This is a genomic window from Mycolicibacterium monacense (assembly GCF_010731575.1).
GTDB classification, from domain to species: Bacteria; Actinomycetota; Actinomycetes; order Mycobacteriales; family Mycobacteriaceae; genus Mycobacterium; species Mycobacterium monacense.
The window spans coordinates 3373536-3431206 of sequence record NZ_AP022617.1 but is presented as its reverse complement, the minus strand read 5'-3'; the positions used below and the strand labels follow the sequence as shown (position 1 = coordinate 3431206).

The window sequence follows — 57671 nt, the reverse complement described above, 5'->3', positions numbered from 1 at the left end:
ATCGATATCCGCGCCGGTGGCAGGCGCCGCTGCGCGGAGCGATGAAGGGCGCGCTGGCCGTGCGAGCAGGTCTGGTGGTGCGCAAAGCGCGGCGCAGTCAGGGCGAAATCAGGCCAAAGGGGGGTAGGTAATGGTGAATCCGGCTGAGGTCGACGCCGTCGTACTGGTGGGCGGGCAGGGCACCCGGCTGCGTCCCCTGACGCTGTCGGCGCCCAAACCGATGCTGCCGACGGCCGGGTTGGCGTTCCTGACCCACCTGCTGTCGCGCATCGCCGCGGCGGGCATCGAGCACGTCATACTCGGGACGTCCTACAAGGCGGAGGTCTTCGAGGCCGAGTTCGGTGACGGCTCGAAGCTCGGCCTGCAGATCGAGTACGTGTACGAATCCGAGCCGATGGGCACCGGCGGTGCGATCGCCAACGTCGCCGAGAAGCTGCGCCACGACACCGCGATGGTGTTCAACGGCGATGTGCTGTCGGGCTGTGACCTGCGCGCGCTGCTGGACAGCCACGTGAGCAAGGACGCCGACGTCACCCTGCACCTGGTGCGGGTGGGCGACCCCCGGGCCTTCGGTTGCGTGCCGACCGACGCCGACGGTGTGGTCACCGCGTTCCTGGAGAAGACGCAGGATCCGCCGACGGACCAGATCAACGCCGGCTGCTATGTGTTCAAGCGTTCCGTCATCGACCGCATTCCGCGCGACCGCGCCGTCTCGGTCGAACGGGAGGTGTTCCCCGGTCTGCTGTCGGACGGCCTGCGGGTCTGCGGGTACGTCGACGCGACGTACTGGCGGGACATGGGCACCCCCGAGGACTTCGTGCGCGGTTCGGCCGACCTGGTTCGCGGGATCGCACCGTCGCCGGCGTTGGAGGGACACCGCGGCGAAAACCTCGTCCACGACGGTGCGGCCGTCGGACCCGGCGCGCTGCTGATCGGCGGCACCGTGGTGGGTCGGGGCGCCGAGGTGGGTGCGGGCGCGCGGCTCGACGGCGCGGTGATCTTCGACGGTGTGCGCGTCGGCGCCGGCGCGGTGATCGAGCGGTCCATCATCGGGTTCGGCGCGCGGATCGGTCCGCGGGCCCTGATCCGCGACGCGGTCATCGGCGACGGCGCCGACATCGGCGCGCGCTGTGAGTTGTTGCGTGGGGCGCGGGTGTGGCCGGGAGTGAAGATCCCCGACGGCGGCATCCGCTACTCGACCGACGTCTGACCGCGACGTCGCGCCTCGGCGGCCAGCTGCGCCAACCCGAAGTCCGTGTCCGGGGGCAGCGCGTCGAGCGGCCACCACCGCAGATCCAGCGACTCGTCCGAGCGCGCGATCTGCGCCCCCTCCGGTGCGCGCACGAGGAACTGCAGATCGAGGTGACGTGTCGGTACGCCCAGCGAGCAGGTCACCGGATGAACGTGCACGGTCGCGAGCCGGGGGTCGATGACCAGCCCGTCGATGCCGGATTCCTCGGCGGCCTCACGCAGCGCGGCGGCGACGATGTCCGGGTCGTCGGGTTCACAGTGTCCGCCCAACTGCAGCCAGCGGCCGAACCGTGGGTGCAGCGTCAGCACCGCGTGGGTGCCGGCATGGTCGAGCACCAGCGCCGAGGCGGTGACGTGGCCGGGCACACAGGCGCGCAGGCATCCGTCGGGTCGTGCGGCGAGGAATGCGATCACGGCGTGACGCAACGAATCCTGCGCCGGGTCGGGGGCGACCCAGTCGGTCAGGATGTCGACCGCCGATGCGTGCAGGCTCACCGGCGCACCAGGAGCCCTTCTGGCAGAACAGGATCGCGGGGGCCCTGCGGCTCGGCGGGGTGGCCGACCGCGACGGCGCCCAACGGTTCCCACTCGGCGGGCAGGTCCAGTTCCGCGCGCACCGCATCCGCGGCGAAGATCGTCGAGCCGACCCAGCAGCTGCCGACCTCGCGCACCGCCAGCGCGACGAGGAACGCCTGGACGGCGGCGCCCACCGCCACGGTGAACATGGTGTGCTCGGCCGCGGTGCGGGTGTCGTCCGGATAGTCGTGCGCGCCGTCGGGCACCAGGAACGGGATGACGAGTTCCGGTGCGTCGTAGAGGATCTGGCCACGCGCCAGCCGGCGTTCGACGGCGTCCGCCGAAAGCCCGTCGGCGAGTAGATCGTCGCGCCAGCGGTCCTTCATCCGGTCGAGCAGACGGATGCGGGTGGCGTGGTCGCCCACCCAGACGAAGCGGACGGGCCGCGTGTGGTGCGGCGCGGGAGCCGTGAGCGCCTCGGCGACGGCGGCCTCGATCATCTCGGGAGCCACGGGGTCGGCACTGAACCGGCGTATCGAACGCCGGAGCAGCTGAGCCTCGGCGCGGCCCTGCGCCATGGCCTCCTCGGTGCCCAGCCAGAACAGGTCGTCCTCGCCGGGGCGCAGCAGATCATGCGCCGTTGATCCGTTGTCCGCCAACGTCAATCCGCGCACCACGGCCACCGGTATGCCGGTGAGCTTGCCCTTGACCAGGTCCGCGGCGGCGGCGATCTCGTCGGCGACGGCCACCTCGGTGACCAGCAGTTCGTTGCCGTGCGCGTCACGCGCGCCGGCGTATCCGTGCAGGACGGCCAGGCCGGCGGCGCCGATCGCCGCATCGATCTGACCGTTGCGCCACGCGCGTCCCATGGTGTCGGTGATGACGATTCCCACCGTGACACCGAGTCGTTCGGCGAGGCCGGTCCGCAGGTGTGCGGCGCTTCCGTCGGGGTCGACCGGCAGCAGGGCGAGTTCGGTCGTGTCGACGTTGGAACCGTCGACTCCGGCGGCCGCCTGGATGAGCCCGATGGCGTTCTCGGTGATCAGCGTGCGTCCCTTGCGGGCGAGGACGCGCACGGCTTCGTCGTCGACGAGTTTGCGGCGCAACGCATCCCGCTCCTCAGGGTCCTCCGGTGCGGCGACGATGCGGCCCTCGCACTTGGACACCACCTTGCTGGTGACCACCACGACGTCGCCGTCGCGCAGCCAGGGTGCGGCGGCTGCCAGTGCGGCGGCCAGGTCGTCACCGGGCCGGAACTCCGGCAACCCCGGCACCGGCAGGATCTCCACCGCCGCGGCCGAGCCGTGGTCGGTCGGCGCGGCGGAGCCGCCGTGTGCGGTCACAGCGTCACCCCGGCCAGGCGCACACCGGCGCGGACCATCTCGGCGGTGGTCGCCGGATCGGTCATCAACAGCGGCACCGCCTCGACCTGCACGCCGTCGATCTGCGCGCTGTCACCCTCGTGCACCAGCCATCCGTCCAGGATGCCGGTGCCCGACCGGGCGCCGTAGTGACGGCCGACCGCTTCGGAGGTCGATGCGACGCCGATCACGGACAGACACTCATCAGCCATGCCGCGCAACGGTTTTCCGGCGATGATCGGCGAGTAGCCGATGATCTTGGCCGATGTGGACCGCAGGGCGCCGCGAATGCCGGGGATGGCCAGGATCGAGCCGATGCTGACCACCGGGTTGGACGGCGCCAGCAGTACGACGTCGGCGTCGGCGATGGCGTCGGTGACGCCGGGTGCGGTGGTGGCCTTGTCGGCGCCGACGAACGCGAAGCTGTGGGTGGGCACCTTCGCCCGGTACCGCACCCACCACTCCTGGAAGTGGATGGCGCGGCGTTCGTCGGTGTCGGGGTCGGTGATCACCACGTGGGTCTCGCTGCGGTCGTCGCTGGCGGGCAGCAGACGGGCACCGGGGTTCCATCGGTCGCACAACGCCTCGGTCACCTGGGACAGCGGATAGCCGGCGCGCAGCATCTGGCTGCGGACGAGATGGGTGGCCAGGTCGCGGTCACCGAGTCCGAACCAGTCCGGCTGGACGCCGTAGGCGGCGAGTTCCTCCTTGGCGTGCCACGTTTCGTCGCGGTGACCCCATCCGCGGTCGGGGTCGATGCCACCGCCCAGGGTGTACATGCACGTGTCGAGGTCCGGGCAGATCCGCACACCGAACATCCACGTGTCGTCACCGACGTTGACCACCGCGGTCAACTCGTGGGCGTCGGGGTCCCGGGCGTCGTCGCGGGCGAACTGGCCGAGACCGAGCAGGTGCTGCACCCCGAGCAGAAAGCGTGCCCCACCGACGCCGCCGACCAGAACCGTGACCTTCACATCGAACGAGACTAGGCGCTCGCCAACCGTGGGGTCGCACCGCTCCCGCGGCCGCCGGGGATGCCGTACGTCACGGGCGGGACACGCCGTGATTTCCGACGCGCCGCGGAAGTGTCACGAGGTGGTATGAATTCCTGTTCCAGCGCTTGACCGCAGCCTTCCGCCCGTGTGTAATCACACCAGTGTCATTTCCCGGTTTGGCCAGCCGATTTCGGTGTCGCAGACCGAGATTCGATCACTTGTTCGAATTGGGCCGGCCCTTCAGTCCTGAGTGGGGCCACGTGGATCTACGACACCGAGTGAGGAGGGGCGGGAAATGTCTTTTGAGCAAAGCGAATTCGATCGCGTAGTCCGGTTCGACAACCGGCTACTCGGCTCCGTCGGCGGGGCGCCACACACCGACACCGGAGCCGCACCGATGGGGGCCATGAGTCGGCCTCAGCTGAGTCTGGTTCCGGAACGCGTCGACGCCGAACCCGAGGACGCCGACGATCTGTGGCAGGAGCGCGCCCTGTGCGCTCAGACCGATCCCGAGGCGTTCTTCCCCGAGAAGGGTGGTTCGACTCGCGAGGCGAAGCGGATCTGCATGGGCTGCGAGGTCAAGGACGAGTGCCTCGACTACGCGCTGGCCCACGACGAGCGCTTCGGAATCTGGGGCGGGCTCTCCGAGCGCGAGCGCCGTCGCCTCAAGCGCGGCATCATCTGATCCCAACCGGACCCCTCTGTGGGGGCCGCCTCAGTCGTCGTCGATCGTCGGGTCGATGACCGAGGGTTCGACCCCCAGATATGTGGCCACCTGAGCCACGAGCACCTCATGCAACAGTTCGGCGAGTTCGTCGGAGTCCTTGGCCCGGCGCTCGATCGGCTTCCTGAACAACACGATTCGCGCCCGCGTGGAGTTACCGCGGACATCGACGCCGGCCGGTATCAGCCTAGCCAGCGCCACCGGCCCGTCGGCCACCACTTCCGGCGGCCACTGCACACTCTCGGGATCCTTCGGCGCCATGCGCGGGATCTCGTCCACCGCGACGTCCAGTCCGGACACCCTGTCCTGCCACCGCCGCTCGATCGGCTCGTAGGCCTCCAGCACCGCCATGTCGAACCGCTCGGCGCGGCTGCGCCACCCGGGCACCGTCGGCGGGAGGAGCGGGCCGCGCATCTCGCGACCGCGGCGTGATCTCCAGCGGTTGCGCTCGGCCACGGTCACCGATCGTAACGGTTGGCTATCGGCGGGTCCGCCGCTGCGCGTGTCCGGCACCACGCGGCGTTTGTCCCGCGATAGCCTTCCGTTCGTGAATGTTCCCCGTCGCTGCTGCAGGCCCGGGTGCCCCCACTATGCGGTGGCGACGCTGACGTTCGTCTACTCCGACTCCACCGCTGTCGTCGGCCCGCTGGCCACCGTGTCCGAACCGCACTCGTGGGACCTGTGCGTCGGCCACGCCGGCCGGATCACCGCACCGCGCGGATGGGAACTGGTCCGCCACGCCGGACCGCTGCCCTCACACACCGACGACGACGACCTCGTCGCCCTGGCCGATGCGGTCCGGGAAGGCCGCGATTCGACCGGGCCGACCGCAGGCGCGGTCGTCCCCGGATTCTCCGATCCCACGAGCGGGGCCCAGAGCGGAGCGTTGCTGGCGCCGCCGGTGCGGCGGCCCGAGCCGACCGGCCGCAGGCGCGGGCACCTGCGCGTGCTGCCCGACCCCGCCGAGTAGGGCGTCATAGCCACGCGAACGATCCCTCCGGTGCGGATAGGCTGACGGAAAGTCCCCGACTCCAAGGAGTTGTATGTCTCGGCCGGCTGCGGCGGTGCATCGCGTCATCAAGGCGTATGACGTTCGTGGCCTGGTAGGTGAGGAACTCGACGAGGGGTTCGTCGCCGACGTCGGCGCGGCGTTCGCACGGCTGGTCGCCGACGGCGCGACCCAGATCGTGATCGGCCACGACATGCGGTCGAGTTCACCCGCGCTGTCGGAGGCATTCGCCGAGGGCGCGATGGCCCAGGGCCTCGACGTGGTGCGGATCGGGTTGGCCTCCACCGATCAGCTGTACTTCGCCTCGGGGTTGCTGGACTGCCCCGGCGCGATGTTCACCGCCAGCCACAACCCGGCCGCCTACAACGGCATCAAGCTGTGCCGCGCCGGGGCCAAACCGGTCGGCCGGGACACCGGGCTGGCGCAGATCGCCGAGCAGGTCATCGACGGCGTCCCCGCCCACGACGGACCGCGCGGCAGCGCGTCGGACCGCGACGTGCTGACCGACTACGGCGCGTTCCTGCGGTCGCTGGTGGAGATCCCCGGGCGGCGTCCCCTGCGCGTCGCCGTCGACGCGGGCAACGGGATGGCGGGCCACACGACGCCGGCGGTCCTCGGCCCCATCGAGGCGATCACCCTGCTGCCGCTGTTCTTCGAACTCGACGGCACCTTCCCCAACCACGAGGCCAACCCGCTGGATCCGGCCAACCTGATCGATCTGCAGGCGCACGTCGTCGCCGTCGGCGCCGATATCGGTCTGGCCTTCGACGGTGACGCCGACCGTTGCTTCGTCGTCGACGAGAAGGGCCAGGCGGTGTCGCCGTCGGCGGTCACCGCGCTGGTGGCCGCGCGCGAACTCGGCCGCGAGATCGGTGCGACGGTGATCCACAACCTGATCACCTCGCGGGCGGTTCCCGAACTCGTCGCCGAACGCGGCGGAACGGCGGTCCGCTCACGCGTCGGGCACTCCTACATCAAGGCGCTGATGGCCGAGACGGGCGCGATCTTCGGCGGCGAACACTCGGCGCACTACTACTTCCGGGACTTCTGGGGTGCGGACTCGGGCATGCTGGCCGCCCTGCACGTGCTGGCCGCGCTCAGCGAACAGGACCGCCCGCTGTCGGATTTCATGGCCGACTACCAGCGCTACGAGGCGTCGGGCGAGATCAACTTCACCGTCGCCGACGCGCCCGCCTGTGTGGAGGCGGTGCTCAAGTCGTTCGGTACCCGCATCCACTCCATCGACCACCTCGACGGGGTGACCGTCGACCTCGGCGGCGGTCAGTGGTTCAACCTGCGCACCTCCAACACCGAACCGTTGCTGCGCCTCAACGTCGAAGCGCGGACCGCCGAGGAGGTCGACGAGGTGGTCGGGCAGGTCTCCGAGACCGTGCGGGCCCAGAACGCCGAACCGGGCAGGACATCGACGTGACCGGATCATCGGCTGCCGTGGTGGACCTCGACGACGGAGAGGCCCTGCTGGCCGCCGACCGCGACGGTCTGCTGAGGGCGGCCGCGATGGCCGGTGCGCAGGTGCGCGCCACGGCGGCCGCGCTCGACGAGGGTCTGCTCGAGTCGTTGCGCTCGGGTCAGCTGCCGCGCACGGTGATCTGGGTGGCGGGCCGCGGCACCGCCGAAACCGCCGGTGCAGTCCTGGCCGCCGCGTTCGGCGCCGTCGTTGCCGCCCCGATCGTCACGGTGGCCGAGGCGCCGCCCTGGATCGGCGCGCTCGACGTCATCGTGCTGGCCGGCGACGATCCGGCCGACCCCGCGCTGGTGGCGGCGGCCGCGACCGGTGTGCGCCGGGGTGCCCGCGTCGTGGTGGTGGCCCCCTACGAGGGACCGCTGCGGGACGCGACGGCCGGGCGCGCGGTCGCGCTCGCACCGCGCCTGTGGGTGCCCGACGACTTCGGTCTGTCGCGCTATCTCGCGGCGGGCCTGGCCGTCCTGCAGGTCGTGGCTCCGGGTCTGCGGGTGGATCTCGGCGAACTCGCCGACGAACTCGACGCCGAGGCGCTGCGCAACAGCGCGGCACGGGAACTGGTCACGAACCCCGCCAAGGCGCTGGCCGAACGCATGTCGGGCCGCGACGTCGTCCTCGCCGGTGACAACGCGACCACGCTTGCGCTGGCTCGGCACGGCGCCGCGGTGCTGCTGCGGGTGGCGCAGGAGACGGTGGCCGCGGTCGGCCTCGGCGACGTGCTGGTGGCGCTGCGCAGCGGGTTCGGCGCCGCCGGGTCCGGCCATGGCGGAGCCTCGCTGTTTCATGACGAGGAACTCGACGGGCCACTGCCACGGCGCGCGCGGACGTTCGTCCTCACCACCGAGGCGGAGCGTCCGACCGTGACGGCGCGGGTCAGCGGATACGACGACCTCGACCTGGTCAACGCCGAAGATGTACCCGACGGACCGGAGCCAGGAGGGGCTGCGGCCGGCGGCAGGGGGATGGAACAGCAATTGGCGAAATTGGCGGTGCGGTTGGAGATGACCGCGGTCTATCTGCGACTGGTTCGAGGTTGATCGAGTGCATCTGCTGAGGGGAGCAGTGCGGACCTACGCCTGGGGTTCGCGGACGGCGATTGCCGATTTCACCGGAAGGCCAAGTCCCACACCACATCCGGAGGCCGAACTCTGGTTCGGTGCGCATCCCGGTGATCCGGCGTATCTGCAGGGCGAAGCCGGTGAGGTCTCGTTGCTCGAGGCGCTGCGCGCCGACCCCGCAGGCCAGTTGGGTGCCGCGGTCGTGGACCGGTTCGGCGAGACGCTGCCGTTTCTGGTGAAGGTGCTCGCGGCCGACGAGCCGTTGTCGCTGCAGGCCCATCCGAGTGCGCAGCAGGCCGCCGAGGGCTACGACCGCGAGGAGCGCCTCGGCATCCCGGTGTCGGCGCCGATGCGCAACTACCGCGACCGCAGCCACAAACCCGAGTTGCTGGTCGCGCTCGACCGGTTCGAGGCGCTGGCCGGGTTCCGTCCGGTCGCGCGCACCGTCGACCTGATGCGCGCGCTCGGGGTGCCCGAACTGGACCCGTTCGTCAACCTCCTGCACGGACAGTCCGAACCCGACGGTCTGCGCGCGTTGTTCACCACGTGGATCACCGCACCCCAGCCGGATCTCGACGTGCTGGTGCCCGCCGTGCTCGACGGTGCGATCGATTACATCCGCGCCGGGCAGACCGAATTCGAGGCCGAGGTCAAGACGGTGCTGGAACTCGGCGAACGCTATCCGGGGGACGCCGGCGTGCTGGCGGCAATGCTGCTCAATCGCATCACGCTGAGTCCGGGGGAGGGGATCTACCTGCCCGCCGGGAATCTGCACGCCTATCTGCACGGTGTGGGTGTGGAGGTGATGGCCAACTCCGACAACGTCTTACGCGGGGGGTTGACGCCCAAGCACGTCGACGTCCCCGAACTCCTGCGGGTGCTCGACTTCACGCCGACCCCCGACCTCGTGCTGCGTCCCGAAACCGCCAGGGAAGGAATCGAGTTCGAGTACAGGACCCCGGCGCCGGAGTTCGCGGTGTCGGTGCTGCGACTCGACGGTGACAACGTCGGCCACGAACTGGACGCGCCGTCGCCCCACGACGGACCGCAGGTGCTGGTCTGCACCGAGGGCTGCGCGGAGGTCCGCGCGAAAGGCGGCGACGTGCTGACACTGCCGCGAGGTGCGGCGGGCTGGGTGACCGCCGACGACGGACCGATTCAGTTGCTCGCCGCAGTGCCGACGACGGTCTTCCGCGTCACCGTCGGGATCTAGCGAGCCGTCTCACCGGCTCCCGACGAGTTCGCGGTCGTGCCCACGGCGGTGGGCGGCCCGTTTCTCCGCCAGCCACAACCGCATGTTGTGGCCGATGGTGCGGCCCACCAACCGCGGCGAGGGAACCATGTAGAGGCTGTCGAGCAGGCTGAACCGTCGCAGGAACCACTCCGCGAGCACCGGGTCGGTTTCCGCGGCGCCGAGGAACTGGTCGAACAGGCTGCCCACAGGGGCGTACCACTTCGGCATCGGGCCGCTCGCGCGATGCAGTGTCAGATCGCCGATCGCGTTCATCTGCCACACCGGGAACGTGGTCCTGGCCGTCGCCTTGCTCAGTGTGCGCGCAAGATCCGCCCGGGGCCGCTGCAACGCCCGGCGCAGGTGATCCGCCTGCAGCGAGGTCATCGTCATCCCTTGACCGAAGGTCGGGTTGAAGCTCACGACCGCGTCGCCGAAGGGCACGATGCCCGCCGGGAACCGGTCGAGTTTGTCGTAGCGCCGCCAGCGGCTGGTCGGGTACTTGTGAAAAGCCATGTCGCCCAAGGGGGTACCTGCGCGGACGGCCGAGGCGACGTGGGCGGGCAGGATCGTGTCGGCCAGGTCGCAGATCTCGGCGAAGTCCTGCGGGGGCGCCGCCTTGCCGACGCCGAACGTCGTGATGTTCCAGTTGCCGTCCTCGTAGAACAGCATTCCGAGGCCCAGCGGCTGTTCGGCCGACGCGCCGGCGACGACGACCTTCTCGGCCAGCAACCCCTCGGGGATGTGCACCTGCTGGGTGGCGTAGGCGATGGCGACGTCCACGGTGTCCTCAGGTGGCCGTTCGAAACCCCACTGCGTCAACCACACCGGCAGCCGGGTGCCGCGACCGGTGGCGTCGACGACGAGATCGGCCGCCGCGGTCTCCCGTTCACCGTCGGTGTCGAGCCGCACACCGGTGACCCGCTGTGCGACCGGATCGAAGACCGGTTCGTCGACCGACCGCCGTTCGACGGTGACGTTCGGAATCGCCATGGTGCGCCGCCGGATCTGCCATTCCAGTTGCGGACGGCTGGGGACATAGGCGGTGAACTCGTCGCGCAGGGTGTGCCGGGTGCCCAGCACATGTCCGGCCGCGCCGAAGTGGATGCAGTCCGGCCGGTTCTCCAGGATCGGCACGCCCTCGGCGACCATGCCGTCGAGCAGTCCGGGATAGAGGTTCTCGAACTCCTGGGCGCCGCGTGCCATGAGTAGATGGACATGGCGCCCCTGCGGTACCGCGGCACGATTGACCGGCCGGTCCGGTAGTTCGTCGCGTTCGTATACGGTCACGTGGTCGTAGAAATCGGACAGCACGCGCGCCGCGCACATCCCGGCGATGCTGCCCCCGATGACAATCGCGTGTTTAGTACTCCGCCCCATCGGTGCACAGTACTCGGTACATTCCCCGAATCCAGGCCCTAACTCGCATCGCGACCCCATCCGAAAGGGAAACGTCATGGCCGGCAGATGGCGCACGAAATCAGTCGAGCAGTCGATCGCCGACACCGACGAACCAGGGACCAGGCTCCGCAAGGATCTGAGCTGGTGGGATCTGACCGTGTTCGGCGTGTCGGTGGTGATCGGCGCCGGCATCTTCACCATCACCGCGTCGACGGCGGGCAATCTCACCGGCCCGGCGATCTCGATCTCGTTCGTACTCGCCGCCATCGCGTGCGGTCTGGCGGCCCTCTGCTACGCCGAATTCGCCTCGACGGTGCCCGTCGCGGGCAGCGCCTACACGTTCTCCTACGCCACCTTCGGCGAATTCGTCGCCTGGATCATCGGGTGGGATCTGATCCTCGAGTTCGCCGTGGCCGCGGCGGTGGTGGCCAAGGGTTGGTCGAGTTATCTGGGCACGGTGTTCGGCTTCGGCGGCGGGGTCGCGAACTTCGGCGGTTTCGAGGTGGACTGGGGAGCGCTGGTGATCATCGCCGTCGTCACCCTGCTGTTGGCCCGTGGGACGAAACTCTCCGCCGAAGTCAGCCTCATCATCACCGTCATCAAGGTCGCGGTGGTGCTGTTGGTGGTCATCGTCGGTTCGTTCTTCATCAAGGCCGCCAACTACTCGCCGTTCATCCCGCCCGCCGAATCCGGGGAGGGCGGCACGGGTACCGAGCAGTCGCTGTTCTCGTTGATCACCGGCGCGGAGGGCAGCGCCTACGGCTGGTACGGGCTGCTCGCCGGTGCGTCGATCGTGTTCTTCGCGTTCATCGGATTCGACATCGTGGCCACCACCGCGGAGGAGACCAAGAACCCGCAGCGCGACGTCCCCCGCGGGATTCTGTCGTCGCTGGCGATCGTCACCGTCTTGTACGTGGCCGTCGCCGTGGTCCTGTCCGGCATGGTGTCCTACACCGAACTCCGCGATGCGGGCAGCGGGGCGAACCTCGCGACGGCGTTCGCGGCCAACGGGGTGGACTGGGCCGCGACCGTCATCTCCATCGGCGCACTGGCCGGTCTGACGACCGTGGTGATCGTGCTGATGCTGGGGCAGACGCGCGTGCTGTTCGCGATGTCGCGCGACGCCCTGCTGCCGCGTCAACTGGCCCAGACCGGTGAGCACGGCACACCGGTGCGGATCACCGTGATCGTCGGCGTGGTCGTGGCCGTCGCCGCGACGGTGTTCCCGATCGGCAAGCTGGAGGAGATGGTCAACATCGGCACGCTGTTCGCGTTCGTGCTGGTGTCGGCCGGGGTGATCGTGCTGCGGCGCACGCGCCCGGATCTCAAGCGCGGCTTCAAGGCGCCGTTCGTGCCGCTGCTGCCGGTCGCCGCGATCATCGCCTGTGTGTGGCTGATGTTGAACCTGACGGGGCTGACCTGGATCCGCTTCCTCATCTGGATGGCGATCGGCGTGGTCGTGTACTTCCTCTACGGCCGCAGGCACTCGCTCGTCGGCCGGCGCGAGCAGGAGGCCGTGACCGAGTGAGGATGTTTTACAAAATAGTGTCCAATGTCTAGACAGCGGACAAAACCACTCCTATAGTCAAGTCATCGTCGTGATGACTTCACTAGGAGGTGGCTGTGACCGCAGACCCGCAAACCGTCGACGTCGGCCAGTGGCGTGATCGCAAGCGCTACCTGTGGCTGATGGGCCTGATCGCCCCGACCGCGTTGTTCGTGATGCTGCCGGTGGTGTGGGCGCTCAACCAGCAGGGGTGGCATGCGGCCGCCGCGGTGCCGTTCTGGATCGGACCGATCCTGCTGTACCTCCTGTTGCCCGCCCTCGATCTGCGGTTCGGGCCCGACGGCCAGAACCCGCCCGACGAGGTGATGGAACGACTGGAGAACGACAAGTACTACCGCTACTGCACCTACCTCTACCTGCCGTTCCAGTACGCCAGCGTGGTCATGGGCGCCTACCTGTTCACCGCCTCCGATCTCGGGTGGTTGGGCTTCGACGGCGGACTGGGCTGGCCGGCGAAGATCGGCCTGGCGCTCTCGGTCGGCCTGCTCGGCGGCGTCGGCATCAACACCGCACACGAACTGGGCCACAAGAAGGATTCGCTGGAGCGCTGGCTGTCGAAGATCACGTTGGCGCAGACCTGGTACGGCCACTTCTACATCGAGCACAACCGCGGCCACCACGTCCGCGTCGCGACGCCCGAGGACCCCGCATCGGCGCGGTTCGGTGAGACGTTCTGGGAATTCCTGCCGCGCAGCGTCTGGGGTTCACTCAAGTCGGCCTGGGAGCTGGAGGCCAAGAGGCTCGAGCGCAGCGGGCGGAGCCCGTGGAATCCGAAGACGTACTGGTCCAACGACGTCCTCAATGCGTGGGCGATGTCGGTGGTGTTCTACGGGGCGCTGATCGCGGTGTTCGGTTGGGCGCTGATTCCCTACATCGTCATCTCGGCGGTGTTCGGCTTCACGCTGCTCGAGACGGTCAACTACCTGGAGCACTACGGTCTGCTGCGCGCGAAGCTCGACAGCGGTCGCTACGAGCGGTGTGCACCGGTGCACAGCTGGAACTCCGACCACATCGTGACCAATCTGTTCCTGTACCACCTGCAGCGGCACAGCGACCACCACGCCAACCCCACCCGGCGCTACCAGACGCTGCGCAGCATGGAAGGCGCGCCGAACCTGCCGAGCGGGTATGCGTCGATGATCGCGCTGACCTACTTCCCGCCGCTGTGGCGCCACGTGATGGATCACCGCGTGCTCGAGCACTACGACGGTGACATCACCAAGGTCAACATCCACCCGCGGGTGCGTGACAAGGTGCTCGCCCGATACGGCGGCGCGACGGTATGACCGCCTACCGCTGCCCGGGCTGTGACTACGTCTACGACGAAGCCAAAGGCGCTCCGCGGGAGGGTTTTCCGGCCGGGACGCGGTGGGACGACATCCCCGAGGACTGGGGCTGCCCGGACTGCGCGGTGCGCGAGAAGGTCGACTTCGAGGCGATCTGAGGGCCGTCGAGTCTGCGCTCAGGGCGCGAAAGTGCAAGTGACAGGGGCCCTCAGCGCAGTGTCAACAACATTTCGGAAGGAACATCACCATGGACTACAAACTGTTCGTCTGCGTGCAATGCGGATTCGAGTACGACGAGGCCAAGGGGTGGCCGGAGGACGGCATCGCGCCGGGCACCCGCTGGGACGACATCCCCGACGACTGGAGCTGCCCGGACTGCGGCGCGGCGAAGTCGGACTTCGAGATGGTGGAGGTCGCGCGGGGTTGACCGCTGCGACCGGGGCGAGCGAAGCGACGGGAAATGCGACCGGGGCGAGCGAAGCGACGGGAAGTACGACCGGGGCGAGCGAAGCGACGGGAAAGGCTAGTCTTCCGCGTGTGAGCAGCCCGCGCGACCGCCGCGTCCCCTACGCCGAGGCGTCGAGGGTACTGCTGCGCGACTCGATCCTCGACGGGATGCGCGACCTGCTGCGCAGCCGGGACTGGTCGTCGATCACGCTGACCGATGTGGCCAAGGCCGCCGGGATCAGCCGTCAGACCATCTACAACGAATTCGGCTCCCGGCACGGGCTGGCCCAGGGATATGCCCTGCGCCTGGCGGACCGCCTCGTCGACGCGGTGGACGAGGCGATCGAAGGCAACGTCGGCGAGGTGTACGCCGCCTTCCTGGAGGGGTTCCGCGCGTTCTTCACCGAATCCGCCGCCGATCCGCTGGTGATCTCGCTGCTGTCGGGGGACACCAAACCGGACCTGCTGCAGATCATCACCACCGACAGCGGCCCGATCATCACCCGCTGCTCGGACCGGTTGACGTCGACCTTCCGGAACAGCTGGGTCAAGGCCAGCGACGAGGACGCCGGAATCCTGGCCCGGGCGATCGTGCGCCTGGCGATGAGTTACGTCTCCATGCCGCCGGAGGCCGACCACGATGTGGCCGGTGACCTGGCCCGGCTGATGACTCCCTTCGCGGAGCGCTACGGTGTTATCGAGCAGGATCCGCGGCTGGCGAAGACGCACCGCCCCGATCGCTAATCTGACACTCAGCTAAGTAAATGCGACGCGCGCACGAGAAGGAAACACATGACCACGACTGAGCAGCGACTGACGGTCGAGAGCCGCAACGGCATCGACTACAAGGTCGCCGACCTGTCCCTGGCCGAATTCGGCCGTAAAGAGATCCGCCTGGCCGAGCACGAGATGCCCGGGCTGATGGCGCTGCGGCGCGAGTACGCCGAGGTGGCGCCGCTCAAGGGCGCCCGTGTCTCCGGTTCGCTGCACATGACGGTGCAGACCGCGGTGCTCATCGAGACGCTCGTATCCCTCGGTGCCGAAGTCCGCTGGGCCAGCTGCAACATCTTCTCCACCCAGGACCACGCGGCCGCCGCGGTCGTCGTCGGCCCGCACGGCACCCCCGAGGAGCCCAAGGGCACCCCGGTCTTCGCCTGGAAGGGCGAGACGCTGGAGGAGTACTGGTGGGCCGCGGAGCAGATGCTCACCTGGCCGGGCGAGCCCGCCAACATGATCCTCGACGACGGCGGCGACGCCACGATGCTGGTGCTGCGCGGTGCGCAGTTCGAGAAGGCCGGCGTGGTCCCGCCCGCCGAGGACGACGACTCCGCCGAGTACAAGGTCTTCCTGAACCTGCTGCGGGAGCGGTTCGAGACCGACAAGACCAAGTGGACGAAGATCGCCGAGTCGGTCAAGGGTGTCACCGAGGAGACCACCACCGGCGTGCTGCGGCTGTACCAGTTCGAGGCCGCGGGTGAGCTGCCTTTCCCGGCCATCAACGTCAACGACTCGGTGACCAAGAGCAAGTTCGACAACAAGTACGGCACCCGCCACTCCCTGATCGACGGCATCAACCGCGGCACCGACGTGCTGATCGGCGGCAAGAAGGTGCTGATCTGCGGCTACGGCGACGTGGGTAAGGGCTGCGCCGAGTCGCTGGCCGGCCAGGGCGCCCGCGTGCAGGTCACCGAGATCGACCCGATCAACGCGCTGCAGGCGCTGATGGACGGCTTCGACGTGGTGACCGTGGAGCAGGCGATCGGCAGCGCCGACATCGTCATCACCTCGACGGGCAACAAGGACATCATCACCCTCGACCACATGAAGGCGATGAAGGACAAGGCCATCCTCGGCAACATCGGCCACTTCGACAACGAGATCGACATGGCGGCGCTGGAGCGCTCGGGTGCCACCCGGATCAACATCAAGCCGCAGGTCGACGAGTGGACCTTCGACGACGGCCACTCGATCGTCCTCCTCTCCGAGGGCCGTCTGCTGAACCTGGGCAACGCGACGGGCCACCCGTCGTTCGTGATGAGCAACAGCTTCTCCAACCAGGTGATCGCGCAGATCGAGCTGTGGACCAAGAACGACGAGTACGACAACGCGGTCTACCGCCTCGCCAAGCACCTCGACGAGAAGGTCGCCCGCATCCACGTCGAGGCGCTGGGCGGCACGCTGACCAAGCTCACCAAGGAGCAGGCGGAGTACATCAACGTCGACGTCGAGGGTCCGTACAAGCCGGAGCACTACCGGTACTGAGTTCAATCGCTCCACACCGAAACGCCGCGGCGCAATCGCCGCGGCGTTTCGGCGTCTGTGGGAGGAGGTAACCCGGACCATCCATCTGCAACGAAGCAGGAGGCCCCATGACGAAGTCGGCGACCGCCGCGGAGGCCGTTCTCTCGCGGCTCGACGGAATCCGCGGCTGGCAGGAAGACTGCTATCGCGACCTCCATCGGCACCCCGAGTTGTCGCATCACGAGGTCAGGACCGCGGGTGTGATCGCCGAACGCCTGGGCGATGACGGCTATCGGGTGCACGACAAGATCGGCGGCACCGGCGTCGTCGGCGTACTGGAGAACGGATCCGGCCCCACGGTGCTGCTGCGGGCGGACATGGACGCGTTACCGGTGCGGGAAGCCACCGGACTGGACTACGCCAGTACGGTGAGCAGCGCCGACGCCGACGGCCACGAGGTGCCGGTGATGCATGCCTGCGGGCACGACGTCCACGTCACCGCGCTGCTCGGGGCCGCCCAACTGCTCGCCGAGGGGCGCGATCGTTGGAACGGCACCCTGGTCGCGTTGTTCCAACCGGCCGAGGAGTCGGCCGATGGTGCGCGAGCCATGGTCCGCGACGGCCTGGCGTCGGTGCTGCCTGCGGTCGACGTCGCGCTCGGACAGCACGTGTTCCCCATTCCGGCCGGCATCATCGGCACCCATTCCGGCCCCTTCCTGGCCAGCGCCGACAGTATGCGCATCACCGTCTACGGGCGTGGTGCGCACGGCTCCATGCCGCAGTCGTCCGTCGACCCGGTGGTGCTGGCCGCCATGATCGTGATCCGGCTGCAGACGATCGTGTCCCGGGAGGTGGCCCCCGTCGACTCCGTCGTGCTCACGGTGGGCAGCATCGAATCCGGCAACAAGAGCAACGTCATCCCCGATCGGGCGGTGCTCCAGCTCAACATTCGTACGTACGGCGAGCAGACCCGCACGACCGTCCTCGACGCGATCCGCCGGATCGTGACGGCCGAGTGCATGGCATCGGGGTGCCCGCGCGAGCCCGAGTTCGAGATGTTCGGCCGGTTCCCGTTGACCGACAACGACCCCGGTGCGACCGCGCGGGTGCGTGAGGCGTTCACGGCGTTCTTCGGGGACCGGTGTATGGACATGCCGCAGGGTGCGGCCAGTGAGGATTTCAGTGAGATCCCGGTCGCCCTCGGGGCGCCGTACACCTACTGGGGGGTGGGTGGCACCGATCCGGCGGCGTTCCGGCAGGCCATGGAAAGCGGTCGCGTCGAGCAGGACATCCCGGTGAACCACTCACCGCACTATGCGCCCGTCATCCAACCGACGCTCGATGCCGCGACCCAGGCCATGGTGGTCGCCGCGCTGGCCTGGCTGGCCGCGGCGTGACGCCGGTTGCTCTGTGGCAGTGAGGGTTTGACGAAACCGGCACCGGGTCGTGGCAGCGGTCTGTTAACGTCGCGGGGTGCTTCGGGGATCAGGGGGGTTGGGCGTCGTCGTCCTGGTGCTGGCCGTGCTCGCGGGATTCTGCGCCGCGCCGGCGGCCGCTGACGACCCGACGATCGACGACCACCACCCGTACTTCAACGAAGATGAATACCAGGCGTTCTACACTCCGCCGGACCCACTGCCGGCGGGCGGCCCTGGTGATCTGATCCGCACGGAACCGTCGCGCCTGGTGCTCGAACCGTCGGGCGCACTCGGCATGATCATGGCGAACGGTACGCGAATCATGTACCGCAGCAACGATGCTCGAGGCAACCCGGTCGCGGTGACCGGAACCTATTTCGAACCACACAACCCGTGGCCGTTCGGTGGGCCTCGCCCGTTGCTCGTCTACGGGCCGGGTACCCAGGGCCAGGGGGACCAGTGCGCACCGTCGCGCCAGTTCAACCAAGGTATCCACTGGTCGCCCTATCTGGACATCGCGTTCAACTACGAGGAGTTGTTCGTCGCGACCATGGTGGCGCGCGGATTCGCGATCGTCATGACCGATTACGAGGGCCTCGGCACGCCGGGGCTGCACACGTACGCGAACCGGGTGTCGCAGGGGCACGCGATGCTCGACGCGGCCCGTGCGGCAAAGCGGTTGCCGGACACTTCATTGAGTCCCGATGGGCCCGTGGCCTTTTGGGGCTATTCGCAGGGTGGGGGAGCGGCGGCATCCGCAGCGGAGATGGCCCAGTCGTACGCCCCGGAGGTCGACGTCGTCGGTAGCTACGCCGGGGCGCCGCCCGCCGACCTGAAGGCGCTGTTCCCGTTCATCGACGGCAGCATGCTGGTGGGCGCAGTGGGTTATGCCCTCAACGGGGTGATCGCGGCTTACCCCGAACACGAGGCGGCGATCCGGGCGACGCTGACCCCGCGGGGTACCGACCTGCTCTTCAAGGTGCAGGACCAGTGCGTCGCCGAGACGCTGACGAAGTTCATGTTCCGCCACCTGCAGCCCTACTTCAATCAAGACATCTTCGCGGTCGTCGAGCAGGAGCCGTTCACGTCGCTGTTCGACGAGCAGAAGCTGGGCCGGTCCAAGCCGAACGCCCCGGTGTTGATCAACGCCAACAGGTTCGACCCGCTGGTGCCGTGGGCTCCGGCCATGCAGCTCGGCCGCGACTGGTGCGCCCAGGGCGCCGACATCGAGGCGCGGACCAACGAGCAACCGCCGTTCCTGAACAAGGCGATGGTCAATCACGGGCTGCCGATGCTCGTCGACGCGGAACCGGCGATGCAGTGGATCGCCGACCGGTTCAAGGGCGTGCCGACGGCGTCGAACTGCGGGCGGTTCTGACACGCATCTTACGGGTCTGTGAACGCCGTTTCGTGTCCAGAACCTCGGGGTACTGACAGCTCACAATTGCCTGAGGAGAGGACGCGGGATGGCCGACGTGCATATCGGTGACGAGCAGACGTTCAATGAGTCGGCGCTCGTCGCGCCGATCAATCTGATCTCGCACGTGGCCGTACGCAACGCCGTCGCCCGGCTGCAGGAGGACCACGGAATCACCGACGCCGACAAGGCCTTTCGCGCACTGCTGACGGTTTCGAGGCGCTACGACGTCAAGCTGCGGCATCTGTCGGCGGCGGTCGCCGGCGCGGAAGCGGGCACCCGGCGCGTCACGAGTGCGCCGCCGCTGTCGTTCTCACTGCGCGGTCGCGGTAGGGCGCCGAAGCGGTCGGATGTGTTCGCCGACCTGGTCACCGCCGCGGTCGAGCTGTTCTCCGCGCCCGCGGCCGCCGTGCAGCTGCGCGACGCCGTGTTCGGCGGGGTGTGCATCGAGAGCCACACCGGTCTGGCCGAGCGGTTCCGCCACCATTTCGGCTACGTGGAGGACGAGGGCTCGGCTGCCGCGTATGCGACGGCCCACTGCGAGGTGGTGCGTGTCGATGATGTCGCGGCCTCACCGCTGTACAACTTCACCGACATGGAAGTGCTTGCCCAGTCCGGTGTTCGGGCTGAAGTCGCCATCCCGATGTGCGACGAGGACGGCCGCAACTGGGGCGCGGTCACGGTCATGTTCGACACGCGCCGGCCGCGTATCGACCCGTTCGCCGTGGAGATGCTGCACGGCCACGCCGACTCGTGCGCGCAGTGGCTGCGGTGGTACGACAGTGAGGTCATGCCGACGCTGGTCGACGCGGTGCATGAGGTCGCCGCGGCCCTCGTCGCGGAGACGGGCAGCGCGGCGGTCTCGGCGTAACCCAGCGAAGGTGTCGTAGAGTTCGTCAGTGATGACGGCATCTAGGGCAAGGGCGCGCTGGGGCGATGGCCGGTGACACCGGAGGGGTTCTGGACGCGGTCGAAAGCTGCCTTGCGGCAGGTGATCATGCGCGCGCCGAGGAGATCCTACGCACTGCGCTCGCGTCCGATCCGCACCATCCACGGCTGCTGACGGCATACGCGCGCGCAAAGCTCGGACAGTCGGACTGGGCGGCGGCGGCCGCGAGTGCGCACGCCGCGCTGTCGGGCGATCCCCACAACGAGCACGCGCTGCGGGTGTACGCCCGAGCGCTCGAGATGCAGGGTCGACTCGACGAGGCGCTGTGGACGGCGGGTCGGACGGTGGCGATGCATCCGCTCAGCCACCAGGCGCACTACGGTCACGCGCGACTGCTCGAGGCGACAGGCCGGACTGCCGAGGCGTTGACGGCGGTCAACGAGGCGTTGCGGCTGAATCCGGCGGATGCCGACTCCCTGGTGCTGCGCGGGAACCTCTCCGTCGCCGTCAAGCAGCACGGACCGGCCGAAGCCGACTATCGGGCGGCGTTGCGCCTGAACCCGGCAGACGCCGAGGCCATCCACGGCTCCGCGTTGCTCGACCACGCGCGCGGCAGGCGGTGGAGTGCGGTGCGCGGCTTTCTCCGGGTGGAGGGGCTCGACCCGTCGTACCGGGAGGTGGTGCGGCAGAACGTCGGCGAGGTCCTCGCCGGGCTGCTGCGCCGGTGGGCGTGGTTGGTGCTGATCGTGGGGTTCGCGGTGATCGTGACGTTCACGATGGACGAGGACGGCGAACCCACCGTCGTCCCACGGCTCGTCGCGGGCATCGGCGCCGCACTGTTGCTCGTCCCGATCGTCCGGATGGCGCGTGAGGTGCCGGGCCGGATGCTGCGAAGTGTGTTGCGGGAGCGGCAGATACTCGCCGTGCGGATCATGCAGTTGATCGCAGGTGTCGTATTCGGCGTGGCCACAGCACTTTTCGGCGCGATTACGCCGACAGCGGTGCTGGCGTCAGTGCTGGTGCTCTCGCTGCCCGTGGTCGCGATCGTCGGGTACTTCACCGGCGAGCGGCTGTGGTGAGGTGCGCGGCCGCGCATTCGAGAGCCGATCTCCGCACCTTCGCCCATGGCTCATGTCGAGACTGCAGTACCGATGACTCGCCGTACTCGAAAGCGTCTGGCACGTCCGCGGGGTCCGCGCGCAACGCCACCCAGTCGTCCCCGCTGAACGCCACCGGTATCGCTTCCCGCGGTATTCCGCAACTGCGCCGGTCACAGGCAGCTCACCCATCAGTTCCCCTGTCCGCTCTCGTACGGTTGTACGTTCAAGGTCATCCCCGGTTGTATGTGCGGCGCATTCGCGGTCTCCCGTGGATGCACCACATCCTCACCAGGCCACTGATCCAGCTCGGCCACCCCGGAGGTGAGCTCCGTTCTGAACCGATGCGCCGCGGTGGTCGGCCGGCTAGAGGATCGAGAGACGTCTCGTTCGCCTCGCCGGCAGGGTGCGACCGCGGTCCGCAGCTATTATGCTTTCAGGCCGATCGCTCCTGCCAGAAGCTGGCTGTACGTCAGTCGCCCCAACAGCTGGAAGCAGGCGTCCGATTCGGTAGTTAGCCGGACCAGCTGGTTCTTGGTTCCACGCTCATACCAATACACCTCCCACATTCCATCGTCTGACTGCTCGAGACACCACGAGTAATCGGCATGCCCGCCGAGAGCCAGAACCTGGCGAGATATTCCTATCGTTTCGAGCGCTCGGGCGAGCTCGGTCTGATTCACAGCGGAACCTCCCTCAAGTAGCCCGCGTTGACCAAGTCAACTATGGGTTGGGTGAAGTAATACTGCACCCCGCCGCCCGGCTGTCCCATCGCCGGTGCGATAGATCCTTGCCAGATAGGCACGGGTCGCACGACTTCGTAGCGATGGTAGCCAGCCTCAAGACTGTGCGGTGGAAGCGCGCGCTCTGGGAAGGCGGTCCCTACCGGCGAGCCGAATTGACCGAACCCCGGACCGAATCGATCAAACGTTTCGCCAGGACTCAAGACCGTCGGAGTCCGGGCTTCGGGCGTGCTGAATCCTTGCGGATGTGCTTGGGCATCCGGCCAGACCAGGTCTGGATTACCATGTGCGTCACGGTTGCCGCTGGGCCAATACTCCCGCTTCCAGACATCCTCATCCAGCCCACCCAGCGGATCGTAATTCGTAGGAACCAACTTCTGCACCTCCGGATGTGAGCTCGACGCCCCCGGGGACAACGCGTCGCTAACCCGGGTGGAGTTGGACGCCGCGTCCTCGAGTAGGTCTTGGTTCAGTAGGCCTGCCTGCGGGTGAGTCAGCTGGTCGGTCGGAACCGTGTTTCCGTGCGAGTCGTAATCACGCGGGCTCTCTGCCAAACCGCCATTGTCACTGAGAACTTCGTTTGAATCAGAATGTCCGGGACTGTCGATACGACGGTTCTCCACGGTGTTCGTACTCTGCGCACCCGCGGAGGCAGTCTGCTCTCGTCGTTCATGTGGGCCTACTGGATCCCGTTGGTGAGCCGTCGACCTATCGCCCTCTGGCGAGGGGGCGCGCGACTCCGATCTGACATCCGCGGCGGGACTCGTTCCATTTCCCGTGGCCGCGCCCACCGGCGCTGTCGGCGAAAGCCCTGGCGTCGGGCCCGCAGCCGAAGGCTGTTGTGTTCGCGGGTTCTCGGGCGATGCTCCATGCGCTGCCCGCGCGTCAGGAACTCGAGATTCGGGGCTGCGCGCGGACGTCTCCGGACTGTGCGCCGCCGCGGGGGCGTGCGGTGCCATCGGCGCGACCCCGGCCATGCCCACGGGCGGGGTTCCGGAACCTGGATCGTGATGCCCCGGGCTGGAGTCGACTGACGTGTGCGGTGGCTGAGCAACGGAATTCGTGTCCGCCGTAGTGCGGTCGTATCCGTCGTGAGTGTCCGCCGCAGGCGCTTGGAGTGCGGGCGAATCCGCGGACGGGCGCGCACCCGCTTGCCCGTTGGACTCGACGGTGTTCGACGAGCCGTGTCCTGACGCAGAGTCACCGGCGTGCCCGCCCGGCGATGGTGCCGTGCCGGCATCGGGATGGCTTGTACCGCCGGGTGTGTGGTCGGGAGACGGTGGGGGACCAGACGACTCGGGCGGGTGTTGCGCCACAGGTGATTGCGGATCGTTTTGTGTAGGCGCGTGATTCGGTGCCGAGGGCTCACTCCCGGTCGGAGCGTCGACAGCACCCGGTCCCGGCGACTCCGGTGACTGGGGTGGCGGTCCGTCCGCTCGGCCGGGTCCGTCGTCTGACGGGCCGGCCGTGCGACCTGGCGGGTCGGGGGGCGGCCCGTCTCCGCCACGGGCCGCCGAACTCTCGCCACCACCGGGGGTGCCCGTCGGCCCCGGCGGATTCGGCGGACCCGCGGGACCGTCGAGACCCCGCGGGCTCGACGGCGTGTCGAAACCGTTGGGTGACGTCGGGCTGATCAGCGATTCGGGAACCCCCGGCGGCCGGACTTCCGGTGCATCCGGAAGTCCCGCGCCGACGTTGTCGAGGTCGGGCACCCCGTCCACACCCCGAGTCCCGGGGCCCGAACCGAGCCCACGCAACCCGGGAATCCGACCGCTGTCGAGCAGTCCTCTCGTGGCGCTCAGCCCCTTGGCCAAGGTCCCCGTCTTCGACAGCGCGCCACCGGGAACGAACAACGACCCGATGTTGAACGCGGCCTCACCCGCGGCCCGGCCCGGGTGATCACCGGACCACTTGTCCAATGCGATGAACTCCGCACCCATGTCGGCCAGGACGCCCGGCAGCTTCGACGGGTCCTTGGCCACCGTCATCACGGTTTCCGCCATGCCCTTCCAGGTGTCGGGGTCGGCCATCGCGACGGTGCCCGCCACGGTATTGATCAACCCCGTGGTCAGACCCACCTGGAAATCGGTGTACACCGTGAACGCGTCGGCGAGGGCTCCGCCGACCTCGTCGCCGAGCAGTTCCTCCAAGTGGGGCCGCACCCAGTTCTGCAACGATGTCACCGCATCGCCGATCGCGGACGCGAGTTCCTCCAACAGGCCGACCAAGCCCTTGACCTGGTTCTGGAAGTTCTCCAGCACCGTGCCGACATCGCGGGCGACCTCTCGCAGGATGTCGTCGGCCTCGCCGGTGAAGACCCCCTTCACCATGTCCCACGCGCCGCCCAGCGAGATTCTGTCGAGTAACCGGCGGATGGCGTCCTGGGTTTCCTGCACGCCGCCGGCGAAGTCGTCGATCGACTGGGCGAGACCCGAGGCCGTATCCGACAGGTTCGACACGGCCTGCCCCAGCTTGTCGAGGACTTCGCCGATCTTCCCGCCCTCGGGGATCTGTTGGTCGGACACAAGGGATTTCACCGGCGCGACGGCGTCGTCGAAGATCGACAGGCCCTGGCCCAGGTTCCGCCACTGCGTAGCGGTCAGCCGCATCATCCCCGAATTGCCCGACGGCCACGTCAGCGCGGCGCCCGCGAACATCCCGCCCGGCAACACATTGAGGAACGGCACGATCAGATGCCATTTGGTCGGCGGGGACACCGTATTCGAGTTCGGCCCGGCAGCGGCGTCGCCGGCCTCGGTCTCACTGGGCTGACTGCCGACACCGCCCGTCGGCCCCGGTCCGCCGACCGTCGACGCCGCGTCGGCGTTCGCGTAGTTGTGTCCGGTCGCCTCGAGCATGAAGCCCACCGATTTGAAGGCATTGGCCGCGTCGGCCAGCGCGCTGGCGAACTCCTGTGCCTGATCGCCGTACTTCAGCCCGAAGTCGAGTCCGGCCGGATCGGTTCCCGACGCGAGCCCGGCCGACACCACCGAACCCAGCGCGTCCGAGAGCATGCCGAGTTGCGTTCCGAGAGAACCCATCTGCTTGCCCGCGCCGATCAGCGCGTCCGGTTCGACCTCGATCCGCTCACCCGCTGGTGCGCCGGCTACTCCCACATCCGGCCGTTCTTCGCGACCGCGTCGGCATAGTTCCTGCGCGCGGTGTCGGCGATCGTCTGCAGTTGTGCCAACGCCTTCTTCATCTGCTCGGCACCGTCCTCCCACTGCTGCTGGGCCTGCGCCTGTGCATCCGACGCCTCGCCGTGCCACGTGGCACGCAACGCGGTCATGGCCCGCTCGACGTCGTCGAGGCATTCGGCCACGTCGCGTTCGAACTCCCTCATGTGGTCGATCGCCGACTGCATCTGCGGGAAACTCACCACCAGCATCGTCATCGCTCCTGATCAACCGACGGTGCGAGCGCACGCGCGCTCGGGGAGGGCTCCGACGTCGGCCCCCGGACCGGTGCGGCGGAACCCGTCGCGTCCGCGGATTGCGCCATGTCGCCGTCTCGCGTCTCGGCGTCCTCTTCTGCCGCCTCGGTGGCCTGTTGCACAAGCTGCGCGACCTGTTGCGCCAACCCGCCGGCCTGCTGTGCCACCCCGGCTGCCGCCTGTACCGATTGGCCGGCGGTCCCCTGCACCGCCTGGCCGACGGCCGGAAGGGCCTGGCCCAGTGGCGACATCGCGGCCACCGCCGGTTGGGCCGTGCTCGCCGGTTCGGTCAGGTTCATCTGCGCGGCCAGCTCGCCGACACCGGGCTGAGCACCCGCGCTCTGCCAGGCGGCGCCCCCGCCGCCGGAACCGCCGCCCGCGGCCGGCGTGCCCGAGCCGCCGGAACCCTGCATCGACGCCCCGAGCGCCCCGGCGGCCTGCTCGTCGGTCTTGGCGTACTCCTTGGCGGCCACCGTCAGCCACTGCGACATCGTCTGCAGGCCACGCACGACCTGCCCGGCCCCGGAGTGCCACTTGTCCCACTCGGTCCCGAAGGCCGTCGCCGCGCCGCCTTTCCACCCGGACCCGAGCAACTGCCCGACCTCCAGGTCCACCCCCGACAGGCCGTCCTGCAGGCGCTGCCCGGTATCTGCCAGACGCGTCGCTGCCGAAACCAGCTCGGAGACGACGACTTCGACCGATTGCCCCATTCGGCGAACCTCCAGTCACTAGGCGGTTGGCTCGACTCAGATGTCGATGATCCCGCGACGGTGCGGTGACGAGGACGGGCGCCGAGCGGCAGTGGACGCAGTGCCCCCCACCAGCAAACTCCCGACCAGCCGGGTAAAGCCTATCGGCGTTCGAGGGCGGTCCGATGCACCAGTTTGCGCCCGGGACGGATCCGGCCGCCGGACGCGGTTACGCTCACCGCGTGCTCATCGCGATCGAAGGTGTCGACGGCGCAGGCAAGCGCACCCTGACCACCGGCATGCGGGCCGCCTTCGAAGGTGCTGGGCGGTCGGTCGCGACGCTGGCCTTTCCGCGTTACCACCGGTCGGTCACCGCCGACCTCGCGGCGGAAGCCCTCCACGGCAGCCACGGCGACCTCGCCGAGTCGGTCTATGCGATGGCGGTGTTGTTCGCACTCGACCGCGCCGACGCTCGCGACGAGATCGCACACCTCGCCGCCGCCTACGACGTGGTGATCCTGGACCGCTACGTCGCCTCGAACGCCGCCTACAGCGCCGCACGCCTGCACCAGTCCGCCGACGGGGAGGCGGTCGAGTGGGTGAGGTCGCTCGAGTACGACCGGCTGGGCCTACCGGCCGCCGACTGGCAGATCCTGCTCGACGTGCCGACTGCGCTGGCCGCCGAACGGGCCGAACGCCGCGCCGAACAGGAAGCCGACCGCGCCCGCGACGCCTACGAGCGTGACGACGGTCTGCAGCGGCGCACCGGCGAGGTGTACAAAGCGCTGGCCGCAACCGACTGGTGCGGACGCTGGATCGTGGCCGGACCCGACGTCGACGCGGCGGCGCTGGCCGACGGATTGACCGCTTCCTGAGGTCAACCGGAGAAACGCCCTGCGTGGTAGCCGGGTTTTATCGCGATCTGGTGACACCATGGACTCCATGAGGCAAAGGATTCTGGTCGTCGATGACGATCCCTCGCTGGCCGAGATGCTCACCATCGTGCTGCGCGGGGAAGGATTCGACACCGCCGTCGTCGGCGACGGCACCCAGGCGCTCAGCGCCGTGCGGGAACTGCGCCCGGATCTGGTGTTGCTGGATCTGATGCTGCCCGGCATGAACGGCATCGACGTCTGCCGGGTGCTGCGCGCGGATTCCGGCGTGCCCATCGTGATGCTCACCGCGAAGACCGACACCGTCGACGTCGTCCTCGGCCTGGAATCCGGCGCCGACGACTACGTGATGAAGCCGTTCAAACCCAAGGAACTCGTCGCCCGCGTGCGAGCCCGGTTGCGCCGCAACGAGGACGAGCCCGCGGAGTTGCTGTCGATCGGCGACGTGGAGATCGACGTCCCCGCCCACAAGGTGACCCGGCAGGGTGAGCAGATTTCGCTGACACCGCTGGAGTTCGACCTGTTGGTGGCGCTGGCACGTAAACCGCGCCAGGTGTTTACTCGAGATGTGCTGCTCGAACAGGTGTGGGGATACCGTCACCCCGCGGACACCCGTTTGGTGAACGTGCATGTCCAGCGGTTGCGGGCCAAGGTCGAGAAGGACCCGGAGAACCCGCAGGTGGTGTTGACCGTTCGAGGAGTGGGATACAAGGCCGGACCTCCGTGACGATTCACCGCTCCGCGGTGGCCGTGATCCTCACCGCTCGGCGGCGGTCGTGATCTGGGGCGCACGACGGCGGATCCGGGGCGGCTTCTGGCGGTCTGGACCGCTGATCCGCGGCCTCACCGCACTCGGGCGGGCGCTGAGCCTGGTGTGGCGCCGCTCGCTGCAGGTGCGGGTGGTCAGCCTGACGCTGGGGCTCTCACTCGCCGTCATCCTCGTGCTCGGCTTCGTGCTGACCAGCCAGATCACCGACCGCATCCTCGAGGTCAAGGTCAAGGCCGCGACCGAGGAGATCGAACAGGCCCGCAACACCGTAGGCGGCATCGTCGGCGGCGAGGAGTCCCGCTCCCTCGACAGCAGTCTGCAGCTGGCGAGGAACACGCTGATCGACCGCAAGGCCGATGCGGGCAGCGGACCCGCGGGCGCCTACGACGCCGTGCTCGTCGTCCCCGGTGACGGACCGCGTGCCGCGACCGCCGCGGGGCCGGTCAGCCAGGTGCCGGAGGCGTTGCGCGACTTCGTCAAAGCCGGACAGGTCAGCTACCAGTACGCGACCGTCAACGCCGACGGTTTCTCCGGTCCGGCGCTGATCGTCGGCAGCCCGACGTCGTCGGAAGTGACCAACCTCGAGCTGTACCTGATCTTCCCGCTGAACAACGAGGAGTCGACGATCTCGCTGGTGCGCGGCACCATGGCCACCGGCGGCGTCGTCCTGCTGGGGTTGTTGGCCGCGATCGCGCTGCTCGTCGCCCGGCAGATCGTGCTGCCGGTGCGGTCGGCGTCGCGGATCGCCGAGCGGTTCGCCGAGGGACACCTGTCCGAACGTATGCCGGTGCGCGGCGAGGACGACATGGCCCGGCTGGCGGTGTCCTTCAACGACATGGCCGAGAGCCTGCAGCGCCAGATCACCCAACTCGAGGAGTTCGGAAACCTGCAGCGGCGCTTCACCTCCGACGTCTCGCACGAGTTGCGCACGCCGTTGACCACGGTCCGCATGGCCGCCGACCTGATCCACGACCACAGCGACGATCTCGATCCCGCGTTGCGGCGCTCGACCGAGTTGATGGTCAGCGAACTCGACCGGTTCGAGACACTGCTCAGCGATCTGCTCGAGATCTCCCGGCACGACGCCGGCGTCGCCGAACTGTCGGTGGAGTCGGTGGATCTGCGCAGCACGGTGCGCAGCGCCCTGGACAACGTCGGGCACCTCGCCCAGGAGGCGGACATCGAGTTGATCGTCGACCAGCCCGCCGAGGAGGTCATCGCCGAGGTGGACCCGCGACGGGTGGAACGCATTCTCCGCAATCTGATCGCCAACGCGATCGACCACGCCGAACACAAGCCGGTGCGGATCCGGATGGCCGCCGACGAGGACACCGTCGCCGTCACCGTCCGCGACTACGGAGTCGGCTTGCGGCCCGGCGAGGAGAAATTGGTGTTCAGCCGGTTCTGGCGGTCGGATCCGTCCCGGGTACGCCGCTCCGGCGGAACAGGTCTCGGGCTGGCGATCAGCATCGAGGATGCCCGGCTGCACCAGGGCCGGCTCGAGGCGTGGGGGGAGCCCGGCAACGGGGCCTGCTTCCGGCTGACGCTGCCGCTGGTCCGCGGTCACAAGGTGACGACGAGTCCGCTGCCGCTGAAACCGGTTCAGCCCGACCGCAACCCGCGCCGGGGTGGGCGTGAGCGGCAACCGGCGGGGGAGACGGTGTGAGCCGCTTGTGGGCGGTGGTGTGGCTGCTGGTGTTCGCGGTCGCGGCATCGGGGTGTGCGGGAGTGCCGAATTCCTCGGCCCCGCAGGCGATCGGAACCGTCGAGCGGCCCGCACCGCCGAGCCTGCCCAAACCGACACCCGGCATGGATCCGGACGTGCTGCTGCGCGAATTCCTCAAGGCCACCGCGGATCCCGCGAACCGGCACCTCGCGGCGCGTCAGTTCCTCACCGAGTCGGCGTCGCAATCCTGGGACGACGCGGGCAGCGCCCTGCTGATCGACCGCGTGGTGTTCGTCGAAACCCGTGAGCCCGAGCGGGTCTCGGTGACGATGCGCGCCGACATCCTCGGTTCGCTCTCGGATATGGGCGTCTTCGAAACCGGTGAGGGCGCGTTACCCGATCCCGGCCCGATCGAACTGGTGAAGACCACCGACGGATGGCGCATCGACCGGCTGCCCAACGGTGTCTTCCTCGACTGGCAGCAATTCCAGTCCACCTACAAACGCAACACGCTCTACTTCGTCGACCCGACCGGCACCACCGTCGTCCCCGACCCTCGCTATGTCGCGGTGTCGGACTCCGACCAGTTGGCCACCGAGCTCGTGTCCAAGCTGATCGCCGGGCCGCGACCAGAGATGGCCAACACGGTGCGCAACCTGCTCGGGGCGCCGCTGACCCTGCGCGGACCGGTGACCCGCGCCGACGGCGGCAAGACCGGCGTGGGGCGCGGGTACGGAGGCGCGCGCATCGATCTGGAGAACCTCTCGACGACCGATCCGCACAGCAGGCAACTGCTGGCCGCGCAGATCATCTGGACCCTCAACCGGGCCGGCATCAACGGGCCCTACGTGATCAACGCCGACGGCGCCCCGCTCGACGACCGGTTCACCGACGGGTGGGAGTCCTCCGACGTGGCCGCCACCGATCCGGGTGCGTTCGCCGGTGCCGCCGCCGGTCTGCACGCGCTGATGAATGGCTCGCTGGTGTCGCTGGACGGCCAGCGGGCCCCGCGGGTGGCGGGATCGTTCGGTCAGGCGCCCAACCAGGCGTCCGCGGCGATATCGCGCAGCGGTCAGGACGCCGCCTCGGTGGTGGTGCTGCGGTCCGGTGCGCCCGATATGCAGTCGACCCTGTGGATCGGCCCCCTGGGAGGACGCGCGGCGCAGGCGTTGGAGGGCAAGAGCCTGTCACGGCCCAGTTGGTCCCTCGACGACGCGGTGTGGGTGGTGGTCGACGGCGCTAACGTCGTGCGGGTGATCCAGGACGCATCGGGTGCCCCGGCGCGGATTCCGGTCGACGCCGGGCCGGTGGCGCTGAAGTTCCCCGGCCCCATCACCGAACTGCAGCTGTCCCGCGACGGCACGCGAGCGGCGATGGTGATCGGCGGGCAGGTCATTCTCGCGTCGGTGGAGCAGACCGAGGGCGGGCAGTACGCCCTGACGTATCCGCGGCGCCTCGGCTTCGGGCTGGGCGAGACGGTGGTGTCCCTGGGGTGGCGCACCGGCGACGACATCGTGGTCAGCCGCAAGGATCCCCAGCATCCGGTGTCCTATGTCAACCTCGACGGCGTGAACTCCGACGGGCCGAGCCGCAACCTCGCGATGCCGGTGACCACGGTGGCGGCCAACCCGTCGACGGTGTACGTCGCCGACGCGCGCGGGGTGGTCCAGCTGTCGCCGTCGACCGCCGAGGGTGACCCCACCTGGACCGAGGTGCGTCCGCTGATGGTCGCAGGCACGATCCCCGTGCTCCCGGGCTGAGCACCCCTTCAGCGCAGCGTCGAGGTGACCCCGGGGATGCGTCCCTCGCGGAAGGCGTCGACGAACAGCCGGTGGTCGTCGCGGACCTGCGCCGCGTAGTCCAGGCCGAACTCAACGATGTCGGCGACGAACTCGTCGGCACGCTCGCCGATGGCCGTCATGATTGCGTCCTCGGTCTGGAACTGCACCAGCGACTGGTCGCTGTCGCTGTCGCCGACGCAGTGCACCTTGGCCACCGCCCGACCGAGCTGCGTGATCACCTCGCCCAGTTCGTCCGGCTCGGTCAGCTCGTCCCATTCCAGATCCGACTCGTAGGGGGATAGCTCGCTGACCACGAAGCCCACGCCGTCGATGTCGGTGTAGCCGAGCAGCGGGTCGGCATGCGCCTGCAGGGCGCGTTGTGACACCGCAGTGCGGTGCCCGTGGTGTTTGAAGTAGTCGTGGACGGCGTGGTCGCCGACGACCCGGCTCGGGGCGGCGACGTTGCCCTGTTTCATCGACAGCACCACGTCGTTGTCCAGCGCCTGGTTGAACCCCTCGATGAGGATCGTGTAGGTCGGCAGCCCAGCGCTGCCGATGCCGTGGCCGGCCTTGCCGACCACGTCCTTGATGTCATAGGCGATGCCGTGGAATCGCTTGGCCTCCGGGATCGTGGTGAGGTAGCGGTCGAAGGCGTCCTGCACCTTCGCCCGCTCGGCGTCGTCGAGTCGGCGGACCCCGGCGCCGTCGCGGAACGTGCGTTCTGAGTTGTCGACCTTGGTCATCCGGTCGAGCATCTCCGAGCGGGTGGACAGGAGCGCCGACTGCAGGGCGGACAGCACCGCACCGCGCGCGGTGTCGAGGTTGAGCGAGAACGACGAGTCGTCGTCGACCTGCCGGAACCACTGCACCTGCTCGAGGTAGGCGCGCGCGAACGTCTCGATCAGATTGGTGATCTCACCGTCGGAGAGGGCCTTCTGCCAGCACATCAGGGCGACGCTCGCGGCGAACCGCTTGAGGTCCCAGGTGAAGTGGCCGACATAGGCCTCGTCGAAGTCGTTGACGTCGAAGATCAGCTTCCCTGCGCCGTCCATGTAGGTGCCGAAGTTCTCCGCATGCAGGTCGCCCTGGATCCAGACCCGGCTGGTGCGCTCGTCGGCCCAGCGGTCCTCGGCGGCGGCGACGTCGGCGTAGAACAGGCAGGCGCTGCCCCGGTAGAACGCGAACGGTTCGGCCGCCATCTTGCGGAACTTGGTGCGGAACGCGTCCGGGTCGGCGTCCATCAGTTCCTTGAAGGCCTGCTCCAGGCAATTGACGATCTCCGACTGTCGCTTCTCGTCCGCCATGGGTACATCCAACGCCGGACGGGCGATCGGCGCACCGGACTGCACGATTGCGGCTGTCACACCCTGCGCCGACACTGCCACCATGCTCGACCTCGTCCTCCCGCTCGAATGCGGCGGATGCGGCCGGCCGTCGTCGCGGTGGTGTGAGCCGTGCGCCGCGGCGCTGACCGTCCGGGCCGACGAACCACATCTGGTCAGCCCACGCCTCGATCCGGGTGTACCGGTGTTCTCCCTGGGCCGCTACGCCGGCCCGCGGCGGCGCGCGATCCTCGGGCTGAAGGAACGCGGCCGCACCGATCTGATCGCCCCGCTGGCGCTCGCCCTGCGCGACGGTCTCGCACACCTCGGTGCCTGGGGCATCCTCGACCGGCCTGTCACCCTCGTCCCGGCCCCTACCCGCCGTATCGCGGCCCGGCGCCGTGGCGGCGACCCGGTGACCAGGATCGCGCGCGCCGCCTCGCCCGACGTCGTGCAGGCACTGCGCTCCAGGGCGCTCACCCGGGATTCGGTCGGCCTGTCCATGCCCGACCGGCAGCGCAACGTCGCCAACCGGATCAGGCTCGTCCGGCCCGTCGCCGGGTCCGTGGTGCTCGTCGACGACATCATCACCACCGGTGCCACCGCGACGGAATCGGTGCGTGTGCTGCAAACGGCTGGCGCCGGCGTGCTGGCCGTACTCACCCTCGCCAACGCCTGATGGGCGGGGTGGGCGATCGCCGAAATGTCAAACGATCGTGAAGAACTCGAAACAGTCTCACCAAGCACTGGCCGACCGGGTGAACAACGACTACCGTCGGCCTTAACCACCCGTGAATTCACGGCAGGCGCCCGGAACGAGGCGCCACTTCGCCGCACAACGGTAGGAGGTGACAGTCGACACCTTGCGCCGGTGGGCTGCGGCAGATTTCTGAGACATGCGACTCCTGCCGGCGCGTTTCGTGACAACCCCGGGCACGCGCCGTGCGTGCGACGCGAAAGAGAAACGAGTTGCCAAGTATGTCAACGCATTCCACCGAAACCGACCGCACGATGGTGATCGAGGGCGAGCCCCCCGCGGAGGCGCCCAATGCCGAGGTGGTGGTCAAGGGCCGCAACGTCGAGATTCCCGATCACTTCCGAACCTACGTCGCCGAGAAGCTCACGCGGCTGGAACGGTTCGACCGCACCATCTACCTCTTCGACGTCGAGCTCGACCACGAAAAGAACCGTCGCCAGCGCAAGAACTGCCAGCACGTGGAGATCACCGCGCGCGGACGTGGTCCCGTGGTCCGGGGGGAGGCCTGCGCGGACAGTTTCTACGCCGCCTTCGAGGCGGCGGTGAGCAAACTCGAGAACCGGCTGCGCCGCAGCAAAGACCGCCGCAAGATCCACTACGGGGACAAGCGTCCGGTGTCGGTGGCCGAGGCCACCGCGGCGACCGCGGCGATCGAACAGGAGACCCCGGCGCCCGCCGAGGACACCGGCCTGCCCGACGGCCTCACGCTGGACGATCACGAACCGGGGCGCATCGTCCGCGTCAAGGACCATCCCGCCACGCCGATGACCGTGGACGATGCGCTGTCGCAGATGGAACTCGTCGGCCACGACTTCTTCCTGTTCCACGACAAGGAGACCGACAAGGCCACCGTCGTGTACCGCAGGCACGCCTACGACTACGGGTTGATCCGGCTGGCCTGATCCGGCCCATCTGACCGCCCGCCGACAGCCCCGCGACGCCGTGCCGTCGCGGGGTTCGTCGCGCGGACACGCATCCGGGACTGCCGGGACGGCGGAGTTGCCAGCTGCGACCTCTACCATGGGACAGGTCTGATACCTCAACCCACAGGGGAAAAAGCGTGCTCGATAAGTTGCTCCGTCTCGGTGAAGGCCGCATGGTCAAGCGCCTCAAGAAGGTGGCTGACTATGTCAATACCTTGTCCGACGACGTCGAGAAGCTGTCTGACGCCGAACTGCGAGCCAAGACCGACGAGTTCCGTAAACGCATCGACGGCGGCGAAGACCTCGACGACCTGCTGCCCGAGGCGTTCGCGGTGGCCCGCGAAGCCGCCTGGCGGGTGCTGAGCCAGCGTCACTTCGACGTCCAGGTGATGGGCGGTGCGGCGCTGCACTTCGGCAATGTCGCGGAGATGAAGACCGGTGAGGGCAAGACCCTGACCTGCGTGCTTCCCGCCTACCTCAACGCGCTGTCCGGCAAGGGCGTGCACGTCGTCACGGTCAACGACTACCTGGCCAAACGCGATGCGGAGTGGATGGGCCGCGTACACCGCTTCCTCGGCCTCGACGTCGGCGTCATCCTTTCGGGCCTGACCCCTGATGAACGCAGGGCGGCGTATCACGCCGACATCACCTACGGCACGAACAACGAGTTCGGCTTCGACTACCTGCGCGACAACATGGCCCACCGGCTCGAGGACCGCGTGCAGCGGGGCCACAACTTCGCCGTCGTCGACGAGGTCGACTCCATCCTCATCGACGAGGCCAGGACGCCGCTGATCATCTCCGGCCCGGCCGATGCCGCGTCGAACTGGTACAGCGAGTTCGCCCGCCTGGCGCCGCTGATGGAGAAGGACGTCCACTACGAGGTCGACCTGCGCAAGCGCACCGTCGGCGTCCACGAGGTGGGCGTGGAGTTCGTCGAGGATCAGCTCGGCATCGAGAACCTCTACGAGGCCGCCAACTCGCCGCTGGTCAGCTACCTCAACAACGCGTTGAAGGCCAAGGAGCTCTTCCAGCGCGACAAGGACTACATCGTCCGCAACGGTGAGGTCCTCATCGTCGACGAGTTCACCGGCCGCGTGCTGCTCGGCCGGCGCTACAACGAAGGTATGCACCAGGCCATCGAGGCCAAGGAGCATGTCGAGATCAAGGCCGAGAACCAGACGCTGGCCACGATCACCCTGCAGAACTATTTCCGCCTCTACGACAAGCTCGCCGGCATGACCGGTACCGCCCAGACCGAGGCGGCCGAGCTGCACGAGATCTACAAACTCGGCGTCGTCCCGATCCCGACGAACCGCGACATGATCCGTCAGGACCAGACCGACCTCATCTACAAGACCGAAGAGGCCAAGTTCATCGCCGTCGTCGACGACGTCTACGAGCGGTACGAGAAGGGCCAGCCGGTGCTGATCGGCACCACCAGCGTCGAACGCTCGGAATACCTGTCCAAGCAGTTCACCAAGCGCAAGATCCCGCACAACGTCCTCAACGCCAAGTACCACGAGCAGGAGGCGAACATCATCGCCGAGGCCGGACGGCTCGGCGCGATCACCGTCGCCACCAACATGGCCGGTCGCGGTACCGACATCGTCCTCGGCGGCAACGTCGACTTCCTGGCCGACAAGCGCCTGCGCGAGCAGGGCCTCGACCCGATCGAAACCCCCGAGGAGTACGAAGCCGCCTGGGAGTCGACCCTCAACCAGATCAAGGCCGAGGCCGAGGAAGAGGCCGACGACGTCCGCGCGGTCGGCGGCCTCTACGTGCTGGGCACCGAACGCCACGAGTCCCGCCGCATCGACAATCAGTTGCGCGGCCGCTCCGGTCGCCAGGGTGACCCCGGCGAGTCCCGGTTCTACCTGTCGCTCGGCGACGAGCTCATGCGCCGGTTCAACGGCGCCACGCTCGAAGCGCTGCTGACCCGGCTGAACCTGCCCGACGACGTGCCGATCGAGGCGAAGATGGTCACCCGCGCGATCAAGAGTGCGCAGACCCAGGTCGAGCAGCAGAACTTCGAAGTCCGCAAGAACGTCCTCAAGTACGACGAGGTGATGAACCAGCAGCGCAAGGTCATCTACGAGGAGCGCCGCCGCATCCTCGAGGGCGAGGATCTCGCCGAGCAGGCCCACAAGATGCTCGTCGACGTCGTCACCGCCTACGTCAACGGCGCCACCGCCGAGGGCTACGCGGAGGACTGGGACCTCGAACAGCTGTGGACCGCGCTCAAGCAGCTCTATCCGGTCGGGATCGACTACCACGACCTGGTCGACTCCGACGCGGTCGGCGAGGCCGGCGAGCTCACCCGCGAGGAACTGCTCGACATGCTGATCAAAGACGCGGAACGGGCCTACGCCGAACGCGAGCGTGAGCTCGAGGAGCTCGCCGGCGAAGGCGCCATGCGCCAGCTCGAACGCAACGTGCTGCTCAACGTCATCGACCGCAAATGGCGTGAGCACCTCTACGAGATGGACTACCTCAAGGAGGGCATCGGCCTGCGCGCCATGGCGCAGCGCGATCCGCTCGTGGAGTACCAGCGCGAGGGTTACGACATGTTCGTCGGCATGCTCGAGGCGCTCAAGGAGGAGTCGGTCGGCTTCCTGTTCAACGTCACCGTCGAGGCGGCGCCCCCCGCCCCGTCCAACCGGGTGGCGCCCGTCGCCGCACCGCCGGGACTGTCGGAGTTCGCCGCCGCCGCGGCGAAGGCCCAGGAGCAGACCGGCCAGGGTGCGGTGGCCACCAAGGAGCGGGAGACCCCCGCACCGACGTTGCGCGCCAAGGGAATCGACAACGACGACACCCCGCCGCTGACCTACGTCGGCCCCGGCGAGGACGGCACCGCCGAGGTGCAGCGGTCCAACGGCGGTCCGCGCCACGCCGCACCCGGGGGCGCCACGCGCCGGGAGCGTCGGGAAGCGGCCCGCAAGCAGGCCAAGACCTCCAAGCCCACCCGCAGGCGCGGCTGAGTCAGCCGATCTGCAGCGCCACCAGCTGCCACCGGCCGTCACCGACGACCTCCACCCGCGCGGCGATCGCGCGGACGCGTTCACCGCGGGTGTAGGTCGCGCACACCTCCGCGGCCAACGGGCCCGCGCTGCGCAACCGGACGCGGCGCAGGGTGGCGGGCCGTCCGTAGCGCACCCGGCACAGCGCGCCGACGGTGTCGAGCAGCGGCGGCGCCAGCAGCGGTTTGAGGTGCACGACGGGCCTGCGGCGGTCGAGCACCTCGAGCACTCGGCGCAGTGCCACGTCGGCGAACGCGACCGCCGCGGGCGGCGCCACTGGTTCGGCCGCTCGCGGCGCCGCCGGATCCGCATCCGGCCGCGGGGCCGGGCGCAACATGCGTGGGGTGCGCCGGTGCAGGGCGGCCGGTGACGGCGCCGGACACGCCGGAACAGACACCTCGATCGGGGTGGGTTCGTAGTCGACGACCGGTGAGGTCAACGAGGCACGCTCGGCGTGTGCGGGTGATGACGGCGATGACTGGGTCATGACAGTCTCCAGGCTCGGCTCGGCAGGACAAGACGACCGTCTGCTGGAGAGGAACAGACATCAGACATCGTCGCACGGTTCCCGGCAGGTCCGGAGCACCCGTGCTGCGGCTGTACAGACGGGGCCGCTACCGTGGCGGGGAACTCACGGGATTCGACGAAAGGGGAGGCGTCGGATGGTGACCCGGCTGTCGGCGTCGGATGCGGAGTTCTTCCGGCTGGAGGACACCTCGACCCCGATGTATGTCGGCACGTTGTCGATCCTGCGCAAACCGCGCAGCGGTCTGAGCTACGAGACCCTGCTGCACACCGTCGAGCAGCGGCTGCCCCAGATCCCGCGGTATCGGCAGAAGGTCCGCGAAGTGACCATGGGCCTCGCGCGGCCGGTCTGGGTCGACGACCGTGACTTCGACATCACCTACCACATCCGTCGCTCGGCCCTCCCGTCCCCGGGCAGCGACGCCCAGCTGCACGACCTGGTCGCCCGCCTCGGCTCGCGGCCGCTCGACAAGTCGCGGCCGTTGTGGGAGATGTACCTGGTCGAGGGATTGGCGAAGAACCGCGTCGCGATCTATACGAAGAGCCATCAGGCGCTGGTCAACGGTATGACCGCGCTCGAGGTCGGCCACGTCATCGCCGACCGCACCCAGAAACCGCCCGACTTCGGTGAGGACATCTGGATCCCCGCGCGCGAGCCCAGCGACCGGGCGCTGCTGCTCGGCGCGGTCGGTGAATGGGTCACCCGCCCCGCCGAGCAGGTCGCCGCGGTCCGGTCGGTGGTGACCGACCTCGCCAACGCCGAACAACTCGTCGCCGCCGGCCGCCGCGTCGCCGACATCGCCCGCACCCTCGCCCGCGGCACCGCGCCGAGCAGCCCGCTCAACACCACCGTGTCGCGCAACCGGCGATTCTCGGTGGCCGGGCACCGTCTCGAGGACTACCGCACCGTGCGGGCACGCTACGACTGCGACATCAACGACGTGGTGCTCGCCGTCGTCGCCGGGGCCCTGCGCAACTGGCTGCTCTCCCGCGGTGAACCGGTCACCCCGACCACCACCGTGCGGGCGATGGCACCGATGTCGGTCTACCCCGACGCCGACATCGACACGTCTGGACCGGGTCAGGCGATCAGCCAGGTGTCGCCGTTCCTGGTGGACCTGCCGGTGGGGGAGGGCAATGCGGTGGTGCGGCTGTCGCAGATCGCCCACGCCACCGAGACGCACCCGACCGCGCCCAGCCTGGTGGATGCCCGCACGATCGTCACCCTGTCCGGGTTCGCGCCACCGACGTTGCACGCCATGGGAATTCGGGTGGCGACCACCTTCCCCGCCCGACAGTTCAACCTGCTCATCACCAACGTGCCCGGTGCGCAGAAACAGATGTTCGTCGCGGGCACGAAATTGTTGGAGACCTATGCGGTGCCACCGCTGCTGCACAACCAGGTGCTCGCGATCGGCGTCACCTCCTACAACGGCGAGCTGTACTTCGGCATCAACGCCGACCGCGACGCGATGAGCGATGTCGACGTCCTGCCCGGTCTGCTGTCGGAGTCGCTCGAGGAACTCCTGGAAGCCGCTCGGTGACCGGATCGTGGCCGTCCCGGGATTGACGGGAATCCCTGCGCGGGTTCTCATGGTCGGACCATGACGGTCAGCTCAGAGAAGGACAACGAGAAACACCGCCGACGCCGCGTCGACGCGATCAGGTCGCCGACCGATGAGGCGATCCCGCATCCCATCCTCGACATCCCGGTCGACGAGGAGGCCTACACCGGCTACCGGGGTCTCGACTGGGTGGTCTTCGGCGTCACCGCCGTCATCGCGGTGGCATTCCTGGCCTGGGGGTTCGTCAGCACCGAGTCGCTGGCCACGGCGTCGGGGAACGCCCTGACCTGGGTGATGGACAACACCGGGTGGCTGTTCGTGCTCGCCGCGTCGGGATTCGTGGTCTTCGTGCTGTGGCTGGCGCTCGGTCGCTACGGCAACATCCCGCTCGGCCGTGACGACGAGGAACCCGAGTTCCGCAGCGTCTCGTGGGTCGCGATGATGTTCAGCGCAGGCATGGGCATCGGGCTGATGTTCTTCGGTGTGGCCGAGCCGCTGACCCACTTCGCCACCCCGCCACCGGGCGTCGTGCCACAGGGCGGTGCAGAGACCGGTGCCGAGGCCGTCGAGTCAGCGATGGCCACCACGCTGTTCCACTGGACCCTCCATCCGTGGGCGATCTACGCCGTCGTCGGGCTGGCCATCGCCTACGGCGTCTACCGCAAGGGCCGGCTGCAACTGATCAGCGCGGCGTTCGAACCCCTGATCGGATCCCGGGCCAACGGGCCGTGGGGCAAGGTGATCGACATGCTGGCGATCTTCGCCACCCTGTTCGGGTCGGCGGCCTCGCTGGGCTTGGGCGCGTTGCAGATCCGCAGCGGCCTGCAGATCGTCGGCGGCATCGGCGAGACCGGCAACACCGTCCTCATCGTCATCATCACCGCCCTGACGGTCGCGTTCGTGCTGTCGGCCGTCTCCGGGGTGGCGCGGGGCATTCAGTGGCTGTCGAACATCAACATGGTGCTCGCGCTGCTGCTGGCGTTGTTCATCTTCGTCGTCGGCCCGACGGTGTTCATCCTCAACCTGTTGCCGACCTCGATGGGCAGCTACCTCGCCGACCTGGCGATGATGTCGGCCCGCACCGGTGCCGAGGGTCCCGACGTCGACACCTGGCTGCAGTCGTGGACGATCTTCTACTGGGCCTGGTGGATCTCGTGGACCCCGTTCGTCGGCATGTTCATCGCCCGCATCTCGCGCGGACGCACCATCCGGCAGTTCGTCACCGGTGTGCTGCTGGTGCCGAGCCTGGTGTCGCTGGTGTGGTTCTGCATCCTCGGCGGCGCGGCCATCGACACCCAGCAGGGCGGGGTGGATTTGGCCGGCGAGGGCAGCAACGAGGAGCAGTTGTTCACCCTGCTCGGTCAGTATCCGATCGCGACCGTGGCCAGCATCGTGGTGATGGTGCTGGTGGCGATCTTCTTCGTCTCCGGCGCCGATGCCGCGTCGATCGTCATGGGTTCGCTGTCCGAGCGCGGCACGATCAAACCCACCCGGGGTGTGGTGATCTTCTGGGGCGTCACGACGGGCGCGGTGGCGGCGGTGATGCTGCTGGTCGGCGGCGCGGACGCGCTGACCGGTCTGCAGACCATCACGATCATCGCCGCGCTGCCCTTCGTCCTCGTCATGGTGGGGCTGGCGGTGGCGCTGGTCAAAGACCTGCGCAACGATCCGCTGGTGGTGCGGAAGAAGTACGCCGCGGAGGCGGTGGACAGTGCGGTCATCCACGGCGTCATCGAACACGGCGACGACTTCATCATCTCGGTGGAGAAGGATCCCGACGCCAGGTAGTTAGTCTCGCGGGATGCGCGTCTACATCCCGGTCACCCTCGCCATGCTCGCCCAGCTCGTCGCCGACCGGTCGCTGCGCGCCGTGAACGGCACCGCGTTCGCCGTCACGCCGACGCTGCGCGAGTCCTACGCCGAGGGAGACGACGAGGAACTGGCCGAGGTGGCGTTGCGCGATGCGGCCCTGGCCTCCCTGCGGCTGTTGGCCGCCGACGACGGCGCGTCGAACCTGCCCCCTCGGCGCGCGGTGCTCGTCGCCGATGTCGAGGGCGCGGCGGCCCGGCCGGACCTCGACGATGCAGTGGTCCGGTTGACCGGCCCCGTGGAGTATTCGGAGGTGATTGCCGCCTACGTGGACAACGCCGACGCGGAGGGCGCGGTCCGGCTCGCGATCAACGCCGTGGACGTCGCCGATTTCGGGGACGAGGACGCCGAACTGACCGTCGGGGATGCCCAGGACCACGATCTGGCGTGGTACGCCCCACAGGAACTGCCGTTCTTGCTCGACCTGCTCTAAGACTGGATACGGGACCGTAAGTTACGGTACCGTAGGTTCATGGCCAAGAGTCAGATCAAAGTCTCGGCCAGAGTTGCCGACACCGTCCGTCCCCGTGTCGCGGCCAAGAACCCGGCACTCAACGCGTTGCGCAACATCGCCGCGAAGATCACCACGCCGCTGCTGCCCGATGACTACCTGCAACTCGCCAACCCGCTGTGGTCGGCGCGGGAGTTGCGGGGTCGCGTCATCAATGTGCGCCGGGAGACCGAGGACTCCGCCACGCTGGTGATCAAACCGGGGTGGGGTTTCACCTTCGACTACCAGCCCGGCCAGTACATCGGCATCGGGCTGCTGATCGACGGTCGTTGGCGGTGGCGCAGCTACTCGCTGACCTCCAGCCCGCGCAGCGGCGGCCGCACCATCACGATCACGGTCAAAGCCATGCCCGAGGGTTTTCTGTCGACACACCTCGTCGGCGGGGTGGCGCCCGGCACGATCGTGCGGTTGGCGGCCCCGCAGGGGAATTTCGTCATGCCGGACCCGGCCCCGGCCAAGGTGCTGTTCCTCACCGGCGGTTCCGGCGTCACCCCGGTGATGTCGATGCTGCGCACGCTCGTGCGCCGCGATCAGATCACCGACGTGGTCCACGTGCACTCTGCGCCGACCGAGGCCGACGTCATGTTCGGCGGTGAGTTGGCGGCCCTGCAGGACGGCCACGAGGGTTACCGCCTGCATGTGCGGACCACGCGCACGCAGGGGCGTCTGGACCTGTCCCGGCTCGACGAGATCGTTCCCGACTGGCGGGAGCGCCAGACCTGGGCCTGCGGTCCCGAGGGCATGCTCAACGACGCCGAGAAGGTCTGGGAACAGGCCGGGATCGCCGACGAGCTGCACTTGGAGCGGTTCGCGGTGGCCAAGGCGGCCCCGCACGGGGCGGGCGGCACGGTGACGTTCGCCCGCAGCGGCAAGACCGTCGACCTCGACGCGGCCACCTCGCTGATGGATGCAGGGGAGAAGGCCGGCATCCAGATGCCCTTCGGCTGCCGGATGGGGATCTGTCAGTCGTGTGTCGTCCCCTTGGTCGACGGTCACGTTCGTGATCTGCGGACCGGCGCCGAGCACGAGGCCGGAAGCCGGATCCAGACCTGCGTGTCGGCGGCCTCCGGTGATTGCATTCTGGACGTTTAGTAGTTACCCACTGGTAACCTACGATCTCGTAGGTTACGCTACCGTAGGTAGAGGAAGGAGGCGCCAAGATGGCAATCACAGACGTACCTGAATTCGCACATCTCACCGACGCCGACATCGAGAGCCTGGGTGTCGAACTCGACGCGATCAGGCAAGACATCGAAGACTCCCTCGGCGAGCGTGACGCGCGCTATATCCGCCGCACCATCGCGGCGCAGCGGGCACTCGAGGTGGCCGGCCGGTTGATGCTGGCCGCGAGCTCCCGACGGTCGGCCTGGTGGGCCGGCACCGCGACCCTGGGCGTGGCCAAGATCGTCGAGAACATGGAGATCGGCCACAACGTCATGCACGGTCAGTGGGACTGGATGAACGATCCCGAGATCCACTCCTCGACGTGGGAGTGGGACATGGGCGGGTCCTCCAAGCACTGGCGGTTCACCCACAACTTCATGCACCACAAATACACCAACATCCTCGGGATGGACGACGACGTGGGCTACGGCCTGCTGCGCGTCACCCGCGATGCCAAGTGGAAGCCGTTCAACCTCGGGAACGTGCTCTACAACGCCATTCTTGCCATCGGTTTCGAGTGGGGCGTCGGACTGCAGCACGTGGAGCTCGGCAAGATCTTCAAGGGCCGGGACAACCGGGACGAGAGCAAGATCCGGGCTCGCGAATTCGCCGCCAAGGCGGGTGCGCAGATCGCCAAGGACTACGTCGCCTATCCCGCGCTGACCTCGCTGTCGCCGGGTGCCACCTTCCGGTCGACGGCGACCGCCAACGCGGTGGCCAACGTCATCCGCAACGTGTGGTCCAACGCGGTGATCTTCTGCGGTCACTTCCCGGACGGCGCGGAGAAGTTCACCAAGACCGACATGGTCGGCGAGTCCAAGGGGCAGTGGTACCTGCGCCAGATGCTGGGCAGCGCCAACTTCACCGGCGGCTGGCTGTTGCGCTTCATGAGCGGCAACCTGTGCCACCAGATCGAGCATCACCTGTATCCGGACCTGCCCAGCAATCGGCTGCACGAGATCTCGAAGCGCGTGCAGCAGGTCTGCGACAAGTACGACCTGCCCTACACGACGGGTCCGTTCCTGGTGCAGTACGGCAAGACCTGGCGCACCATCGCCAAGCTGTCGTTGCCGGACAAGTACCTGCGCGACACCCCCGACAACGCGCCCGAGACCCGCAGTGAGCGGATGTTCGCCGATCTCGAGCCGACCGAGCGTCGCGGGTTGCGGTCGTCCATCGCCGCGGTGCGGGGCCGTCGTCGCGAGAAGCGTGCACAGGCCGCGCTGCGCGCAGCCTGATACCTCGAAACTGCGGGGAGATCACCATCCGGATCGGATGGACGATCTCCCCGCAGTTTCGGCGTTTCCGGGGTCAGTCGGGGATGTAGTCGAACGTGTCCGGATTCGGTCCGATGCGGCCCTGCTCGCTCTTGTCGAGACCGGACAGCGCATCGACGTCGGCCTCGCTCAACTCGAAGTCGAACAGGTTGAAGTTCTCCTCGATGCGCTCGGGCGTCACCGATTTCGGGAAGATGATGTCGCCACGCTGAACATGCCAGCGCAACACCACCTGCGCGGGTGACTTCCCGCTCGCCTCGGCGATGCGGGTGACCGTCGGATCGTCGAGCACCTGACCCTGCGCGATCGGCGACCACGCCTCGGTGGCGATCCCGTGTTCCCTGCCGTAGGCGCGCACCGCGTCGTTGGTGAAGTACGGATGCACCTCGATCTGGTTGACCGCGGGCACCGTCTCCGTCTCACGGGCGAGGCGCCCGAGATGGTCGACCTGGAAATTCGACACACCGATGCTGCGCGCGCGGCCGTCTTTCTTGAACTCCTCGAGTGTCTGCCACGTCGAGACGAAGTCGCCGTCGTACAGGGTGGGCAGTGGCCAGTGGATGAGGAACAGGTCGACGTACTCGAAACCCAACTCGCTCAACGTCTTGTCGAAGGCGCGGCGGGCATCGTCGGGCCGGTGGAACCCGTTGTTGAGCTTGCTGGTGACGAAGACCTCGGCGCGGTCGATGCCGGCGTCGCGAACGCCCTCGCCGACCCCGCGCTCGTTCTGGTACATCTCGGCGGTGTCGATGTGGCGGTAGCCGATGTCGAGCGCCGTCTTCACCGCATTCGCCGTCTCATCGGGTTTGACCTGGTAGACGCCGAACCCGAGCTGCGGGATCGACGCGCCGTCGTTCAAGGTGACTGTGGGGACGGTGCTCAAGGTCGAGCCTCCTTCTGGCGTAGTTGCATAGACACGATGTGTGCCCGGTTCGGGCAACCCCACACACATCGGGTCGATTCCGTCACGCGCCTGTCAGCTCGCTGCGGGTTTGTGTCACCGGGCGACCTCGAGATAGCTGCCGGTCATGCCTCGTTCAGCGCGCCCAGCAGGTGACGTGCCGCGGCCACCCGACCGGCGGCCGCCCCGGTGAGGCTGTCGAGCGCGCATTCGGGATCGGCGGGCGGACCCATGTGCCGACAACCGCGGGGGCAGTCGGCGATCGCCTCGGCCAGATCGGAGAACGCCAGCAGCACATCGTCGGGTTCGATGTGGGCCAACCCGAACGAGCGGATGCCGGGCGTGTCGATCACCCAGCCGGCATCGGCCAGCGGCAGGGCGACCGACTGCGTTGACGTGTGCCGTCCCTTACCCACGCCGCTCACCTCGCCGATCGCGCGGTGTGCCTGCGGCACAAGGCGATTGACCAGTGTGGACTTGCCGACCCCGGAATGGCCGAGCAGCACCGTGACCTGTCCGGTCAGCAGCGGCACGACCCCGTCGAGGGTGTCGTCGCGGCCCGCGGTGATGATGGTGAGGTCGAGGTCGGTGAATTGGGCGGCGAACGGCTCGGCCGGGGCGAGATCACTCTTGGTCAGGCACAGGACCGGCCTCAGGCCGCCCGCGTACGCCGCGATCAGCGCGCGTTCGACGAATCCGGTCCGCGGCGGCGGATCGGCCAGTGCCACCACGATGAGCAGTTGGTCGGCATTGGCGACCACCACCCGTTCGGTCGGGTCGGTGTCATCTGCGGTGCGCCGCAACACCGTTCGGCGTTCACTGCGGCGCACGATGCGAGCCAGCGTGTCCGGTCGCGCGGTCAGGTCACCGACCACCTCCACGTCGTCACCGACGACGATCGGGGTGCGGCCCAGTTCGCGGGCCCGCATCGCGGTCACCACATGCTCCGGGTCGCGGTCGAGCGCACATCCCCAACGCCCACGGTCGACGGTCACCACCATGGCGCTGCGCGCTTCGGCGTGCTCGGGCCGGGTCTTCGTCCGCGGACGCGAGCCCCGACCCGGCCGCACCCGGACGTCGGACTCGTCGTATTCGCGAGGGCTCAAGCGCCTGCCTCGGGGTCGGTGGCAGTCTGCCCCGCCAGCATGTCCGCCCACATCTGCGGGAACTCGGGCAGCGTCTTCGCGGTGGTGGCGATGTCCTCGATCTCGACACCGGGGGTGCGCAATCCGACGATGGCGCCGGCCATCGCCATCCGGTGGTCGGCGTAGGAGTGCCAGACGCCGCCGTGCAGCGGCGCGGCGGTGATCACCAGTCCGTCGGCGGTCTCCTCGCACTGTCCGCCCAGGCCGTTGATCTCGGCGCTCAGCGCGGCGAGCCGGTCGGTCTCGTGGCCGCGCAGGTGTGCGACGCCGCGCAACCGGGACACCGCACCCGGGGTGGCCACGGCCGCGAGCGCCGCCACCGCGGGGGTGAGCTCCCCGACGTCGTGCAGGTCCACGTCGAACCCCTGGTACTGCCGGGTGCCCTGGACCTCGAGGTACGACTCGCTCTGGCGCACCACCGCACCGACCTTCTCGAGGATCGCCATGATCGCCGCGGCCGGCTGGGTGCTCACGGCCGGCCAGCCGGTGACCCTGACGGCACCGCCGCTGACCACGCCTGCGGACAGGAACGGCACCGCATTGGACAGGTCCGGTTCGATGGTCCAGTGGCGCGCCGCCACGCGACCGGGCCGCACGGTCCACCTGTTGGTCTCGGTGTCGTCGACCTCGACGCCGGCGTCGCGCAGCATGCTGACGGTCATCGCCACATGCGGCGCCGACGGGACCGATTCGCCGGTGTGCACGATGGTCAGGCCGTCGCGGAACAAGGCGCCGGACAGCATGAGCCCGGAGACGAACTGCGATGACGCCGAGGCGTCGATCTCGACGGTGCCGCCGGCCACCGAACCCTCACCGCGCACCCGGAAGGGCAGACCGTCGCCGTCGATGCGCACGCCGAGCGACTGCAGCCCCGCCAGCAGCGGCGCGATCGGGCGGGCGCGGGCCTGCTCGTCACCGTCGAATTCGACGGTCTCGGTGCTCAGCGCCGCCACGGGCGGCAGGAACCGCAGGACCGTACCCGCGAGCCCGCAGTCGACCCGGGCGCCGGCGGCGGGCGCCAGGCCTCCGCCGACGCGCAGGTCGCTGTCGGTGCCGACGGATTCGACGTCGAATCCGAGGGTCTGCAGGGCCCCGATCATCAGGTCGGTGTCGCGGCTGCGCAGCGCGCCGCTGATCGTGGACGTGCCCTGCGGGGTGGCCAGCGCGGCGAGCACGAGTGCCCGGTTGGTCTGGGACTTCGAACCCGGGATCGTCAGCGTGGCGTGCACGGGGGTCGGCGTCGAGGGGGCCGGCCAATTGCTCACGCCGTCCATCCTGCCTTGTCGGTTCGGCGTGCCAGTATCGGAGGTATGTGTGGACGTTTCGCAGTCACCACCGACCCGGCCCTGCTGGCCGAGAAGATCAAGGCGATCGACGAGACCAACGCCGCGCCGAAGGACCCCGGCCCCAACTACCCCGGCCCCAACTACAACGTCGCGCCGACCACCACCATCACCACGGTCGTCAAGCGGCACAGCGAACCCGAGGACGAGGCGGCGCGCCGGCTGCGGTCGATGCGGTGGGGGCTGATCCCGCCGTGGGTCAAGAGCACCGACGACGGTGCGCCCGACAACAAGGGTCCGCTGCTGATCAATGCCCGCGCCGACAAGGTCACCACCTCGCCCGCGTTCCGCAGCTCGGCCAAGAGCAGACGTTGTCTCGTCCCGATGGACGGTTGGTACGAGTGGCGACCCAACCCCGCCGAGGGCGGCAAGAAGAAGGCGGCGAAGACCCCGTTCTTCATGTACGGCGCCGACGGCGAGCCGTTGTTCATGGCCGGGCTGTGGACCACATGGCGGCCCAGAGACGCCCCGAAGGAGGCGCCACCGCTGCTGAGCTGCACGATCATCACCACCGACGCCGCAGGCCCACTCGCGGAGATCCACGACCGCATGCCGCTGACCGTCAGCGCCGAGGACTGGGACCGCTGGCTCGACCCCGACGCCCCGATCGACGAGGGCCTGTTGCGCGGCCACGGGGACCTCGACCGCATCGAGGTCCGCGAGGTGTCCCGGCTGGTCAACAGCGTCCGCAACAACGGTCCGGAGTTGATCGCCCCGGCCGAGCCTGAGCCCGAACAGGCCACGCTGCTTTGAGCGGGCCGGTTGAGCCGCATCCGCTGCACTCCACCGCCGTCGTCGACGCCCTCGGCACCGACCTGCGGGCCGCCGGGTACACCACCGACGGGGTGGCCGCCCTCCTCGGCGCCGACGCCGATGCGGCGTTCGCCCGCGGTGTCTGGTGGCCTGCGCTGCGCGCGACCGACCGGGCCGCCCCGCAGCAGCAGGCCCTGGCCGTGGTGGTGCGGCTGTTCCTGCTCGGCGCGGAGGAACCGCGAGACCGGGCCGCGGCGGCGTTCCCGACCGCCGGGGTCGACGCACTGATCGACAACGGTGTCCTGGCGAGCACGTCGCAGGCGACGGTGCGGGCCGCTCTCGACATCCGCCCGCACGGTGACGGGCAACGGGACTTCTTCGTCGTCTCGGATCTGGATTCGGCACTGCGTTCGGGCGCGGTGCGCCGCGACCACGTTCTGGGTATCGGCGGTGCGTCGGTGTCGCTGGCCCGCGCGGTGGTGCGTGAACCGGCCAGGCGCGCACTCGATCTCGGCACCGGCTGCGGAATCCAGGCGCTGCACCTCGACGCGCACAGCTCCGAGATCGTCGCGACCGACACCAACGAGCGGGCGCTGGCGCTGGCCGCGGCGACCGCGCGCCTGAACGGGATGTCATGGGATCTGCGCTGCGGCAGCCTGTTCGAGCCGGTCGCCGGCGAGCGCTTCGACCTGATCGTGTCCAACCCGCCGTTCGTGGTGGGTGCCGGTGCCCGCGACTACATATACCGAGATTCCGGTATGGTCGGAGATGCGTTGTGCCGCAACCTGATCGAACGGGTCAGCGACCATCTCGAGCCGGGCGGCACCGCGCACGTCATGGCCAACTGGATCGTGCGTGACGGTCAGGACTGGCGTGAGCGCGTGCGGGGCTGGCTCGCGGACACGGGCCTGCACGCGTGGGTGGTGCAGCGCGAACTCGCCGATCCGGTCAGCTACGTGACCATGTGGACCTCCGACGCCGGCGAACCGGCGGAGGAGGCGGCCCGGCGTGGCGGTGAGTGGCTGGACTGGTTCGCCGCCGCGCGCATCACCGCGATCGGCATGGGCATGATCGCGTTGCGCGCACCGCGGGTCGGCGAACAGCGCCGGCCCGAGCACATCCTGGAGGAGATCACCGCGGCCGACGAGATCGTCACCGGCCGGGAGGTCGACGCGTTCTTCGCCCGTCGTGAGTATCTCCACCACGTCAGCGACACCGACCTGCTGGCCGCGCGGCTGTCCACGGCGCCGGTGTTCCTCGACGAACAGTCACTGCCCGGGCCCGACGGCTGGCAGGTCGTGGGTGCGGCGGTACGCCGTCCGGGCGGACCGGGCGCGGTCATCGGCGTCGACGAGGTGTCGCGTGCGCTACTGGCGGGATGCCGCGGTGAGGTGCCGCTGGGCACGTTGATCGACCTGCTCGCCGCCTTCCACGATGTCGACGCCGAGGCGTTGGCCACCGCGGCGCTGCCGATGGTCCGAGAGGCGATCGGGCGCGGGATCGTCTACCAGGCCGACTGACTCTGGTTGCGCGCCCGAAGATTGCGACCAGGGCTGTGCGCGAGCCGAAATCCACGACCGTGGGCGCGATCTATGGCCTCAGGGCCCTTGATAACCCGGCGGGTTGGGGGAGTCGACCCACAGGTCGACGCCGAGCTCGGAGCCCGGGATGCAGTCGTAGGCCGACAGATCCGTGACGCCGGCCTCGAGCAGCACGTCCTCGCACAGCAGGCTGTGCCCGGTGTAGGACGACGGTTTGGTCAGCACCGCATACGCCGCATCGGAATAGACCTCGGGTTTGCGGGCGCGGGCCATCGCCTCGTCGCCGCCGAGCAGGTTCTGCACCGCGGCGGTCGCCACCATCGTGCGTGGCCACAGGGTGTTCGACGCGATCCCCGCCTCGCGCATCTCTTCGGCGATACCCAACGCGCACAACGTCATCCCGAATTTCGCCATCATGTAGGCGGTCGGTGTCAGCCACTGCGGCTCCAGCCGGATCGGCGGGGACAGCGTGAGGATGTGCGGGTTGTCGCGGCCCTTCATGTGCGGGATGCAGGCCTGAGTGACGGCGTAGGTGCCGCGCACCTGGATGCCGTTCATCAGATCGAAGCGTTTGAGCGGCACCTCCTCGACCGAGCCCAGGTTGATCGCCGACGCGTTGTTGACGCAGATGTCGATGCCGCCGAACTGCTCCACGGTCTTGGCGACGGCGGCGGTGACCGAATCACCGTCGCGGATGTCACCGACGATGGGCAGCGCCTGACCGCCGGCCGCCTCGATCTCCTCGGCCGCGGTGTAAATCGTGCCGGGCAGTTTGGGATGCGGTTCGGCGGTCTTGGCGACCAGCGCGATATTGGCACCGTCGGCGGCGACGCGCTTGGCGATGGCCAAGCCGATACCGCGGCTCGCGCCGGAGATGAACATGGTTTTCCCGCTGAGGGGTTTGTCGGCCATGGTCTCAGCCTATGTCGGGCCGCTGCTGGGTTCGGGCGACTCCACGCAAGACCTCCAGAACACGTTCGACCAGCGGCGAATGGGCCCGCGCGGCGTGTGCGGCCAGCAGATCGACGGTGACGGGCCGGTCACCGGCCAACGGCCGGTAGCGGACACCGGTCACCCCCAGCGCGGCGGTGGGTTCGGGCACCACCGCCACGCCCAGCCCAGCTGCGACGAGCGTGACCAGCGTCGAGGTCTCCTCGACCTCGTGACGCCCGAGGGGTACGAAACCCGCCTCGGCGCACAGTGCGGTCACCACGCTGTTCATCACGGAGTGCCCGTGTCCGGCGTGCACGATGAACTCCTCACCGCGCAGTTCGGCGATGTGCACCCCGGTCGAGGCGGCCAGCCGATGGCCGTCCGGAAGCGCCACCAGCAACCGGTCACGGCGGATCGTTTCCACCTGCACCGCCGGATGCTGCACCGGCGGACGCAGCAGCGCCAGGTCGATCTCCCCGGACACCAGCGCGGTGATCTGGGCCGGTGCCAGCATCTCCCCGCGCACGTTGACGTCGACGCCGGGCAGCGCCTCGCGCAGCGCGCGTACCAACGCGGGCAGCAGCGAGTAGGTGGCCGATCCGACGCAGCCGATCACCAGCCGGCCCGCCGAGCCGCCGGCGACCCGTTGCGCCAACCCGGTGGCGTCGTCGACCGCGTCGAGGATCGCCACCGCGCGGTCCAGGTAGGCCGCGCCCGCGGGCGTGAGCTCGACCTTGCGGGTCGAGCGCGTCAAGAGGGAGACGCCGAGCTCCCGCTCGAGGGCTCGGATCTGCTGGGACAGCGGGGGCTGCGCGATGTGCAGTCGCTCGGCCGCGCGGCCGAAGTGCAACTCCTCGGCGACCGCCCGGAAGTAGCGGAGGTGCCGCAGTTCCATCTCATACTTCCTTTGTATTAATCGCTCGCAAACAGGTATTTCTCAATATAAGAGCACGTCACTACAGTTGCAGGCATGGCTTCGGTAGATGTGCACACGCTCGTCAGCGGTCGTGACGACCGACCGGTCGTGGTGCTCAGCAACTCGTTGGGTTCCACCCACCGGATGTGGGATCCACAGCTCGCCGACCTCGAAGCGCGCTTCCGCGTCGTGCGCTACGACACCAGAGGGCACGGCGCCTCACCGGTCCCCGCGGGTCCGTACCGCATCGATGATCTGGCCGACGACCTCGTCGCGCTGCTGGATCGGCTCGGCATCGAACGCGCCCATCTCGTCGGCCTCTCACTGGGCGGGATGACGGCGATGCGGGTGGCCGCCCGAAACCCCGAGCGCGTCGACCGGCTGGCCCTGCTGTGCACCGCCACCGCGCTGTCACCTGCGTCGACCTGGCGCGACCGCGCCGAGGTCGTGCGCAGGCGCGGCAGTGGCGCCGTGGCGGGCGCCGTCGTCGAGCGCTGGTTCACCGCGCCGTACCGGGCGGCGCATCCCAGGGTGCGGGCGGGCTGTGAGGCGATGGTGGCCGCCACTCCCGCCGAGGGTTATGCGGGCTGCTGCGAAGCCATCGCCACGCTCGACCTGCGTGACGACCTCACCTCGATCGTCGCGCCGACCCTGGCCATCGCGGGTAGCCGCGACCCGGCGACACCGCCCGCGAAGCTGCGTGAGATCGCCGACGGCGTCAAGGACGGCCGACTGCTGGTCGTCCCCGACGCCGCGCACCTCGCCAACGCGCAGCAACCCGGGATCGTCACCCCCGCCCTCATCGAACACCTGGAGCAATCGTGACAGTCGACAAAGTCGTCGGTTCGGCCCGTGATGCGGTCGCCGACATCCCGGCGGGCGCGAGCCTGGCCGTCGGTGGGTTCGGCCTCGCCGGTATCCCGTGGTTCCTCATCGAGGCGCTACTCGACCAGGGCGCCGACGATCTGACCATCGTCTCCAACAACTGCGGGGTGGACGGCGCCGGACTCGGTCTGCTCCTCGAAGCGGGCCGGATCAGCCGAGTGATCGCCTCGTACGTCGGGGAGAACAAGGAATTCGGCAGGCAGTACCTCGCCGGCGAGTTGACCGTCGAACTCACCCCGCAGGGCACGCTCGCCGAACGGCTGCGCGCGGGTGGCAGCGGCCTCGGCGCGTTCTTCACTCCGACCGGTGTCGGCACGCTGGTCGCCGAGGGTGGTCTGCCGTGGCGCTACCACCCCGACGGCAGTGTCGCGCTCGCGTCACCCCCCAAGGAGGTTCGCAGTTTCGCCGGCCGCGACATGGTGCTCGAGGAAGCCATCGTCACCGACTACGCGCTGATCCGCGCCGCCGTCGTCGACCGGGCAGGCAACTGCCGGTTCCACGCCGCGGCCCGCAACTTCAACCCGCCGGCGGCGATGGCCGGCCGGGTCACCCTCGTCGAGGCGGAAGAGGTCGTCGAGGTGGGCGAACTGGCTCCCGACGAGATCCACCTGCCCGGCATCTTCGTCCAGCGCATCGTGGCGCTCACCCCGATCCAGGCGCTGCGCAAGGACATCGAGAAGCGCACCACCCGGCCCCGTCCGGACGCGACACAGGAGGCGACGCGATGAGCTGGACCCGGGATGAGATGGCCGCGCGCGCCGCGGCCGAACTGCGCGACGGCGACTACGTCAATCTCGGAATCGGTTTGCCCACTTTGATTCCCGATCACCTGCCCGACGGTTCGCAGGTCACCCTGCACGCCGAGAACGGCATCCTCGGTGTCGGTCCGTTCCCGTACGAGGACCAGGTCGACCCTGACCTGATCAACGCGGGCAAGCAGACGGTGTCGGTCGTGGCCGGGGCGTCCTACTTCGATTCGGCGACCAGTTTCGCGATGATCCGCGGCGGCCACGTCGACGTCGCAGTCTTGGGCGGCATGCAGGTGTCGATGGCCGGCGACCTCGCGAACTGGATGGTCCCCGGCGCGATGGTCAAGGGCATCGGCGGTGCGATGGATCTGGTCAACGGGGCGGGGCGGGTTCTGGTGTTGATGGAACACGTGACCCGGGGCGGTGCCGCGCGCCTGGTCACCGCCTGCGATCTCCCGCTCACCGGCCGCCAGGTGGTGAGCCGGGTGATCACCAATCTGGGGGTGCTCGACGTGACCGGTGCCGGATTCGAGCTCGTCGAGACGGCACCGGGGGTCACCTTCGACGACGTGGTCGCCGCGACCGCCGCGCCGGTCACCGACGGGCGGGTTCAACTGCGCAGCGCGGCGAGTTCCGTACGTGAGCGCACTCCGAGCTTGGCGTAGATCCGGGTCAGGTGATACTGCACGGTCTTCGGCGAGACGTACAGTTCGGCAGCCACCTCACGATTCGAAAGACCCTGTGCAACAAGGGTTGTGACCGCATCCTCCTGCGGGGTGAGCTCCGCGTGGCCGCGTGGTCCACGCACGACGTGCACACCACCGGCCTTCAGCTCGCGTTCGCAACGGGCCACGTAGGTCTGAGCCCCGAGTGACAGGTACAGATCACGCGCCGTGCTGATGACCGCGTCGGCGTCGCGGCGTTTACCTGCCCGGCGCAGCGTCTGCCCGTAGGCGAAGTTGACGCGGGCCAGGTCGTAACGCAGCGGAAGGCCGTCGAGCAACGCCAGCGACTCGTCGAAGGCCCGCCGCGCGGCGTTGATGTCACCCGCGGCGCCCAATATCCGTCCGCGGGCATAGCCCAACCGGGCCCGGGTCGACCGCTGGGCACGCCGGTCGGCCCGCTGTTCGTGGGGGCCGAGGAAGGCGTCAGCGGCGTCGGGCTGCCCGTCGAGAACCATGGCGTTGGCCAGCACATCGGCCCACGGCCACAATGCTGGTTCGGTGGTGATGTGCTGCGACATACGCCTCAGCGGTTCCAGTGCCCGACGCACCCCGGCGTAATCCGCCTCGGCCTCGGCGACCTGCGCCCGGGCGAGAAATGTTGCCAGATGCATCATCTCGTAGCCCTGGGTGACCGTGTCCGCGGTCCGCACCGCTGCCTGCGCGGCCTCGAAATCACCGCGCAGGGCGTGGATCTGGGTGGCGGTCCACTCGAGAAGCGGAGTGACCAGAACGATGCCGCTGGAGGCCGCGGTCAGGCGTCCACGCTCGACGGTGCTCAACGCCTGATCCCAGTCGCCGGTGAGGAACTGCACGCGGGCCAGCCAGCCCAACGCCCACAGCGCGATGCGTGCCGATCCACCCAGCTCGGTGGTGGACACCGCCCCTTCGAGGCTGCTGCGGGCGCCGTCGAGGTCGTCGCCTGCCAACTGCAGCCAGCCGCGCCCCATCGCGATGCGCTGCGCCTGGGCGCCGTAGCGGATACGGTCACTCAACTCGTCGTAGGCGGCCGCGGCCCGGGCGGAATGACCGACCGCGGACAACCCGAGCCCGCGGATCGCGGCGGCCTCGACGCCGGCGGGGGAGTCGTCCCCCGACAGCTCGATGGCGCGGTCGGCCCACTGCACGATCTCGGCTCCGCGACAACGCATCAGCGCGTGCAGGACGTACCGGCCGGCGATCAACGCTGCCGCCTCGGGATCGCGGTCGGCGTTGACGATGCCCCACGCGCGGCGCAACCGGACGTCCGCCTCGGCCGCCCGTCCGCGCACGATCGCCAGGTATGCCAGCGCAGCATCGCGCAGCGGTGTCTCCCGCAGGCTCTCGACCGCGGGTGTCAACGCGGCGGCGCCCGCGGTGTCACCGGCCGCTACGAGCGCATCCACCGAGCGGGTCAGCCGGTCGTCGCGCTGCAGTGCATCCGGGCTCAGCCTGCCGGCCTCGCGGAACAGGCTCGCCGCCTCCGCCCAGGCGCCTTCGGCGCCGCGTTCGCGCGCCATCGCGTCGACCTGGTCGGCCAGTGCGGCGTCCGGGACGGGCGTGGCCGCCACCAGATGCCGTAGCCGGCGGACCGGATCATCGACGATGCCGGCCGCCCGCCGGTGCGCGTCACCGGCGGCGTGTGCGCCCATCACCTCGAGGACCGCCGACCGGACCAGGCTCGACCGGAGCGCGACGCCGAAACCCGTTGTCGTGGTGATCAACTCGGCATCCACCGCCTGGTCGACCGCGCTCAGCGGTTCGTCGATACCGGCGAGTCGCGTCGCCTCGCCGAGGGATCCGCCGTCGCCCAACACCGCGAGTGCCTCCACCAGCGCCCGGCCGTGTGCGTCGCAGCGCTCCAGGCGCGAGCGCACCGCAGACACGGTGTGCGCCGGTGCGGGCAACTGCGCGTCATGGCGCGACCACACCGCCGCGGGCACCTCGGTGAGCAGCGCCAGCGCGTCGCGGGGATTTCCTTCGGTGTGCCGGGTGAGCAGGTCCACCATGGTCGGGTGCAGGACCCGGCCGCGCAACGACGCCAGTTCCGCCATGCCCGCGGTGTCCAGGCCGGTCAACCGCACCTCCGCCGAGACGAAGCGCATGGCCGCGAAGTCCGGATTCCTCATCGCGAGCACCACGAGCAGCGCAAGGCTGCGGTGGTGGCGCACCGCGGTTTCCAACACCTGCCGCGACAGCGCATCGCAGTACTCGGCATCGTCGACGATCACCAGCGCCGGATGGTGTGCCGTGACCCGATCGAGAAGGCGGGCCGCCGGGTCGGCGGTCACGTCCTCCTGGAGCAACTGGCCGAGCACCGCCCCAGGGACATCGGCCTCCCACGGCAGTGCACGCGCGGTGTGGGCGTGGCCGTGGTCGGTGGCCAGTCGGTTGAGCAGCGTCGACTTACCGATCCCCGGCGGTCCGAGCACGGCGACGACGTCCGCGCCCGAGGCCACGGTCGCCGCGCAGCGGGCGGCGAGTTCGGCGAGTTCGCGGTCGCGCCCGACGCACGCTCCGGACACGATGATCACGGTCACATCGTAGGCGCGCCCCGCCCGCCGTTAGCCCTGATCACCGCCGGCGACCGGCAGGATCGAACCGGTGATGTAGGACGCCTCGTCGGAGGCCAGGAAGCAGATGGCCGCCGCCTGTTCGTCGAGGGTCCCGTACCGCTTCATCAACGACGAGTCCACGGTCTGGTCGACATGGGCCTGGAACCAGGCGCGTTCGGTCTCGCCTGCGAAGTCCGGTGTGCCGCGCGAGATCCGCCGCGGCGGGGCTGCCGTCCCGCCCGGGGCGGCGGCCACCACCCGGATGCCGTCGCCTGCGTACTCGACGGCCAGTGACGCGGTGATGGCGTTGATGCCGCCCTTCGCCGCCGAGTACGGGATGCGGTGTATCCCGCGGGTGGCCGCCGACGAGACGTTGACGATGACGCCTGCACCGCGCGACACCATCGACGGCAGTGCTGCGCGGCAGGCGTACAGCGTCGTCATCAGCGAACGGTCGACCTCGGCGCGGATCTCGCGGTCGGTGAACTCGATGAACGGTTTGAAGTTGATCGCGCCGCCGACGTTGTTGATCAACACGTCGATGCGGCCGAACGCCGACAACGCCTGCGCCACCATGCTTTCGGCACCGTCGGGGTGTTCGAGGTCCGTGGTCACCGGCAGGGTGTCCGGTCCGCCGGCGGCCAGTTCGTCGGCCAGTTCCTTGACCAGTTCCGAGCGGTCCGCGAGTACCAGTCGGCCACCTTCGGCGCTGATGCGGCGCGCGGTCTGCTCACCGATGCCCTGAGCGGCGCCGGTGACGAGCACGACCTTGCCGGCGAACCGGCCCGGCGTGACGAACCTCGGGCGCCGGGCGGCCCGGGCGTCGGCCATCGCGCGGCGCATCGTCTGCTTGGATCGTTCGGCGTGCGCCGCGATCAACGACCGCGCCGCGACTCGGTCACCGGCGTCGAACGCCGCGACGATGTCGACGTGGTCCTGCGCGCACAGCGG

Annotated in this window: 50 protein-coding genes and 1 pseudogene (2 of these 51 cut by a window edge); 34 read left to right on the top strand and 17 right to left on the bottom strand. The window is 68.9% G+C overall.

Features of this window, described 5'->3' with window-relative positions:
- A protein-coding gene (locus G6N49_RS16480) for a glycosyltransferase family 2 protein (RefSeq protein ID WP_064872921.1) crosses the window boundary here: on the top strand, positions 1 to 131 show its end. Its footprint begins 760 nt before the window's first position; the window shows 131 of its 891 coding nt (coding positions 761-891); the start codon falls outside the window, past its left edge; the stop codon is at positions 129 to 131.
- Positions 131 to 1210 (top strand): mannose-1-phosphate guanylyltransferase ManB, encoded by a 1080-nt coding sequence (manB, locus tag G6N49_RS16475; RefSeq protein ID WP_011558732.1) that lies wholly within the window; start codon positions 131 to 133, stop codon positions 1208 to 1210. The genes G6N49_RS16480 and manB overlap by 1 nt, the downstream gene beginning before the upstream one ends.
- On the opposite strand, the gene G6N49_RS16470 is transcribed toward manB, so the two are convergent.
- Genes G6N49_RS16470 through cofD form a run of 3 tightly spaced genes read right to left on the bottom strand, consistent with a single transcriptional unit; the run spans position 1192 to position 4102 of the window.
- Complete coding sequence (locus G6N49_RS16470) at positions 1192 to 1746, bottom strand: NUDIX hydrolase (RefSeq protein ID WP_011558733.1); 555 nt, start codon at positions 1744 to 1746, stop codon at positions 1192 to 1194. The two genes, manB and G6N49_RS16470, sit on opposite strands and share 19 nt — an antisense overlap.
- Positions 1743 to 3110 (bottom strand): coenzyme F420-0:L-glutamate ligase, encoded by a 1368-nt coding sequence (locus G6N49_RS16465; protein ID WP_064872920.1) that lies wholly within the window; start codon positions 3108 to 3110, stop codon positions 1743 to 1745. Before G6N49_RS16465 ends, G6N49_RS16470 begins: the two co-directional genes overlap by 4 nt.
- Entirely contained in the window at positions 3107 to 4102 is a 996-nt protein-coding gene (gene cofD / locus G6N49_RS16460) for a 2-phospho-L-lactate transferase (RefSeq protein WP_064872917.1), read from the bottom strand. The genes G6N49_RS16465 and cofD overlap by 4 nt, the downstream gene beginning before the upstream one ends.
- A gap of 427 nt (positions 4103 to 4529) precedes the next feature.
- Here cofD and G6N49_RS16455 point away from each other — a divergent pair, with 427 nt between their 5' ends.
- Positions 4530 to 4808: a WhiB family transcriptional regulator gene (locus G6N49_RS16455; protein WP_179967848.1), complete on the top strand. Its 279-nt coding sequence runs from the start codon at positions 4530 to 4532 to the stop codon at positions 4806 to 4808.
- 30 nt (positions 4809 to 4838) lie between these two features.
- On the opposite strand, the gene G6N49_RS16450 is transcribed toward G6N49_RS16455, so the two are convergent.
- Positions 4839 to 5261, bottom strand: coding sequence for a metallopeptidase family protein (locus G6N49_RS16450; RefSeq protein ID WP_011855006.1), 423 nt, complete (start codon positions 5259 to 5261; stop codon positions 4839 to 4841).
- 133 nt (positions 5262 to 5394) lie between these two features.
- Here G6N49_RS16450 and G6N49_RS16445 point away from each other — a divergent pair, with 133 nt between their 5' ends.
- The 4 genes from G6N49_RS16445 (at position 5395) to manA (ending at position 9610) form a co-directional block, all read left to right on the top strand.
- Positions 5395 to 5817, top strand: a complete 423-nt coding sequence (locus G6N49_RS16445) for a DUF3499 domain-containing protein (protein ID WP_011855007.1) — start codon at positions 5395 to 5397, stop codon at positions 5815 to 5817.
- A 73-nt stretch (positions 5818 to 5890) separates the two neighbouring features.
- A complete protein-coding gene (locus G6N49_RS16440) occupies positions 5891 to 7288 on the top strand; it encodes a phosphomannomutase/phosphoglucomutase (protein ID WP_011558739.1) in 1398 nt (465 codons plus the stop codon).
- Positions 7285 to 8376 carry a TobH protein gene (locus G6N49_RS16435; RefSeq protein ID WP_083044676.1) on the top strand — a complete coding sequence of 364 codons (1092 nt, stop codon included), beginning with the start codon at positions 7285 to 7287 and terminating at the stop codon, positions 8374 to 8376. Before G6N49_RS16440 ends, G6N49_RS16435 begins: the two co-directional genes overlap by 4 nt.
- Before the next feature lie 4 nt (positions 8377 to 8380).
- Positions 8381 to 9610 carry a mannose-6-phosphate isomerase, class I gene (manA, locus tag G6N49_RS16430; RefSeq protein WP_011558741.1) on the top strand — a complete coding sequence of 410 codons (1230 nt, stop codon included), beginning with the start codon at positions 8381 to 8383 and terminating at the stop codon, positions 9608 to 9610.
- A 9-nt stretch (positions 9611 to 9619) separates the two neighbouring features.
- Here manA and G6N49_RS16425 read toward each other — a convergent pair whose 3' ends face one another.
- Entirely contained in the window at positions 9620 to 11008 is a 1389-nt protein-coding gene (locus tag G6N49_RS16425; RefSeq protein ID WP_064872909.1) for an FAD-dependent oxidoreductase, read from the bottom strand.
- A gap of 76 nt (positions 11009 to 11084) precedes the next feature.
- Here G6N49_RS16425 and G6N49_RS16420 point away from each other — a divergent pair, with 76 nt between their 5' ends.
- The 10 genes from G6N49_RS16420 (at position 11085) to G6N49_RS16375 (ending at position 21373) form a co-directional block, all read left to right on the top strand.
- The gene (locus G6N49_RS16420) at positions 11085 to 12557 is read left to right on the top strand and encodes an APC family permease (RefSeq protein WP_064872907.1); all 1473 of its coding nucleotides are present in this window, start codon (positions 11085 to 11087) and stop codon (positions 12555 to 12557) included.
- Positions 12558 to 12718: 161 nt separating this feature from the next.
- Positions 12719 to 13882, top strand: a complete 1164-nt coding sequence (locus G6N49_RS16415; RefSeq protein ID WP_225891935.1) for an alkane 1-monooxygenase — start codon at positions 12719 to 12721, stop codon at positions 13880 to 13882.
- Positions 13879 to 14040, top strand: coding sequence for a rubredoxin (locus G6N49_RS16410; protein ID WP_083044675.1), 162 nt, complete (start codon positions 13879 to 13881; stop codon positions 14038 to 14040). The genes G6N49_RS16415 and G6N49_RS16410 overlap by 4 nt, the downstream gene beginning before the upstream one ends.
- A gap of 89 nt (positions 14041 to 14129) precedes the next feature.
- Positions 14130 to 14309: a rubredoxin gene (locus G6N49_RS16405; RefSeq protein ID WP_011768120.1), complete on the top strand. Its 180-nt coding sequence runs from the start codon at positions 14130 to 14132 to the stop codon at positions 14307 to 14309.
- A gap of 110 nt (positions 14310 to 14419) precedes the next feature.
- A complete protein-coding gene (gene alkX, locus G6N49_RS16400; RefSeq protein ID WP_011768121.1) occupies positions 14420 to 15073 on the top strand; it encodes a TetR family transcriptional regulator AlkX in 654 nt (217 codons plus the stop codon).
- A 48-nt stretch (positions 15074 to 15121) separates the two neighbouring features.
- A complete protein-coding gene (gene ahcY, locus G6N49_RS16395) occupies positions 15122 to 16591 on the top strand; it encodes an adenosylhomocysteinase (protein ID WP_083044674.1) in 1470 nt (489 codons plus the stop codon).
- A gap of 107 nt (positions 16592 to 16698) precedes the next feature.
- Positions 16699 to 17967 (top strand): amidohydrolase, encoded by a 1269-nt coding sequence (locus G6N49_RS16390; protein ID WP_083044673.1) that lies wholly within the window; start codon positions 16699 to 16701, stop codon positions 17965 to 17967.
- 76 nt (positions 17968 to 18043) lie between these two features.
- Positions 18044 to 19366, top strand: coding sequence for a lipase family protein (locus G6N49_RS16385; protein WP_407665041.1), 1323 nt, complete (start codon positions 18044 to 18046; stop codon positions 19364 to 19366).
- Positions 19367 to 19454: 88 nt separating this feature from the next.
- Positions 19455 to 20276 carry a GAF domain-containing protein gene (locus G6N49_RS16380; RefSeq protein ID WP_083044672.1) on the top strand — a complete coding sequence of 274 codons (822 nt, stop codon included), beginning with the start codon at positions 19455 to 19457 and terminating at the stop codon, positions 20274 to 20276.
- A 65-nt stretch (positions 20277 to 20341) separates the two neighbouring features.
- Positions 20342 to 21373: a tetratricopeptide repeat protein gene (locus G6N49_RS16375; RefSeq protein WP_083044671.1), complete on the top strand. Its 1032-nt coding sequence runs from the start codon at positions 20342 to 20344 to the stop codon at positions 21371 to 21373.
- Between the two features lie 697 nt (positions 21374 to 22070).
- On the opposite strand, the gene G6N49_RS16370 is transcribed toward G6N49_RS16375, so the two are convergent.
- The 3 genes from G6N49_RS16370 to G6N49_RS16360 are packed head-to-tail and all read right to left on the bottom strand — an operon-like array spanning position 22071 to position 26277.
- The gene (locus G6N49_RS16370) at positions 22071 to 25250 is read right to left on the bottom strand and encodes a glycohydrolase toxin TNT-related protein (protein WP_011855020.1); all 3180 of its coding nucleotides are present in this window, start codon (positions 25248 to 25250) and stop codon (positions 22071 to 22073) included.
- The gene (locus G6N49_RS16365) at positions 25241 to 25528 is read right to left on the bottom strand and encodes a WXG100 family type VII secretion target (protein ID WP_011855021.1); all 288 of its coding nucleotides are present in this window, start codon (positions 25526 to 25528) and stop codon (positions 25241 to 25243) included. Before G6N49_RS16365 ends, G6N49_RS16370 begins: the two co-directional genes overlap by 10 nt.
- Positions 25525 to 26277: a WXG100 family type VII secretion target gene (locus G6N49_RS16360; protein WP_011855022.1), complete on the bottom strand. Its 753-nt coding sequence runs from the start codon at positions 26275 to 26277 to the stop codon at positions 25525 to 25527. The genes G6N49_RS16365 and G6N49_RS16360 overlap by 4 nt, the downstream gene beginning before the upstream one ends.
- Before the next feature lie 221 nt (positions 26278 to 26498).
- On the opposite strand from G6N49_RS16360, the gene G6N49_RS16355 reads away from it, so the two are divergent.
- From G6N49_RS16355 to lpqB, 4 genes are read left to right on the top strand one after another with little or no spacing between them, the layout of a single operon-like run.
- The gene (locus G6N49_RS16355) at positions 26499 to 27131 is read left to right on the top strand and encodes a dTMP kinase (protein ID WP_041925251.1); all 633 of its coding nucleotides are present in this window, start codon (positions 26499 to 26501) and stop codon (positions 27129 to 27131) included.
- A gap of 58 nt (positions 27132 to 27189) precedes the next feature.
- Positions 27190 to 27876 (top strand): two-component system response regulator MtrA, encoded by a 687-nt coding sequence (gene mtrA / locus G6N49_RS16350; RefSeq protein WP_011558758.1) that lies wholly within the window; start codon positions 27190 to 27192, stop codon positions 27874 to 27876.
- 49 nt (positions 27877 to 27925) lie between these two features.
- Positions 27926 to 29584 carry an MtrAB system histidine kinase MtrB gene (gene mtrB / locus G6N49_RS16345; protein WP_011855024.1) on the top strand — a complete coding sequence of 553 codons (1659 nt, stop codon included), beginning with the start codon at positions 27926 to 27928 and terminating at the stop codon, positions 29582 to 29584.
- Entirely contained in the window at positions 29581 to 31344 is a 1764-nt protein-coding gene (lpqB, locus tag G6N49_RS16340) for an MtrAB system accessory lipoprotein LpqB (protein WP_011855025.1), read from the top strand. Before mtrB ends, lpqB begins: the two co-directional genes overlap by 4 nt.
- An 8-nt stretch (positions 31345 to 31352) precedes the next feature.
- Here lpqB and G6N49_RS16335 read toward each other — a convergent pair whose 3' ends face one another.
- On the bottom strand, positions 31353 to 32669 hold the full coding sequence (locus G6N49_RS16335; RefSeq protein ID WP_011855026.1) for a DUF2252 domain-containing protein: 1317 nt from the start codon (positions 32667 to 32669) through the stop codon (positions 31353 to 31355).
- An 82-nt stretch (positions 32670 to 32751) separates the two neighbouring features.
- Between G6N49_RS16335 and G6N49_RS16330 the strand changes: the two genes are divergently transcribed.
- The 3 genes from G6N49_RS16330 to secA all read left to right on the top strand — a co-directional run bounded on the left by G6N49_RS16330 (position 32752) and on the right by secA (position 37348).
- Positions 32752 to 33366 carry a ComF family protein gene (locus G6N49_RS16330; RefSeq protein WP_011855027.1) on the top strand — a complete coding sequence of 205 codons (615 nt, stop codon included), beginning with the start codon at positions 32752 to 32754 and terminating at the stop codon, positions 33364 to 33366.
- A gap of 299 nt (positions 33367 to 33665) precedes the next feature.
- A complete protein-coding gene (gene hpf, locus G6N49_RS16325) occupies positions 33666 to 34346 on the top strand; it encodes a ribosome hibernation-promoting factor, HPF/YfiA family (RefSeq protein WP_011558763.1) in 681 nt (226 codons plus the stop codon).
- Positions 34347 to 34504: 158 nt separating this feature from the next.
- Positions 34505 to 37348: a preprotein translocase subunit SecA gene (secA, locus tag G6N49_RS16320; RefSeq protein ID WP_011855028.1), complete on the top strand. Its 2844-nt coding sequence runs from the start codon at positions 34505 to 34507 to the stop codon at positions 37346 to 37348.
- A 1-nt stretch (position 37349) separates the two neighbouring features.
- Here secA and G6N49_RS16315 read toward each other — a convergent pair whose 3' ends face one another.
- Positions 37350 to 37874, bottom strand: a complete 525-nt coding sequence (locus tag G6N49_RS16315) for an Rv3235 family protein (protein WP_011855029.1) — start codon at positions 37872 to 37874, stop codon at positions 37350 to 37352.
- Positions 37875 to 38049: 175 nt separating this feature from the next.
- Here G6N49_RS16315 and G6N49_RS16310 point away from each other — a divergent pair, with 175 nt between their 5' ends.
- The 5 genes from G6N49_RS16310 to G6N49_RS16290 all read left to right on the top strand — a co-directional run bounded on the left by G6N49_RS16310 (position 38050) and on the right by G6N49_RS16290 (position 44259).
- Positions 38050 to 39456, top strand: coding sequence for a WS/DGAT/MGAT family O-acyltransferase (locus G6N49_RS16310; protein ID WP_011855030.1), 1407 nt, complete (start codon positions 38050 to 38052; stop codon positions 39454 to 39456).
- A gap of 60 nt (positions 39457 to 39516) precedes the next feature.
- Complete coding sequence (locus G6N49_RS16305; RefSeq protein ID WP_011855031.1) at positions 39517 to 41265, top strand: BCCT family transporter; 1749 nt, start codon at positions 39517 to 39519, stop codon at positions 41263 to 41265.
- A gap of 13 nt (positions 41266 to 41278) precedes the next feature.
- Positions 41279 to 41779 (top strand): DUF6912 family protein, encoded by a 501-nt coding sequence (locus G6N49_RS16300; RefSeq protein WP_011558768.1) that lies wholly within the window; start codon positions 41279 to 41281, stop codon positions 41777 to 41779.
- Positions 41780 to 41818: 39 nt separating this feature from the next.
- Positions 41819 to 42949, top strand: coding sequence for a ferredoxin reductase (locus tag G6N49_RS16295; protein ID WP_011855032.1), 1131 nt, complete (start codon positions 41819 to 41821; stop codon positions 42947 to 42949).
- Between the two features lie 68 nt (positions 42950 to 43017).
- Complete coding sequence (locus G6N49_RS16290; RefSeq protein WP_011855033.1) at positions 43018 to 44259, top strand: fatty acid desaturase family protein; 1242 nt, start codon at positions 43018 to 43020, stop codon at positions 44257 to 44259.
- 73 nt (positions 44260 to 44332) lie between these two features.
- Here G6N49_RS16290 and G6N49_RS16285 read toward each other — a convergent pair whose 3' ends face one another.
- The 3 genes from G6N49_RS16285 to aroA form a co-directional block, all read right to left on the bottom strand.
- Complete coding sequence (locus G6N49_RS16285) at positions 44333 to 45181, bottom strand: aldo/keto reductase (RefSeq protein ID WP_011855034.1); 849 nt, start codon at positions 45179 to 45181, stop codon at positions 44333 to 44335.
- 143 nt (positions 45182 to 45324) lie between these two features.
- The gene (gene rsgA, locus G6N49_RS16280; RefSeq protein ID WP_011855035.1) at positions 45325 to 46305 is read right to left on the bottom strand and encodes a ribosome small subunit-dependent GTPase A; all 981 of its coding nucleotides are present in this window, start codon (positions 46303 to 46305) and stop codon (positions 45325 to 45327) included.
- Positions 46302 to 47618 carry a 3-phosphoshikimate 1-carboxyvinyltransferase gene (gene aroA, locus G6N49_RS16275; RefSeq protein WP_011855036.1) on the bottom strand — a complete coding sequence of 439 codons (1317 nt, stop codon included), beginning with the start codon at positions 47616 to 47618 and terminating at the stop codon, positions 46302 to 46304. Before aroA ends, rsgA begins: the two co-directional genes overlap by 4 nt.
- A 36-nt stretch (positions 47619 to 47654) precedes the next feature.
- Between aroA and G6N49_RS16270 the strand changes: the two genes are divergently transcribed.
- Together G6N49_RS16270 and G6N49_RS16265 are read left to right on the top strand one after the other, a co-directional pair.
- Positions 47655 to 48440 (top strand): SOS response-associated peptidase, encoded by a 786-nt coding sequence (locus G6N49_RS16270; protein WP_011855037.1) that lies wholly within the window; start codon positions 47655 to 47657, stop codon positions 48438 to 48440.
- Entirely contained in the window at positions 48437 to 49960 is a 1524-nt protein-coding gene (locus tag G6N49_RS16265; protein ID WP_011855038.1) for a DUF7782 domain-containing protein, read from the top strand. The genes G6N49_RS16270 and G6N49_RS16265 overlap by 4 nt, the downstream gene beginning before the upstream one ends.
- Before the next feature lie 78 nt (positions 49961 to 50038).
- On the opposite strand, the gene G6N49_RS16260 is transcribed toward G6N49_RS16265, so the two are convergent.
- Positions 50039 to 50893 (bottom strand): SDR family oxidoreductase, encoded by an 855-nt coding sequence (locus tag G6N49_RS16260; RefSeq protein WP_011855039.1) that lies wholly within the window; start codon positions 50891 to 50893, stop codon positions 50039 to 50041.
- Positions 50894 to 50897: 4 nt separating this feature from the next.
- Entirely contained in the window at positions 50898 to 51809 is a 912-nt protein-coding gene (locus tag G6N49_RS16255; protein WP_011855040.1) for a LysR substrate-binding domain-containing protein, read from the bottom strand.
- A gap of 72 nt (positions 51810 to 51881) precedes the next feature.
- Between G6N49_RS16255 and pcaD the strand changes: the two are divergent.
- The 3 genes and pseudogenes from pcaD to G6N49_RS16240 form a co-directional block, all read left to right on the top strand.
- Positions 51882 to 52655: pseudogene (pcaD, locus tag G6N49_RS16250) on the top strand (3-oxoadipate enol-lactonase); the annotation flags it as partial.
- Positions 52652 to 53443 (top strand): CoA transferase subunit A, encoded by a 792-nt coding sequence (locus G6N49_RS16245; RefSeq protein ID WP_064876002.1) that lies wholly within the window; start codon positions 52652 to 52654, stop codon positions 53441 to 53443. The pseudogene pcaD and the gene G6N49_RS16245, both read left to right, overlap by 4 nt.
- Positions 53440 to 54129, top strand: a complete 690-nt coding sequence (locus G6N49_RS16240; RefSeq protein ID WP_011855043.1) for a 3-oxoacid CoA-transferase subunit B — start codon at positions 53440 to 53442, stop codon at positions 54127 to 54129. Before G6N49_RS16245 ends, G6N49_RS16240 begins: the two co-directional genes overlap by 4 nt.
- Here the strand turns inward: G6N49_RS16240 and G6N49_RS16235 are convergent.
- Together G6N49_RS16235 and benC are read right to left on the bottom strand one after the other, a co-directional pair.
- Positions 54075 to 56705, bottom strand: a complete 2631-nt coding sequence (locus G6N49_RS16235; protein WP_011855044.1) for a helix-turn-helix transcriptional regulator — start codon at positions 56703 to 56705, stop codon at positions 54075 to 54077. The two genes, G6N49_RS16240 and G6N49_RS16235, sit on opposite strands and share 55 nt — an antisense overlap.
- Positions 56706 to 56729: 24 nt before the next feature.
- Positions 56730 to 57671, bottom strand: partial view of a benzoate 1,2-dioxygenase electron transfer component BenC gene (gene benC, locus G6N49_RS16230; RefSeq protein WP_083044670.1) — the final stretch only. It continues 1704 nt past the right edge of the window; 942 of the gene's 2646 nt are visible here — the last part of the coding sequence; its start codon lies off the right edge, out of view — the gene reads right to left on this strand; the stop codon is at positions 56730 to 56732.

Bases quoted from the DNA above. Each gene is read 5' to 3' on its own strand.
- manB (WP_011558732.1), top strand. From the start codon at position 131: ATGGTGAATCCGGCTGAGGTCGACGCCGTCGTACTGGTGGGCGGGCAG.
- G6N49_RS16455 (WP_179967848.1), top strand. From the start codon at position 4,530: ATGAGTCGGCCTCAGCTGAGTCTGGTTCCGGAACGCGTCGACGCCGAA.
- G6N49_RS16450 (WP_011855006.1), bottom strand. From the start codon at position 5,261: ATGCGCGGCCCGCTCCTCCCGCCGACGGTGCCCGGGTGGCGCAGCCGC.
- G6N49_RS16440 (WP_011558739.1), top strand. From the start codon at position 5,891: ATGTCTCGGCCGGCTGCGGCGGTGCATCGCGTCATCAAGGCGTATGAC.
- G6N49_RS16425 (WP_064872909.1), bottom strand. From the start codon at position 11,008: ATGGGGCGGAGTACTAAACACGCGATTGTCATCGGGGGCAGCATCGCC.
- G6N49_RS16420 (WP_064872907.1), top strand. From the start codon at position 11,085: ATGGCCGGCAGATGGCGCACGAAATCAGTCGAGCAGTCGATCGCCGAC.
- G6N49_RS16415 (WP_225891935.1), top strand. From the start codon at position 12,719: ATGGGCCTGATCGCCCCGACCGCGTTGTTCGTGATGCTGCCGGTGGTG.
- G6N49_RS16410 (WP_083044675.1), top strand. From the start codon at position 13,879: ATGACCGCCTACCGCTGCCCGGGCTGTGACTACGTCTACGACGAAGCC.
- G6N49_RS16405 (WP_011768120.1), top strand. From the start codon at position 14,130: ATGGACTACAAACTGTTCGTCTGCGTGCAATGCGGATTCGAGTACGAC.
- ahcY (WP_083044674.1), top strand. From the start codon at position 15,122: ATGACCACGACTGAGCAGCGACTGACGGTCGAGAGCCGCAACGGCATC.
- G6N49_RS16390 (WP_083044673.1), top strand. From the start codon at position 16,699: ATGACGAAGTCGGCGACCGCCGCGGAGGCCGTTCTCTCGCGGCTCGAC.
- G6N49_RS16380 (WP_083044672.1), top strand. From the start codon at position 19,455: ATGGCCGACGTGCATATCGGTGACGAGCAGACGTTCAATGAGTCGGCG.
- G6N49_RS16375 (WP_083044671.1), top strand. From the start codon at position 20,342: ATGGCCGGTGACACCGGAGGGGTTCTGGACGCGGTCGAAAGCTGCCTT.
- G6N49_RS16365 (WP_011855021.1), bottom strand. From the start codon at position 25,528: ATGACGATGCTGGTGGTGAGTTTCCCGCAGATGCAGTCGGCGATCGAC.
- G6N49_RS16360 (WP_011855022.1), bottom strand. From the start codon at position 26,277: ATGGGGCAATCGGTCGAAGTCGTCGTCTCCGAGCTGGTTTCGGCAGCG.
- mtrA (WP_011558758.1), top strand. From the start codon at position 27,190: ATGGACTCCATGAGGCAAAGGATTCTGGTCGTCGATGACGATCCCTCG.
- G6N49_RS16335 (WP_011855026.1), bottom strand. From the start codon at position 32,669: ATGGCGGACGAGAAGCGACAGTCGGAGATCGTCAATTGCCTGGAGCAG.
- G6N49_RS16330 (WP_011855027.1), top strand. From the start codon at position 32,752: ATGCTCGACCTCGTCCTCCCGCTCGAATGCGGCGGATGCGGCCGGCCG.
- hpf (WP_011558763.1), top strand. From the start codon at position 33,666: ATGTCAACGCATTCCACCGAAACCGACCGCACGATGGTGATCGAGGGC.
- G6N49_RS16315 (WP_011855029.1), bottom strand. From the start codon at position 37,874: ATGACCCAGTCATCGCCGTCATCACCCGCACACGCCGAGCGTGCCTCG.
- G6N49_RS16310 (WP_011855030.1), top strand. From the start codon at position 38,050: ATGGTGACCCGGCTGTCGGCGTCGGATGCGGAGTTCTTCCGGCTGGAG.
- G6N49_RS16305 (WP_011855031.1), top strand. From the start codon at position 39,517: ATGACGGTCAGCTCAGAGAAGGACAACGAGAAACACCGCCGACGCCGC.
- G6N49_RS16300 (WP_011558768.1), top strand. From the start codon at position 41,279: ATGCGCGTCTACATCCCGGTCACCCTCGCCATGCTCGCCCAGCTCGTC.
- G6N49_RS16295 (WP_011855032.1), top strand. From the start codon at position 41,819: ATGGCCAAGAGTCAGATCAAAGTCTCGGCCAGAGTTGCCGACACCGTC.
- G6N49_RS16290 (WP_011855033.1), top strand. From the start codon at position 43,018: ATGGCAATCACAGACGTACCTGAATTCGCACATCTCACCGACGCCGAC.
- aroA (WP_011855036.1), bottom strand. From the start codon at position 47,618: ATGGACGGCGTGAGCAATTGGCCGGCCCCCTCGACGCCGACCCCCGTG.
- G6N49_RS16270 (WP_011855037.1), top strand. From the start codon at position 47,655: ATGTGTGGACGTTTCGCAGTCACCACCGACCCGGCCCTGCTGGCCGAG.
- G6N49_RS16260 (WP_011855039.1), bottom strand. From the start codon at position 50,893: ATGGCCGACAAACCCCTCAGCGGGAAAACCATGTTCATCTCCGGCGCG.
- G6N49_RS16255 (WP_011855040.1), bottom strand. From the start codon at position 51,809: ATGGAACTGCGGCACCTCCGCTACTTCCGGGCGGTCGCCGAGGAGTTG.
- G6N49_RS16240 (WP_011855043.1), top strand. From the start codon at position 53,440: ATGAGCTGGACCCGGGATGAGATGGCCGCGCGCGCCGCGGCCGAACTG.